Consider the following 56,066-nt stretch of genomic DNA (forward strand, 5'->3'; position numbering starts at 1 on the left):
GAGAGCGAGGGCCTGAGACCGGGATCCGGGGCTGAGCACGACATCGCGGACGCCAGCGGATTCGAGCTCAGCCAGAAGGAGGACGGCGAAATCGGTCGCGGGGCTGCCGCTCGGAGCAGGGAGGGTGGGCACGTCTTCAGTGTGCCACCCGGTGGTGGAGGGACGGTCAGCGCGTGGGCTTGCCCGGGCCGTCGTCATCGCGCTCGGTTAGCTCCTCTTCGAGCTTGCGGATGCGTTCGTCGAGCGACTCCCGCTCACGGTCGCTCACCGGTGCCGCAGCCCGACCGAGAAAGTCGGGGTCGTCGTCGGGGGCGATCAGACGCGGGCCGTCGGCGCGGCCCGCCTTGCCGAGCAACAGCCACAGGACGGCGCCGATCACCGGCAGAACCACGATGAGGAGTGCCCAGATCGGTTTGGTCAGCGAACGCACACGCTGTCGCTCGGTGAAAGCGCAGTCGACCAGGGCATAGATGATGAAGGCGACCGCAGCCACCAGAAGAACGATCAGCCCTTTGACCATGCCGTGAGCCTAGGCGGGGCACCTGGGAGAGTCGCTCGAAGGGGGCGCCGAATCGCCTGACCTAGACTGCCCCACGTGAAAGCTGCTCTTCTCTACACGGGTGCCCGCATCGGGCTGTTCGCGGTCCTCTTCGCCGTTCTGAGCCTCGTGCCGGTGTTCACCGTCTACGTCGCCGCGGGCGTCGCCGCAGTGCTCGCGCTGTTGATCTCGTACATCTTCTTCGGCCGACTTCGCGCGGGCGTCGCCGAGAACCTCGCTAAGCGCCGTGAGGCTCCCGCCCGCGATGACGACGCCGACGCCGAAGACGCCGGGCTCGACCGCAAGCCCGCTCGTCGCGCTGCGCCCTCCGAAGAGGACTAGCGGCCGCGGGTTCTGCCCGTGTGCCTTAACTAACCGTTTCAGGCACTACTTACCGAAAAGTCAGTAGGCACTGCGTCAAACGGTTAGCGCAGCGGCGTCGAGCTCTGGATCAGCCGAGCTGCAAGAAGAAGATCACGGCCGCCAGCGCGAGCGAGAAGGCCAGCGCTGAGAACGACGACAGCTTCAGAGCGAGGATCATCTCTTTCGGCGTCTTCGCCGTCACGCCGATGATGAGCGCGGGAAGCGTCAGGATCAGCGTGAAGTAGACGTAGCCCGCGTTGACGAAGAAGATCAGGAAGAAGATCATCAGCACATACGGCAGCAGCAGGAAGAGGGCATAGGCCACCCGCGACCAGCGGGCGCCGAGGAGAACGGCGAGAGTTCGCTTGCCGGCCTGGGCGTCTTGGGGGATGTCGCGAATGTTGTTGATCATCAGCACGGCGCAGGAGAAGAGGCCGATCATCACGGCCATGACCCAGCCCCACGACTGAAGGACGTGCTCCTGCACGAACTCGGTGCCGAGAGTCGCCACCAGGCCGAAGAAGACGAAGACGAAGATCTCGCCCATCGCGTTGTAGCCGTAGGGGCGCTTGCCTCCGGTGTAGAACCACGCGGCGATCACACAGACCGCGCCCACGAGGAGCAGCCACCAGAACTGGGTGACGACCACGATGGCGATGCCCGCGAGAGCGGCGACGCCGAATGAGACGAACGCGACGTTGCGAACACGCTTGGGATTGGCGACGCCACCCCCGGTCAGACGGGCCGGGCCCACGCGGTACTTGTCGGTGCCACGGATGCCGTCGGAGTAGTCGTTGGCGTAGTTGACGCCGATCTGCAGGAACAGCGCGACCACGAGGCAGAGGACGGCGAGCGGCCAGTCGAACGCATTCGCCTGGTTGGCGGCCGCACTGCCGAGTGCGACCGGCGCAATGGCGAGCGTGAGGGTGCGGGGGCGGGCTCCCGCGATCCAATCGCTTGCCGTCGCCTTCCGCGCGGGAACGCGGCCGGGTCGCCCGCCCGGACGACCGGCGGGTTTGCGCGTGGACTTGCTCTTCGACTTCGACTGGGACACGCCGGAAGTTTACCGTCGCGGGGTAGCAGGCAAGCGCCGCAGACGTTACGGGTGCCACTGAATTCAGGCTCTGGGGCGGCGCGACACGAGTCAGCCGCCCGACGCCGCCCGAGCCTCGGCCCGGTCGACAGCCTCGCGCAGAAAGAGGCCGAGCGCGGGCCCGAGCGTCGCGGTGTACTGCGGCGCGAGGTGGTTGTAGTCGCGGTAGACCTTCACGCCATCGACCTCGACCTTGCACTCGTCGTAGTCGCAGAGGCGGTCGGTCGTGGTGAAGATCGGCGCGACGCCGTGCTGCGCCTGAACTCGCGCCGAGAGCGCCTGCAGGGGCGCGATCTGGTCGAGCGCCTCGTCGCGGGGCGAGGCGCAGGAGCGTGCCGAGCCGCCCGGCGCCGCCAGGCACGCACCGGGGTCGTAGTGAAGTCGGGGATTGTCACGGATCGCCGCGATCTCGCCGGTCGATCTCGACGTCTGGTCGATCCACTTCTCGTAGGCGTCTACCCAGACCTTCTTCTGCGCGGACTCGGAGAGCACCGCGCCCTCCGTCGAGCGAATCCGACCGAGGTAGGCCTCGGCCTGCGAGATCACGACCGCCGTCGGGTGCAGGTCAGCAAGCACGCGCGCCGTTTCGTCGCGAAACGCCTGACACCCCGCGGGCGCCTTGCCGGTGGTCATGACCGTCGTCACGTCGATCGCCGGGCAGGCGCTCTGCCAGCGGTAGACGAGGCGGATCTTCTCGCGCCGGGCCGCCTCGCCGAGAGCCGCCTCGAAATGGCCGGCGTGGGAGTCGCCGACGACGACCACGACGGTCGAGCTCGTCACATCGCCGAGGATGCAGAGCGGAACCCCCGATGCCGATTTCTCTGTCGAGAGGCACGCGTCGGACGGCAGTTCAACCGACGAACCCGCGGCGACTTGCTCTGACGCCTCAGCGGCCGACCGCCCTTGAAACCAGGTGGCGCCCGAAAAGACGCCGGCCACCAGCACGAAGGCGCCGGCTGCGACGAACGAGAGCCGCGCCGAGCGGGCGAGAGGCGGAGCGAACCGGACCGGGTTCTCGAAGAAGGCATAGGCCGAAGCGCCGACGACGAGAGCGAGAAGGCCCGCGGCGATGGGAATCCAGGGCGATTCGGAGCGCAGGGCCACGGGCAGGAGAACGATGAGCGGCCAATGCCAGAGATACCAGGAGTACGACACCGTGCCGAGAAAACGGAGCGGTCGCGCCTCGAGCACCCGCGTGGGCAGTGCCGTCGAGCGCGAGGGCGGACCGAGACCGCCAACGATCACCAGCAGTGTGGCCGCGACGGGAAGAATCGCGGCCACACCCGGGTAGGGAGTATCAGACGGCAGCCCGACAACGATCGCCACGAGGCCGAGCACCCCGGCGCCGCCGCAGACCGCGCGAACCACGCCCGACCCGATCAGGCCGACGGGAACGAGTGCGAGCAGGCCGGCGAGCGCGAACTCCCAGGCGCGGGTGGGCAGCAGATAGAAGGCCGCTTGCGGGTGGGAGGGCGTCGCAAAAGCCGACAGGGCAAAGGATCCGGCCCCGACGACCCCGAACACCGCCGCGAGAGCCACTCGTGGCCGACACCCGGCCCGCACGGCCACGCTCACCACGGCGAGGAGCAGCACGGGCCACACGAGGTAGAACTGCTCTTCGACGCTCAGTGACCAGGTGTGGAGGTAGGGCTGCGGCACCATCAGGTCGTGGGTGAAGTAGTCGTCTGACTGACGGGCGAAGAAGAAGTTCGACACGAAGAGCAGCGCCGCACCCGCCTGCTTGCCGATCGACAGCCAGTCGACCGGCGGGAGAAAGAGCAGCGCCAGGGGCAGGGTCAAGACGATCATCAGCGCGGCCGCGGGGACGAGGCGGCGGAGGCGCTTGGCCCAGAAGCGGCCGAGGTGGAGGCGGCCGGTCGTCTCGAGCTCGCGGAGGAGCTGCCCCGTGATGAGAAAGCCAGAGATGACGAAGAAGACGTCGACTCCCACGAAGCCGCCGGAGAACCCGGGCACTCCGGCGTGGAAGGCGACGACCGGGACGATGGCGAGCGCACGGAGGCCGGTGATGTCGTGCCGCATCGCTCTCTGGTGCATGCCATCCCCCTCGCGCTCGATCAGCTCAGTGGGTATGCATTATGTCACCTATCTCATGCGAGACGCGCCAGCTGTGCACGGTCGGGTTTGCCACTCGGCAGCAGCGGAATGGAGTCGACGACGACGAGACGGTCGGGTGCAGCCGATCGGCCCACGACCGAGGTCACGGCTGCGCGAAGAGCACCGAGGTCGATCGGCGGCGCGACCGCGACCACGACGGGCACCTCGCCCCAGCGCTCCGATGGCGCCCTGACCACGACTGCGTCTGCGAACCCCGGCAGCTCGCGGACGGCGCGCTCGACCACGCCGAGCGAGACCTTCTCGCCGCCCGAGATGATCACGTCGTCGAGTCGGCCGATCACAGTGACCCTGCCGTCGGGGCCGACGGATCCTGCGTCTCCGGTGCGATACCACCGCCGCCCCTCGCGCTCGACGAAGGCGGCCTCGGTGCGAGCGGGATCGCGCAGGTAGTACTCGGCGAGGGTCGGCCCCGAGAGCTCGAGCTGGCCGTCGACCACCGCGGCCAGCGTCTGGCCGACCGGAACGCCGTCGTAGACACAACCGCCACTGGTCTCGCTCGACCCGTAGGTGCGCACGACCCGCACACCGGCCTTCTCGGCACGGGACAGCAGCGCCGCGGGCGTGGCCTGACCACCGACGAGGACCGCGTCGAAGCGGCCGAGGATCCGCTGGCCCGCCCGATCGGCCTCGGCGAGATCGAGCACACGGCCGAGCTGAGCGGGCACCAGCGACGTGTACCGGGCCGCGTGAGTGAGCCTCGCCGCCGCGTCGAGGAACGCCTGCGGATCGAAGTGCCCCACCGGCAGCAGCGCCGGCTCGGTTTCGGCGGCGATCGACCGGACCAGCACGTTGAGCCCCGCGACGTAGTGTCCCGGCAGAGCCAGCACCCACTGCCCTGGGCCACTCAGGGCCGCATCGGCCGCCGCGGCTCCGGAGAGCAGGGCACCGGCCGACAGGGCGACACGCTTCGCCTGCCCGGTGGAGCCGCTCGTCTCGATGACGACCGCGACGCGCTTCTCGACCTCCGCCGGAAGGTCGACCGGCCAGGAGTCGTCGATGCGGGGGTTGATCGCCGGTCCGCCCGACAGCGCAGCACGCAGCGCGACCATCACTGCCTGCGGTGAGCGCGCGTCGATCGCCCGGAGCTCGTGCGTCACAGCGCAACCGCGCTCACGTCAGAACTGCCAGGGGTAGGGCGACCAGTCGGGCGAGCGCTTCTCGAGGAACGCGTCGCGCCCTTCGACCGCCTCGTCGGTGCCGTACGCCAACCTCGTCGCCTCGCCGGCGAACACCTGCTGGCCGACCATGCCGTCGTCGACTGCGTTGAATGAGAACTTCAGCATACGGATCGCCGTCGGCGACTTGCCCATGATGATCCGGGCCCAACGCAGAGCCTCGACCTCGAGGTCTTTGTGATCGACGACGGCATTGACAGCCCCCATCTCGTAGGCACGCTGAGCCGAGTACTCCTGGGCCAGGAAGAACACCTCACGGGCCAACTTCTGGCCGATCTGCCGGGCGTAGTAGGCGCTGCCGTAGCCGCCGTCGAACGAGCCGACGTCGGCGTCGGTCTGCTTGAACCGGCCGTGCTCGCGGCTGGCGATGGTCAGGTCGGCGACGGCGTGCAGCGAGTGGCCACCGCCCGCGGCCCAGCCGGGAACGACAGCGATGACGACCTTCGGCATGGTTCGCATGAGCCGCTGCACCTCGAGGATGTGCAGGCGGCCGTTGCGGGCGGGGTCGGGTTTGAGGGCCTCATCACCTTCATATTTGTAACCGTCTCGCCCCCGGATCCTCTGGTCTCCGCCCGAGCAGAACGCCCAGCCGCCGTCTTTCGCACTGGGGCCGTTGCCCGTGAGCAGCACGACGCCGATCTTCGGGTTCATGCGCGCGTCGTCGAGAGCGCGGTAGAGCTCGTCGACCGTGTGCGGACGGAAGGCGTTGCGCACCTCGGGGCGGTCGAACGCGATGCGCGCGACCTGGCCATTCACGTCGTGGTGGTACGTGATGTCGGTGAGCTCACCCGCTCCCGGCGCCTCTCGCCACTCGGTCGGATCGAACAGGTCGGAGACGGTGTCGCTCATGCCGCCAGCCTATCGACCGGGGCCGAGTGGAAGACTCGGGGCATGCTCCCCTCCCCTCCGCCGCTGCCCCCGCTCCGCGACCTCACGCGCGACGCCTTCGTGGTCGCCCTGCCGCTCCGCAATCGCTTTCGCGGGGTCGACGTGCGCGAGGCGCTTCTCGTCGAGGGCCCGAACGGCTGGACCGAGTTCAGCCCGTTCGTCGAGTACGACGCCAACGAGGCCTCGTCGTGGCTCGCCGCGACCGTCGACTTCGGCTGGGGCCACCTGCCTGAACCACTGCGGACGAGGATCCCGGTCAACGCCACTCTCCCCGCCGTCGCGGCCGACCTAGTGCCCTCGATCCTCGCCCGCTACCCCGGCTGCCGCACCGTCAAGGTCAAAGTGGCCGAACCCGGCCAGACCCTCGCCGACGACATCGCACGGGTTGCAGCAGCCCGCGAGTTCGTCGGGCCCGGTGGGCGCGTGCGCGTCGACGCCAACATGCACTGGACGGTGGACGAGACGCTCCGCGCCTTGGAGGCTCTCGCGCCATTCGACCTGGAGTACGTGGAGCAGCCATGTGGAACCGTCGCCGAGCTGGCCGCCGTGCGTGCCGCGGCAACGGGCGTTCCGGTCGCCGCCGACGAGAGCGTGCGCAAAGCTGCCGACCCGCTCGCGGTCGCTCGCGCCGGCGCCGCCGACCTGCTCGTGATCAAGGCTCAGCCGCTGGGTGGTGTGACCGCGGCGTCGCGCATCGTCGAGGAAGCCGGGTTGCCCGTCGTCGTCTCGAGTGCGATCGACACGTCGGTCGGGCTGTCGATGGGGGCGTACCTCGCCGCAGCCGTACCGACGCTCGACCACGACTGCGGGCTCGGCACCGCGGCCATGCTCACCGCCGACGTCTCGCGTGAGCCGCTGCTGCCGGAGAGCGGCGGCATCGACGTGCGACGGGTCGACGTCAACGTCGACCTGCTGCGGGCCTCCGCCGCTCCGGTCGAGCGCCGAGAGTGGTGGCTCGACCGGGTGCGGGCGGCGTACGAGGTGCTCGAAGCGCACTAAACCCGCCCAGTCGGCACAAACACCTGCCCTAGGAGCGGTGTTTCTGCCGACTGTGCGGGTCTGTGCCGATCGAGTGGGCCTGTGCCGATCGAGCGGGTCTGTGCCGATCGAGTGGGCCTCTGCCGATCGCTGGGGCTTCGGTCTACAGCCCGGAGTAGGCGTGTAGACCCTTGAAGAACAGGTTCACGATCGAGAAGTTGAACATCACCGCGGCGAAGCCGACCAGCGACAGCCACGACGACCGAGCGCCGCGCCAGCCACGAGTAGCCCGGGCGTGGATGTAGCCCGCGTAGATGACCCAGATGATGAAGGTCCAGACCTCTTTGGTGTCCCAGCCCCAGTATCGGCCCCACGCCTTCTCGGCCCAGACGGCGCCGGCGATGAGCGTGAAGGTCCAGAGCACGAAGCCGACGAGGGCGATGCGGTAGGCCAGGTCTTCGAGGCGCTCGGCCCCGGGGAGGGTGTCGAACAGCTTGATGCCGGCGTTTTTCGAAGCCTCGCGACGCTCCTGGATGATCTGAGCCGCTGAGAGCCCACCGGCGATGGCGAAGAACGCCGTGCCGAGACACGCGACGAACACGTGGATGACGAGCCAGTACGACTGCAGGGCCGGCACGAGTGGGCTGACCGTCACGTAAAAGTTGACGACCGCGACGCCCAGCAGGATCAGGTTGAGGCCCATGACGTAGGCACCCAGGTAGCGAAGGTCGACGACGAGGTTGACCAGCAGGAAGACACCGACGATGAGAGCGGTGCCGGTGAGGCCGAACTCGAACATGTTGGCCCACGGCACACGACCCGCGGCGAGACCGCGGAAGACGACGGAGGCGATGTGAACAGCGAGCCCGAGCACCATCATCGAGATGCCGATGCGCTCGAACTTCGACGAGCGGCGGGCCGTCTCGCCGGGCTCGGTGACGTCGGTGCGCTCGAGGAGGAGGGTGCCCCCGGCGCTGCCGGTGGATCCTGCGCTCGCGCTAGCGCCGGCCAGTGCCGACTGACGCGACTGTGCCTTGAGTGCCGCCGTCGCGGCGATCTGCGCGTCGCCGGAACGCTTGGCGAGGTCGAGTGCGAACGCGATGAACGCGATCACGTAGATCGCGATCGCCGAGTAGGCCGCGTAGAGGCACAGGGTCGAGAATTCTGCTGACGTCACGATGACACCTTACGTCGATCCGAGGCCGTCTTCGGGGTGAGTGCGGCCAGATGTTTCTTGGCGAGATCGTCGACTGCTCTCTCGAGAGTCGGGTCTTCTCCGCGGGCGAGACCCGCGTATTCGATTCGGAGCCCGTCGTCGCCCTGCACGGCCTTGACCCAGACGCGCCGACGCGGCACGAACAGCCCGGTCAGCAGGCCGAGGACGATGAGGATCGCGAAGACGAGCACGTAGATCTGCGTGGGGTCGTGGTGGATGTCGAGAGACACGAACCGCTTGACGTCGTTGAACTGCACCGAGCCCAGGCCGTTCGGGAGCTTGACCGTCTGGCCGGGCTCGAGGGTGAGCGGTTTCTCGACGGCGTTGCTGCCCGTCGCGGCAATCGGCTTGAGCCCGACCGTGTCGAGTTCGTAGACCGAGCGCGGAACCCCGTCGTCGAGACCGAGGTCGCCCGCATAGACGCTGAGCGTGAGCTTGGGGTTGATGTCGTCCGGGTAGTTCGAGGCCAACGCCCCACTCGAGAGCTTGGTGGCGCTCGGGTAGAAGAAGCCGATCATTCCGAGCTGCGTCGGCTTGGCGTCCGGCACTTTGATGACACCGAGCGAGGTCAGGTTGGAATCCTGCGGAAGGAACGGGATCGTGTCTTTCAGGGCGATGTTGCCCTCGCCGTCGCGCACCGTCACGTCGACCGCGTAGCCGTTGCCGAGCAGGTAGACGTTCGATCCGCCGATAGAGAGGGGGTCGTTCACCTTGATCGTCGTCTTCTTGCTCGCCTGGCCGGGCTGCGAGGTCGTGACGTAGGTCGTGTAGTCGGTCGGCGTACCGATCGCGTCGATGATCTTGTCTTCGTACTTGACGGTGAATTTGTTGATCGCGATGTTGAACGGCTTGAGCTGAGCGTCGGAGAAGAAACGGCCCGGGTTGAACGAGTCGTACGAGCCCAGGACGTTCGAGAACGTCTGCCCCTCGACGACCACGCGTTGACCGGTGTAGCCGAAGCCCCCGCCGATACCGACCGTGACGAGCACTCCGAGCAGGGCCGTGTGGAAGACCAGGTTTCCGGTCTCACGCAGGTAACCGCGCTCGGCGCTGACCGAGTCGCCGTAGACGCGGGTGCGGTAGCCGGCGCGGCGAAGGTGCTGGCGGGCCGTGGCGACGGCGATCTCGGCCGAGACGGGTGCCGCGTCGCCGGTGACAGTCGGAGCCTGGTGCGTCTGGAATCCGGCCAAGCGCGACAACCGCGCCGGAGTCTTCGGAGGCGCGGAGCGGAGAGCCTCGAGGTGGTGCTTCACGCGCGGGATGATGCAGCCGACGAGCGAGATGAACAGCAGCAGGTAGACGGCCGAGAACCATGGGGTCGTGAACGTCGAGAACAGCCCGAGCTTGTCGAGGATCGGGTACAGCTGCGGATGGTCGGTCTTGTACTGAACAACGCCGTTGGGGTCGGACGACGTCTGCGGCACCAGCGAACCCGGCACGGCCGCCAGGGCGAGCAGCATGAGGAGGAGCAGCGCCGTGCGCATGCTCGTGAGCTGTCGCCAGAAGAAACGGAGATAGCCGACGAACCCGAGCTTCGGCTGCGTGATGCCGGAGTCGGAGTCGACCTGCTCGACGGAGTCGATGTGGTCGCTCGGCCGGAGCGGGTCGGCCCGCTCGTCGGTGCGGTCGGAGATGCCGTCGACCTGGGGCTCCGCGGGCTCGACCGGCCCATTCGAATCAGACGACCGTGCCATAGCTGGAGATCACCACCCCGAGGCGCGACATGAGGTCACTCCAGACCCCGGCGACCATGAGAACTCCGATGACCACGAGAAGGGTGCCTCCCACAAGGTTGACGGCACGAACGTGCCTTTTGACGAATGCGATCGTGCGCGTCATCCAGCCGAGGCCGAGCGCGACGAAAAGGAACGGGAGCCCGAGGCCCAGGCAGTAGAAGAGCCCCAGCAGAAACCCTTGCCCGGCCGACCCGGAATTGAGCGACAGAGCCGTGATGGCCGTGAGCGTCGGGCCGAGGCAGGGGCTCCAGCCGAGGCCGAAAACGACACCGAGCAACGGCGCGCCCGCCAGGCCCACCTTCGGGCTGATCTGGAGCTTCGCGGTGCGCTGGAAGAACGGGAAGTTGCCGATGAAGACGAGCCCCATGAGGATCACGACCACACCAAGGATCCGGGTGATCACGTTCCGCCACTCGAGAAACCAGAATCCGAGTACACCCGCCGCGGTGTTGAACGCCACGAACACCAGCGTGAAACCCAGCACGAAGAGGACGACCCCGAGCACGAGACGGCCACGGTCTTTTCGGCGACCCGTGGGATCCTGCGCTCCGCTCTGCAGACCCCCGATGTAGCCGAGGTAGCCGGGCACGAGCGGGAGCACGCACGGCGACACGAACGAGATGATGCCCGCGAGTACGGCCACGGGAAGCGCCACCAGCAGCTGGCCGCTCGTGACCGCCTCGAAGAAGGGGTTGCCCTGATACACCTAGTTCTTCTCTGCGAGCGTGTCGCTGATCAGGGTGTTCAAGACGCCCTTGTCGGCCTCGCCGAGGATGCTCGACGCGACACGCCCCTTCTTGTCGAGGACGATCGTCGTGGGCGTGGCGTTGGCACTGCCCCGGGCTCCGGCCAGCGCGAGCTGCACCGTGGCGTTGCCCGAGTCGACGACGGACGGGTAGGTCATCTTGAAGGATCGGGCGAAGGCGCGAGCGGTGTCTTTCTCGTCGCGCACGTTGACGCCGATGAACTGCACGCCCTGATCGGCGTACTTCTTGCTGAGCGACTCGAGGTCGGGGGCCTCGACCCGGCACGGCGGGCACGAGGCGTACCAGAAGTTGAGCACGACGACCTTGCCCTCGTAGGTCGAGCGCGAGATCGAGGCGTCTTCGTCGGTCGTGGCAGTGAACTCGACGGGTTGCTTGCGGTCGGCGGGCTCGATCTCGGTGATCGTGCCGTCGCCCGAGATGTAGTTCTTGGTGTCGCCCGTCTTCCACTGCTGCTGCAGCGAGGTCGCAGCAGTGCAGCCGGTCAGGGCGAGGGCGAGAGCCGCAGCCACCACGGAGAGACGGACGAGGGTCGAGGGGCGTTTCGGAATCACACGGCTCCAGAATCGAGGGCGGAAGTCTGCAGGGCGGCGGCCGGCTCGCGGTAGCGCACCTCGACGAACGCGTCGTCGCGGTGCTCGAGCGTCGTGATGCTCGACAGGGTGCACCGGCGATGGCGAGGGTCGTGGAAGAGTCTCTGGCCGGCAAGGCTTCGGTGGACCATCCAGATGGGCAGCTGGTGGCTGACGAGAACGATGTCGCCAGAGTCGACACTGCGCCAGGCAGTGTCGACGGCCGCCAGCATGCGAGCGGCGATGCTCACATAGGCCTCACCCCAGCTGGGCTTGAGCGGATTCGCGATCCAGGGCCACTCGCTCGGACGCGTGAGGGCCTTCGTGAAGCCGCCCGCCCGCCCCTCGAATTTGTTCGTCGGCTCGATAAGGCACTCGTCGGTCTGGATCTCACGGTCGAAGAGCCGAGCCCACGGTGCCGCTGACTCTTGCGTGCGCTGCAGGGGGCTGGCGATGATCGCCGCGACCGGGGCGCCCGCCGCCTTCAGCGCCTCGGCACTGGTCTCGGCCATTCGATGACCGAGCTCGGAGAGCCCGAACCCCTCGATGCGCCCGTAGAGGACGCCGTCGGGGTTGAACACCTCGCCATGACGGACGAGGTGGATCTGGTTCGCGGGCACGGCATCCAGTGTAGATTGCGCGACTCGTCACACCTCCCACCAGGGTTTTCCACAGGGAGGACCTTGCTCGGCGTCGAGAGAGTCAGCCCTACCGTAAACTCAGGGCTCGTGACTGAACGCACCCTTATCAAAGACCTTGCTGCCTCCTCCGACGGGCCCGTGTCGGTGTCCGGATGGGTCGAGACGGTCCGCGATCAGAAGAAGGTGCAGTTCGTCGTCCTTCGCGATGAGTCCGGCGCCGTTCAGCTGGTGTCGCCCCGCTCGTTCGACGACGAGGGCGCGGCCATCGCCACCGCCGTCTCGGAGACCATCTCCTCGCTCTCGCAGGGCACCTTCCTCACGGCCACCGGCGAGCTGAAGCACGACGAGCGCGTCAAGCTCGGCGGGGTCGAGGTCAAGCTCGACGGTCTCGACGTGGCCGCCCTCGCGATCCCCGAGACCCCGATCGCCGACGACTCGGGCATCGACAAGCGCATGGACTGGCGCTTTGTCGACCTTCGCGTGCCGAAGAACGCCCTGATCTTCAAGATCCAGACAACCTTCCTCCACGCGCTTCGCACCTACTGGGTCGAGCACGACTTCGTCGAGGTGCAGACCCCGAAGCTCATGGCCTCGGCGAGCGAGTCGAAGGCCGAGTTGTTCCGCGTCGAGTACTTCGAGGGCAGCGCGTTCCTCTCGCAGAGCCCCCAGTTCTTCAAGCAGATGGCGCAGTCGGCCGGTTTCGGCAAAATCTTCGAGGTCGGGCCCGCGTTCCGCGCCGACCCGTCGTTCACCAGCCGCCACGCGACCGAGTTCACCTCCATCGACGCCGAGGTCAGCTGGATCGAGTCGCACGAAGACGTCATGAAGCTGCACGAAGAGCTCATGGTCGCTGGCTTCCAGGCTGTCGCCGACAAGCACGGCGCCGCGATCAAGGAGCTGTTCGACATCGACCTGGTCGTGCCGACCGTGCCGTTCCCGCGCATCCCGCTCGCCGAGGCCAAAGAGATCGTGGCCTCCCGCGGCTACGAGGTGCCCCGCGCCGACGACGACATGGACCCCGAGGGCGAACGTCAGATCGCGGCCTACGTGAAAGAGACGTACGGGCACGAGTTCGTCTTCCTCACCGACTACGCCTCGAGCATCCGGCCGTTCTATCACATGCGGCACGAGGGCGATGCGTCGCTCACCAACAGCTACGACCTCATCTTCAACGGCACCGAAATCTCGACGGGAGCCCAGCGCGAGCACCGCATCGACGTGCTCGAAGAGCAGGCACGCTCCAAGGGCCTCGAGCCCGAAGAGCTGTCGGGCTACCTCGACTTCTTCCGCTACGGCGTGCCCTCGCACGGTGGCTTCGGCATGGGTCTCGCGCGCGTGCTCATGCTGATGCTGCACCTGCCGAACCTGCGAGAGACGACGTTCCTGTTCCGCGGGCCGACGCGGCTCGAGCCGTAGGTCGCTGGCGGCTCGTTCGCCGAGAGTGCACAAAACGCCCTCACGCTTCGGCGCGGAGGGCGTTTTGCGTCCTCTCGGTTGGCGTGCCGCGGCGCGCGCGGCGGCCCAGGGCCACGAGATGGTCGGATCTCCGTGAAATTAGCCCGCGGCCGGTAGTTCAGGCCACCTCGCGGGTCGCGCCGCGCTGAACCGGCGCCGAGATCGCAGAAGAGGTCGCCTGCACCCGACGCCAAGTGCGATCTCGGAACGGGGCCGGCGCCGTCAGCGGCCGGCGCCGCTCAGCGGCCAGCACCTCAGCGGCCGGCGCCGCTCAGTACTCGTAGTCGATCGCGGCCCGACCCGACACGAGGGAGCGCACGAGCGCGGCCACCTCGAGGTGGTCGGGGTGGTTCTGATATTCGTCGAGCCCCTCGAAGTCGTCGAAATCGGCGACGACCGCGAGGTCGCCGTTCTTGTCGGGGTAGGCACCGTTGAGCCCGACGGTCAGCGACCGGATCGACCCGATGCGCCCGACCAAGCCGGTGAGCGCCGACGTGATACGCGCGATCGCCTCGGCCTTTTCCGTCTCGTTGGTTGCGGCGATGCTCCAGATGACGATGTGCTTGACACTCATGAATCGGCCTTTCCGTTCGCCGGAGACGAAGACGAGGGTGCGGCGGCACGGAGAGCGGTACGGAGCCGCTCGGGGTCGACCCGCCAGATGGTGTGGACGCGGCCGTCGATCAGCACGACGGGAATTTCTTCGGCGTACTCCTCGGCTAATGACGGATCGTCGAGGATCGACAGTTCGTCGTAGTCGCGGGCCCCACGGAACTCGACCTCGTCGAGAACGGCCTCGAGCGCCTGGCGGGCGTCATCGCAGAGATGACAGCCGGGCTTCGTGAGCAGAGTGACGTGGGGTACGGGCACTCCCCCAGCGTACCGCCGAGCCCGGCACGTGCCCCGAGCCCGAGCGCCGAGCCCGGATCACCGAGTGCCGCCCAATGCACGCGCGAGGCCGGCACGGAAGGCATTAGGCGGCACTCGGCAAGGGGCTCGCGGCCCATGCGACCACGGGGCGGAGATGGCACGCACCCGAGCCCGGCACGCAAAACGGCCGTCACCCGAGGGTGACGGCCGAATAGCGAAGCTCTAAGGCGTGCTCAGCGCTCTACTTCTTGTTGCGACGCTGGTGACGAGTCTTACGAAGCAGTTTGCGGTGCTTCTTCTTCGCCATGCGCTTGCGGCGTTTCTTGATAACAGAACCCATAGGGGACCTCACAGATTTCTTGAAACGGGACCTTTGGGATTCAAAGACCGTGCAGTACCGGGCCCCATTTGCAAGAACCGCGGAAAAATACTTCGCGTCAGTCTACTCGCCAGGCCAGCGAAAAACGAACCGAGCCATCGGAGCGAACAGACGGCCGATCAGCCGACGTCGCGAATGCCACCGCGAAGCACGGCAGCGACAGCCGTCTCGGGCACTCGGAACGAGCGACCGAAGCGAATGGCGGGCAGGTCGCCGGAATGGACCATCCGATAGACGGTCATTTTCGACACGCGCATCATGTCAGCCACTTCGGCCACCGTGAGAAAACGCACGTCCGTCAGGTCGTCCGACATGTTCCTGCCTAAGGTTTCGGGCCGACTGCCCCGGAGAGGCTCGCCCCCGGCGGGAGCGATCGGCGACTCGGGGCCGCCTGAGTGTTTCTCGTGTGCCCCGTGGCTACCTTAGAGGCGCATGTGACTCGCTGTCCAGCCGCAGCGTCACCCCTATTCGCGGTGCCCGAGACGCTTCTTGGCGGGGTCGAGGATCCGGCTCCGCGCCCCGGCGACAGCGCGCCCCAGGGTCGCTCCTACGTCGCCGACATCCGGGAGGTTCTGGGCAGCCCGACGGAGGGGCGCCGGCACGCCGACCACGCCCGAGCGCAGCGGCACGACCGCGGCGAAGTCGACCTCGGGCAGGAACGGCGCGAGCCAGGCGTCGACCCGTTCGAGCGGCCTGCTGTCGAGGCTGTAGTAGCGGTGCTGACCGTCTTCGCGCACGTGCACGAGGCCGGCGAGGCGGAGCACGCGCAAATGCTTCGACACGGTGGGCTGGCTGAGGCCGAGCGCGACGACCAGCTCGCCGACGCTGTGCTCGACAGCGGGGCCGAGTTCGGTCGCGGGGCCGGGTTGCCCCGCGGCGCCGGGGAGGGGGCGGAGCGCAGGATCCTTCGGGTCGCCTCGCAGAGAAAGCTCACGAAGAGGGTCTGCCGCCAGCGGCTCCCCTCGGAGAACTCGGAGCAGCTCACGACGAGTCGGGTCGGCGATCACAGCGAAGATGTCGGCCATGCTGCTCAGGCTATCGATGCGGGGCCGGGAGTACCATGACGGTTTTCGGGTGAATTCGGCGGGGTGGGAGGCCAGGTGGCGACAGCACCGCCGTCGACGAATCCGGGGTCGACGCAGCCCGCCGGAGGCTCGTTCTCGCGAGGTTCGGCCAAGGCGCTCCGCCCGTCGCGCACCCCCTGGGAGGCGTTCCGCGAGGGCGTCGACGACGTCAGCCGAAAGTCGCCCGCTCGGTTCGCGATCCTCATCTTCACCACGCTCATCCTGTTGTTCACGGCCATCTTCATGCTGCCGATCACCTCGACGTCGGGTGAGGTGACGCCGATCGCCGACTCGCTCTTCACCGCGGTATCGGTCATCTGCGTCACCGGACTGGCCACGGTCGACATGGCGACGCACTGGTCGCCCTTCGGGCACGTCGTGATCTTCGTCGGCGTGCAGATCGGTGCGATCGGCGTGCTGACGGTGGCTTCGATCCTCGGCCTCGTCGTCTCGCGTCGACTCGGGCTCCGCTCGAAGCTTCTCGCGGCGAGCGACTCGAATCCTCTCCGCGGTCACGCGGGCCCGGTGCCCGAGGGGCAGGCGGTGCGGCTCGGCGAGGTCGGCGGGCTGCTCACCACGGTCGCCATCAGCGCTCTCGCGATCGAGTTCGTGATCGGTCTGCTGCTCATTCCGCGCATGCTGGTCGACGGGATCCCCGTCGGCACGGCGATACTCGACAGCTTTTACTACGCGGCGATGGCGTTCACGAACACCGGATTCGTGCCGAACGAGGCGGGCCTGTCGGCTTTCCAAGACGACTTCTACTTTCTCGGGCTGCTGATGGTGGCCGTCTTCCTCGGCAGCATCGGGTTTCCTGTCATCTATGCGATCACCCGCAACCCGCTGCATCCGAGGCGCTGGTCGCTGCACGTCAAGCTGACGCTCGTCACCACGCTGATCCTGCTCGTGCTCGGCACGATCGTCTACATCGTGCTCGAGTTCGACAACCCGCTGACGTTCGGCAGCAAAGACGCCGGTACGACGATCTTCCAATCGCTGTTCTTGAGCACGATGACGCGGTCGGGCGGGTTCTCGACCATCGACATCTCCGACCTGCACGACTCGAGCCTGATCGTCACCGACATGCTCATGTTCATCGGCGGAGGCTCCGCCTCGACGGCCGGTGGCCTCAAGGTGACGACGCTCGCCGTGCTGTTCCTCGCCGCCGTCGCCGAGGCTCGCGGCAACCGGAGCATCGAGGTCTTCGGGCGCAGGATTCCCTCCGACGTCCTCCGGCTCTCCGTCAGCGTGGCGCTCTGGGGCGCCACCATCGTCGCCGTCGCGACCGTCGTCATCCTGCAGATCACCAAGGCGAGCCTCTCCGAAGTGCTCTTCGAGGTGATCTCGGCGTTCGCAACCTGCGGACTCTCGGTCGGTCTCACCGACAACCTGCCGGACGCCGCCAAGTACGTGCTCGCGGTCACGATGTGGATGGGGCGCGTTGGTACAGTGACGCTCGCCGTCGCCCTGGCCAACAGTCAGCGTCGACAGCTCTTCACCCGCCCCGAAGAAAGGCCCATCGTTGGTTGAGCGGATCTCGCACGACGCACCCGTCCTCGTGATCGGACTCGGACGCTTCGGCGCCGCGACCGCGGGCCAGTTGGAGCGCCAGGATCGCGACGTGCTGGTCGTCGACACGAGCATCTCGCTCGTGCAAAAGTGGGCTGACCGGGTCACGCACGCGGTGCAGGCGGACGCCCGCGACATCGACGCCCTGCGTCAGATCGGTGCGACCGACTTCTCGATCGCGGTGGTGGGCGTCGGCTCGTCGATCGAAGCGAGCGTGCTGATAACGGCGAACCTCGTCGATCTCGGTATCCCGCAGATCTGGGCGAAGGCCATCTCGACCTCACACGGCAAGATCCTGACCCGCATCGGGGCCACCCACGTCATCTACCCGGAGGCGGAGGCCGGCGAGCGCGTCGCGCACCTCGTCTCGGGCCGCATGCTCGACTACATCGAGTTCGACGACGAGTTCGCGATCGTGAAGATGTATCCGCCGAAATCGGTGCGCGGGCAGACCCTGGGTTCGTGCAAGGTGCTGCCGAAGTTCGGCGTGACGATCGTCGGGGTCAAGGGCCCCGGCGGTGCCTTCATGGAGGCGCGCCCCGACACGGTGGTCGGCGATCACGACCTCATCATCGTCAGCGGCACCGAGTCGGATCTCGAGCGGTTCAGCGCGCTCGAGAGCTGAGGTGAGCGGGGCTCCGCGGATCCTTCGCTCCCGCTGATTCGCCGACCCACTGTCAGGTGGCGGTCGCGCGGTTATTCGGCCGCGATCTCTTTCGCGCGGGCGAGTGCCGCCGCCGTCGCCCGGTCGAAGAGGTCTCTGAGGCCGCCCGCCTGGAGCACCTCGACCGCCTTCTCGGTCGTGCCGTTCGGGCTGGTGACGCGGCGGCGGAGCTCCTCGGGCGGCGTGACGTCGTGAGCGAGCAACTCGGACGCCCCCCGGAAGGTGCCCTGAACCATCACCGATGCCTGATGGTCGGTGAAGCCGAGGTCGACAGCTGCGCGGGTCAGCTCTTCGATGAGGTAGAAGACGTAGGCGGGCCCCGATCCCGAGATCGTCGACAGGGCATCGATCTTGTCTTCGGGGATGGTGACGACCTCGCCGACACAGGCGAAAAGGCTTCGTGCGAGTGCGAGGTCGGCGTCGCTCGACCGGCTGCCGCCCGCGAGGCCGGTCACGCCCAGTCCGACGACCGCGGGAGTGTTGGGCATCGAGCGGAGCACGACGACGTGGTCAGGGAGGACGGCCTCCATCGCGGCAATGGTGATGCCGGCGGCGAGGCTCACGACGATCGTGCCCCGCTCGAGGACCGGCGCCATCTCGCGCAGCAGGTCGAGCACCATGTAGGGCTTCACGCCGATGAGAACGAGCTTCGCCCCTGTCACCGCCGACGCGTTGGCCGACGGATCCGTCTCGGTGGCGAGCGACAGCACTCCCCCGTGTCGAAGCGGCGCCGCCTTCGCCTCCGTGCGGTTGGTGACGCGGAGCCCGCCCTCGACGGTCACCTCCGGCCGCACGAGCCCGGCGAGGATCGCGCCACCCATCGAACCGGCTCCGAGAATCGCTGTGGCGGGGAGAGTCGTCGTCATGCGACCCATCCTAGGATTGGCGAGACCGACAGGGGCGACAGCGGCCCGGGGCGCACAAGGAACGAGACAGCCATGGCGAGCGAATCAGGATCCGCGATCACCGAATCCGGGGCCGGCCACGGTGGCGGCCACGGCACGAAGGCGATCTTCGCCGCACTCGGCGCCAACCTCGGCATCGCCGTCGTCAAGCTGATCGCCTGGGCCTTCTCCGGATCGGCCTCGATGCTCGCCGAGGGCATCCACTCGATCGCCGACTCCGCCAACCAGCTCCTCCTCCTGCTGGGCGGACGTCGCTCGAAGCGCGCCGCCGACGAGGAGCACCCCTTCGGCTACGGCCGCGAGCGCTACGTCTACGCCTTCGTCGTGTCGATCATCCTGTTCTCGGTCGGCGGTGTCTTCTCGCTCTACGAAGGCATCGAGAAGCTGCAGCACCCGCACGAGCTCGAGAACGTGTGGCTGCCGCTCGTCGTGCTCGGCATCGCGATCCTCCTCGAGAGCTTCTCGCTGCGCACAGCCCTTCGTGAGGCCCGCCCGCACAAGGGCAACCAAGGCTGGTTCCAGTTCATCCGTCGGGCCAAGGCTCCCGAGCTTCCGGTTCTCCTTCTCGAAGACACCGCAGCCCTCACCGGTCTCATCTTCGCTGCGCTCGGCGTCAGCCTGACGGCGGCTACCGGCAACAGCCTGTTCGACGCCCTTGGCACCGTGCTCATCGGCGCGCTGCTCATCCTCGTGGCGATCATCCTCGGCATCGAGACGAAGAGCCTGCTCGTCGGCGAGGGCGCGTCGGCGACCGACGTCGCATCGATCCGTTCGGCGATCACGACCGGCCCCGAGGTCGAGACGATCATCCACATGAAGACCCTCTACCTCGGCCCGGACGAGCTGCTCGTCGGCGTGAAGGTAGCCCTCGGCGGGCGAATGCTGCTCTCTGATGTGGCGGCAGCGATCAATGCGATCGAGACCAGGATCCGCGCCGCCGTCCCGGTGGCCCGCGTCATCTACATCGAGCCCGACGTGTGGGCAGAGCCCAACGCCGTCGCTCCTCCGACCGACGCGATCGTGATCCGCGCCGCCGACTGAGCTCGACGGGTCGCGATCGACACCACCTTTCGGGGCGAACACCGCTCATCGACGGTGTTGCTACCGAAAAGCGGTGCCTCGGAGCAGGTCAGCGACGGGTCGCGAAGAAGTCGAGCAGCAGAGCGGCGCACTCGTGCTCGCGCACACCGGCGTAGACCTCGGAGCGGAACGGCAGCCGCCGGTCTCGGAGCACGTCGTAGAGGCTGCCCGCGGCACCGGCCTTGTCGTCCCACGCCCCGAAGACCACGCGCGGCACGCGCGCGGCAAGGATCGCCCCGGCGCACATCGGGCAGGGCTCCAGGGTCACCACGAGGGTGCACCCGGTGAGGTGCCAGTCGCCGGTGGCGGCCGAGGCGGCACGAAGGGCGGTGACCTCGGCGTGGGCCGTCGGATCCTGCAGTTTTTCTCGCTCGTTGTGACCTCGCCCGATCACACGACCGTCGGCATCGACGACGATCGCGCCCACCGGCACGTCGCCTGACTCGGCACAGCGGGCGGCTTCGTCGAGGGCTCCGGCCATCCAGGCGCCGAACTGCTCGGGAAGAGCGGTCATGGACACCTCCGCTCGTCGACTCCGCTAGCCTCGAGCCTATGCGAGTGCACGTGGCAGACCACCCCCTCATCACCCACAAACTGACCGTGCTGCGCGACCGGGAGACCAAGTCGCCGACGTTCCGAGCCCTCACCGAAGAGCTCGTCACACTGCTGGCCTACGAGGCCACACGGAACGTCCGCACCGAGACGATCGACATCACCACCCCGGTCGGCCCCGCCAAGGGGCTGGCCATTTCGAAGCCGCGTCCGCTCATCGTGCCGATCCTGCGCGCCGGGCTCGGCATGCTCGAGGGCATGATGAAGCTGATCCCATCGGCGGAGGTCGGGTTCCTCGGCATGGTGCGCGACGAAGAGACCCTGCAGCCGGCCACCTACGCCGAGCGCCTGCCTGACGATCTGTCGAACCGCCAGTGCTTCGTGCTCGACCCGATGCTCGCCACCGGCGGATCCCTCATCGCGGCCATCGACTTCCTGCTCGACCGCGGGGCCGTCGACGTGACCGCCGTGTGCATCCTGGCGTCGCCGGAAGGCCTGGCCGCCGTCGAGAAGGCCATGCACGGCCGCGAAGTGACGATCGTGCTCGGCGCGGTCGACGAGAAGCTGAACGAGAACGGATACATCGTGCCGGGGCTCGGCGACGCGGGCGATCGGCTCTACGGCCTCGCCTGAGCGGCGGTTAGCCCGAATCCTTGGTCCCTTCGCAGCGCGGCGCGGTTGACACGCGCCGTCGCACTGCGAAACAATCGCCGTATGACTGCACACGCGTACGCCCCGATCACCCGAGAGGCAGGCGCCTTCTCGAAGTCGCAGACCTCCCGAGGTCACCTGGCGCACCTCGGCATGATGATGCCGACCGCAGTTATGTGTTGTCGAATGCACGCTTAATCGCCTGTAAGTCTCACAAGACAGTCGACCCGCCGAGTCTCCGTGGGTTCGTAGGCCTGATACAGCTGCCTCACGACCCGCACCCTCAATGCGAGCACATCCGCTCGCGAGGTTGACTCCGGATGCACACCCGCCCACCCGGCGGCGCATCCCCTCCCGCTCCACGATCTTGAGCCTCATTCCGCTCGACGTGGACGCCTCGCGGCACACACACGAAGGCATCACGTTCCTTCTCCGCACGCCCTTGCAATTTACGGGGGTGCATCAGCGGACGAACGGATCCTTCTCCAGTCCAAGGACGCCCCCACCATGTCTCTCGCACTCGACACCACCCCCACCCGCCACCTCAGCGCTGTTCCGGAAGCGGCACCCGCGGCCCCAGCACCGGCCCCGGCTTCGGCTCCTCGCCTTCGGGCCGTCCCGGACGGGACCGAGGCCCGCGGCTTCGTGCTCTACGTCGGCATCGACGAGCTCAAGGCCCTCGAGGCCGGTACCAGCCTCGGCGAGATCGTCTCGCAGCTGAAGGCCCTGACCCAGCAGCTCGCGCCCAGCGCCGAAACTCACGCGGCCGTCGCCCTGGCCCCCGAGGGAGCTGGCGGGCGCGACGTCGACGTCGTCCGTCTCGCCCTGCACGACCCCGCAGCACTCGCGAAGCACCGTGGAACCGAGATCGACGAGGAGCCCGGCGCACGAGGCGGCGTGGTCGTCGACATCTCGCGCAAGCGCCTTCTTCTCGACGGGGACGCCGCTCCCCTGACCTACAAAGAGTTCGAGCTGCTGCAGTACCTCGTGCTGCGGGAGGGCCGCACCATCGACCGGGCCGAGCTCATCTCGAGCCTGTGGTCGGCCACCGACGACGAGGTGCCGAACGAGCGCACCATCGACGTGCACGTGCGCCGCCTCCGCTCCAAGCTCGGGGCGTTCGAAGACATCGTGCGCACCGTCCGCGGAGTCGGCTACCGCTTCGACCGTCACGCCGACGTGTCGATTCGTCAGGCGTCGACTCCGTCGCCCGACGTGTTCTGAACCCTCTTGCTCGGATGCCGGTCGCACTGGCAGGCCTCATGCAAGCCTCGGCCGTCCGCCAGAGCGACCGGCATCCGAGCGGCCTTCGGCTGTCTGCAAATTTGAAGGAAAAACCCGCGGCCGCCGCCGAAGTGATGCCGATCGGGGCCGGTCTGCGCCGGGATCTCCTTCGAATTTGCAGACGGGACAGAACGCAGGATCCGGGCGTCCCCCGATCGACCCACCGTGCGTACCCCGGTTCATCTCCCGGCAACACTCCTGTAAGCCCATTCCCAGAAAAATAACGATTCGGTAACTAGACCCCGTTACCAAGCCGTTATAGATTGATGTCACTGAAGTCGTTTGCTGTGGCGGCTCCAGTGGAATGTGATTGCAGGACACTCTTGGTGCAAGGGAGAGGGTCGGTCTCAAGCCTCTGAGACCGACCCTCAGTCCGTTAACCGGGGTCGCTTAAGGCCTGTGGAAAGATCCGGTCGCTGTCAGCGACTCCTCCCTAGACTGGTGGCTCTCGCCAGCAAGGAGCAGTACATGACAACGGCGTCCCCGACAGACACGGTGCCCGCGGACGGCAGCACGCCCGCAAAGGGGACTGCGCCCGCGAAGGGCGCTGCGCCCGCCACGGGCCCTGCGCCCGCCAAAGGCACTGCGCCCGCCAAAGGCACTTCGCCCGCTAAGGGAGACAAAGCACTCGCTGTCGGCGCCTGGGAGGCCCTGTTCCGAGCCCAGGTCACGATCATGCGTGAACTGACCGCCTGCTTTCCGACCGGCGAGATCTCGTTCAACGAGTACGACGTGCTCTTCAACCTGTCGAACCAAACCGATCGCAGGGCGCGAATCAAAGACCTCACGCAGCACCTGCTTCTTACTCAGCCGAGCATCAGTCGACTGGTCGACCGTCTAGCGGCCAAGGGCATCGTCGAGAAGCAGAGCGATCCAGGCGACGGTCGCGGCATCATCGTGGCCCTGACGACTATCGGCGCCGACGTGTTCCGCTCGACGGCAGTGCGGCATGCCGACGCTATTTCGCGACGCGTCGGGGGCACCCTCGACCACGACGAACTGATGGAGCTCCAGGCGCTCTGCACGAAGCTTCGCCAGGGGCCGAAGATCGCCGAGACTCCCGACGAAGACCGGGTCTGCCTCCCCGGCGACGCGGCAGATGTGCTCGACGAGCCCTCCGATCCCGGCACGGCCGCGACGACGACGGTGGGTCGCTGAATGGGCTCTCCCACCCTGGTCTGGTTGCGCGACGACCTACGAATCGGCGACAACCCCGCACTGCACAAGGCAGTCGAGCGCGGCGAGCCGATCGTCGTCGTCTACGTGCTCGAAGACGACTCGCGCGGGCTTCGTCCCCTCGGCGCCGCCTCGAGATGGTGGCTGCACCAGAGCCTCACCGCCCTCGGCGACGACCTGGAGAAACGCGGCGCGGCACTGACGTTGCGCACGGGTGATGCCGTCACTGTCATCCCCGATCTGGTCGACGAGATCGGAGCGGGCGCGGTCTACTGGAACCGCCGGTACGGCAAAGCCGCTCGCGAGATCGACACCGCGATCAAGAGCGGTCTTCACGAGCAAGACATCGAAGCCCACAGCTTTCAGGGCAGCCTGATGTTCGAACCATGGACGATCCAGACTGGTTCCGGCACACCGTTCAAGGTCTTCACTCCCTTCTATCGCGCGTGCCTGGAGCAACCGGAGCCGCGGCACCCCTACCCGGCGCCGAAGCAGCTCGACGGCCTGAAGCCGGAGCCGAAGAGTGACGACCTCGGATCCTGGGGTCTTCTGCCCACGAAGCCCGACTGGGCGTCCGGGCTCCGTGACCGCTGGGTGCCCGGTGAGCACGAGGCACACGCCGCTCTCGAGCGCTTCATCGGCGACGATCTCGCGCAGTACAACGATCGCGACTTCCCCGCCGACGACACCACCAGCCACCTTTCGCCGTATCTGCGATTCGGTGAGATCAGCCCGTTCCAGGTGTGGCATCGGGTGCGGGGCGACCTCTCGGCCCCCCAGCGTGCGCAGGCCGCCGGGTTCCTCCGCGAGGTCGTCTGGCGTGAGTTCAACTACACCGTGCTCTTTGCGAACCCCGACCTCGCGACCTCGAATTACCGGCCCGAGTTCGATGCGTTCGAGTGGGCGACACCCGAGCCCGGTGAGGTCGAGGCGTGGCAGCAGGGCAAAACGGGCATCCCCCTGGTCGACGCCGGTATGCGCGAGCTGTGGTCGTCGGGAGTCATGCACAACCGCGTGCGTATGGTGACCGCGAGCTTCTTGATCAAGAACCTCCTGATCGACTGGCGGGTCGGCGAGCAGTGGTTCTGGGATTGCCTGGTCGACGCCGACGAGGCGAGCAACCCCGGCAACTGGCAGTGGGTCGCCGGCTCCGGAGCCGATGCTGCGCCGTACTTCCGCGTGTTCAACCCCGTGCTGCAGGCCGACAAGTTCGACAAGCACGGCGAGTACATCCGCCAGTGGGTGCCGGAATACGGCACCGACGACTACCCCGAGCCGATGGTCGACCTCAAGGCCAGCCGAGCTCAGGCCCTTGCGGCCTACGCCGACATGCGAACCAAGGCAGGGCTGAAGTGACCCCCTTCGACGAAGCACTCCGCGGCGTCGACCGGCTGTTCGAGCAGCGGTCCACCGAGACCCGGGCCCCGAGCGCGTCGTACGGGGTCTTCACGCCGGGCGGCCTTGTGCACACCGGGTCGACAGGGGCCGTGGCCGGATCCTCGCCCACCGCCGACACCATCTACCGAATCGCGTCGTGCACGAAGAGCTTCACGGCGACCGTCGTCCTGGCCCTACGCGACGCCGGGCAGCTGGGCCTCGACGACCCGATCACGCGCTACATCCCGGCGTTCGAGGCGGTTCGTCTGCCGACCGCTGACTCCCCCGTGCCGACGATCCGGATGCTGCTGACGATGTCGGCGGGCTTCCCGACCGACGACCCCTGGGGCGACCGGCAGGAGTCGATCACCGACGACGAACTCGACGCGCTCCTCGGCACGGGCCTCCGGTTCGACAGCATTCCCGGCACGACCTTCGCGTACTCCAACCTCGGCTATGCCCTTCTCGGCCGCATCATCAGCGTCGTTGCCGGGCGCCCCTACCGCGATGTCGTCACCGACACGATCCTCCGACCCCTCGGCCTCACATCGACCGGTTTCGTTCGACCGGACGACAACTCCCGGCTCGCGATCGGCCACCGGCGGCTCGACGACGAATGGGAGTCGCTGCCGTTCTCCGGGCCGGGCGGCTTCTCGTCGATCGGCGGCCTCTTCAGCACGGTGACCGATCTTGCGCGGTGGGCGCGCTGGCTGGCGTCGGCCTTCGACGGTGCGGTTCGCGATCCCAGTGCCGACGACGCCGCACGATTTGTCAGCTCGGCAGACCACGACGGCATCCTTTCGAGATCGTCGCGACGCGAGATGCAGCAGCTCCAGCGATTCGTACCGTCGGTGTCGGCCTCCACCGGCAGCCCCGCCGGCTATGGGTTCGGGCTGTTCGTCGAGGAGGTGCCCGGGCTCGGGCCGGTCGTGTCGCACTCGGGCGGGTATCCGGGCTTCTCGGCGCACATGCGCTGGCACGCCGCATCCGGCATCGGAATCATCGCGTTCGAGAACGCCACCTACGCGCAGGTGTCGGTGCCCGCGGCGGCGACTCTGCACGCCCTCCTCAGCGAGGTGGGCGCCGTGCCCGCGGCCGAGGTGTGGCCCGAGACCCGTGTCGCGCAGGCGGCCGTCGATGCCGCTGTGCGCGGGGCCTCCCCCCTCGATCCGGCCCTCGTCTCACCCAACGTCGAGCTCGACATCCCCTTCACCCATCGGCGGCGCGTCTGGGCCGAGGCGATCGCCGCGGTCGGAGAGCTCGAGCCGGCCTCGCTCCCCGACCGCCTCACGGTCGACGCCGACGCGGGTGAATCGTCGCAGGCGCCATCGCACCTCCGCTGGCGGATCGTTGGCGACCGGGGCGCCCTTCGCGTCGAGATCCGCCTCACTCCCGAGGGCACCCCGCGCATCCAGACGCTGACCGTGCGCCCCGAGCACGCCTGATCGCCGGCCGTCAGCGAGACTCCAGTAGATGCGGGTTCGGTGCCCGGCGACCCGCACCTACTGGAGTCTCGAATCCCAGCGGCGAAAGCGGGGCGCAGGGGCGATCGGTACGCTCGGAGGATGACCGTCACGTATCACCGCGCACCCACCGCTGAGCTCGATCCGGTCGTGCTGTATCGGATCCTTCGGCTGCGGGTCGACGTCTTCGTGGTCGAGCAGGAGTGCGCCTACCCGGAACTCGACGGGCGCGACCTCGAAGAGGGCACCGTTCAGTTCTGGGCCGAGGTCGACGGCGAGGTGACGGCGACGCTGCGCCTTCTCGACGACGGCGACTCCGTTCGGCGTATCGGACGCGTCGCCACCGCAGTCGCCGCGCGCGGGCAGGGGCACGCGGGCGTGCTGATGCAGCAGGCGGTCGAAGCCGGCGGCGGGCGAGCGATGCGGCTCGATGCGCAGGCACGCCTGGAGGGCTGGTACGGCCGCTTCGGGTTCGTGCGCGACGGCGCCGACTTTCTCGAGGACGACATCGTGCATGCGCCGATGGCGCGCCCGGCACGCTGAGCCCGATGGCGCGGCCGACGAGCTGAACCCGCAGGTGCGCCCAGCACGCTGACCCTGGCAGACGAACCGCAGGATCCTGCCCCCGCCGCACAACCGAACCATTCTTCTCGGAAACCTGTCAATCAGATGCCTCCCGGGTAATACACTCGAAAAATGGCACGCCGCGACACACCACCCCGCGAACGACTCCTTCTCGCCGCTCACGCGGAATTCGCAGAGCGAGGGCTCGCCGGGGCGCGAATCGACACCATCGCCCGTCAGGCCGAGGCCAGCAAAGAGCGGCTGTACGCGCACTTCAAGACGAAGCGCGACCTGTTCGACGCGGCCCTGGCCGACTCGCTCGACCGTTGGGTCGCAGCTGTGCCGATGGACGCTCGCGATCTGCCCGGGTGGGCGTCGCGCCTCTACCTGCACTTCGCGGGTCATCGTGACGACGCGCGCCTTCTGCTCTGGGGTCAGATCGAGGGCGTGACGTTCGCCGCTCCCGGAGTCATCAACCACGAAGAGCTCGACGCCCGCCGAAAGAGCGTGCTCGACGCTCAGAACGAGGGCCTCATCAGCCCGGACTGGCGGCCCGACGAGGTGCTCACCCTCGTCTTCGGACTCGTTCTCTCGTGGTTCGTGACGCCCGGTACGACGAACCTCCACCTTCGCAACGACGACCGTCGCGCAGCCGTCATCCACCAGGCCGTGACCCGGCTCATCGCCGGTAATCCCCTGCCCGTCACCGACTGACAGCAGCGGTCCGCCAGGGAGTAGCCTCCCCTCGTGACCCTCGATCGAGACTCCCTGACCCCTGCCCTCCGCGACGTGCTCGACAGCGTCCCCGACACCTCCGGCGTCGTCACCGAAAGCGTGATGAACACCGCCGGTGACACCGACATCGAGGGCTACGTCGCCCGCCCCGAGGGCGACGACCTCCGCCCCGGCGTGCTCGTGATCCACGACTGGTTCGGCCTCGTCGACCACGTGAAGGTGCGGGCGGAGATGCTCGCCCGCCTAGGCTACGTCGCTCTCGCGGGCGACATCTACGGTGCCGACGATCGTCCGGCCAACGGCGACGAAGCGGCCGCCCTCGCCGGCAAGTTCTATGGCGACACCGACCTCTTTCGCGAGCGCGTCCTCGCAAACCTCGACGTGCTCCGCGCGACCCCGGGCGTCGACCCGGAGCGAATCGCCGTCATGGGTTACTGCTTCGGCGGCTCGGCCTCGCTCGAGGCGGTGCGCGCCGGAGCAGATGTCGCGGGCGTGGTCTCGTTCCACGGCGGCCTGAAGACGGGCGCGCCTGCCGAGCCCGGCTCGGTCAGCGCGCCAGTGCTCGTGCTGACCGGGGCTGACGATCCGGTTGTTCCACCGAGCGACGTGGTTGCGTTCGAAGACGAGATGAAGAGCGCAGGATCCGACGACTGGCAGGTCGTCACCTACTCCGGCGCCCTTCACGCGTTCGCCGTTCCGGATGCCGACGCGCCCGAGCACGGCGCCGCCTTCCAGGCCACCGCCAATCGCCGGTCGTGGGCCGCGATGCAGACCTTCTTCGGCGAGGTGTTCGCGTAGGCGAACGGAGCGCCCGGCGCCTCGTGAGGGTGCGATCTACACCCACATAATGGGCGTGCACACACCTGATGGGCACAGACCCGCACGATCGGCATAAACAGCCCGGCTAGGGCAGGTGTTTAGGCCGGTTATGCGGGCCTGTGCCGGTTGTGCGGGTCTGGGCCGGTTGCGCGGGTCTGTCCCGTTGAAACAGTGGTCAGGCGACGCTCACCGACGCCGCCGCAAGCTGACGCAGCGTCAGCACCGTCTCGACCGCGGCCGACGCGGCCTCCGCACCCTTGTCTTCTTTCGAGTCGGGGTAGCCGGCCCGGTCGATTCCCTGCTGCTCGTCGTCGAGGGTGAGCAGCCCGAAGCCGACGGGCTTGCCCGTGTCGATCGCCACTCGGGTGAGCCCAGAGGTCGCGGCGTCCGAGACGTATTCGAAGTGGGGCGTACCGCCGCGGATGATGACTCCGAGGGCAACGACCGCGTCGGCACCGTTCTCGAGTGCGGCCTTCGCCACGACCGGAAGCTCGAAGCTGCCGGGCACCCGCACGACCGAGACCGTGGCATTCATGGCCTCGAGCGACCGGAGCGCTCCGGCGAGAAGGCCTTCGGCGATGACGGTGTGCCAGGTGCCTGAGACGACCGTGACACGGACTCCCGTGCCGTCGATGTCGCTGGTGGTGGGTGCTCCCTCGCCGCTCATGCGGTTTCTCCTTCAAATTCTGACGTGCTATCGGACGTGGTGGTCTGGGCTTCTGCGTCGAGCCAGTCGACGAGCTGGGCGATCGTGATGACCGGCACGCCCTCACGAGCACCGAACTCGCGCAGGGCCGGCAGCCGCATCATCTCGCCGTCGTCGGCGACGATCTCGCTGATCACGCCGACCGGCTGGAGCCCCGCGGCGATCATGAGGTCGACAGCTGCCTCGGTGTGTCCGTTGCGCACCCGGACGCCGCCCGCGACCGCGCGGAGCGGCAGGATGTGGCCGGGCCGGTGCAGGTCGGAGCGGACCGACTCGGGGTCGGCCAACACCCGCAGGGTCCGGGCTCGGTCGTGCGCCGAGATGCCGGTCGTCACGCCCGACGCCGCGTCGACGCTGATCGTGTAGGCCGTGCCCCGGACGTCTTCGTTGTGGGCGACCATCGGCGGCAGGTCGAGCCGGTCGGCGATCTCGGCCGTCATCGGCGCACACACGAATCCCGATGAGTAGCGGACCAGCCAGGCCAGCCACTCCTTCGAGGCGAGCTCGGCCGAGAGGATGATGTCGCCCTCGTTCTCGCGTGACTCGTCGTCGGCGACGATCACCGGGCGCCCCAGGCGCAGCTGCTCCAGCGCGGTGTCGATGGTGTCGAGCGAGGTGGTTACGGTCACAGAGCCGTCCCCGCCGTCTGGAGCTCGTCGATCCGCAGCATGCGACGCACGTGACGCGCCAGTACGTCGGTCTCGACATTGACCCGATCGCCGATGGACTTCTGCCCCAGCGTCGTCGCGGCGAGGGTCTCGGGAATCAACGACACCTCGAACCACCCGTCGGCGGCTCCGGGCTCCGAGATGTCACTCACGGTCAGGCTCACGCCCTCGAGGGTGACCGAGCCCTTGTCAACGAGAAGCGGTGCGAGCTCTCGCGACAGGCTGAAGCGCAGTCGGCGCCAGGCGTCGCCCGGGTGGATCTCGAGGAGCTCGGAGGTACCGTCGACGTGACCCTGCACGATGTGGCCGCCGAGTCGATCGCCGACGCGCGCGGCCCGCTCGAGGTTAACGCGGGATCCTGCGGTCAGGTCTCCGATCGTGCTCATGACGAGGGTCTGCCGCATCACGTCGGCCGTGAAGGTCTCGTCGGTCGAGGCGACCACGGTGAGGCACACGCCGCTGACGGCGATCGAGTCGCCGTGGTGGACGCCGTCGACGGCGAGCGGCCCGCGGACGGTCAGGCGGACGGAGTCGTCTCCGGCGTCGACCTGGACGATCTCGCCCAGCTCTTCGATGATTCCCGTGAACACGTGGGGCCTCCGGTCAGTGATGTCGATGGTGATGACAGAGCACTCCGGGGAACGGTCGACCGATGGCCGCCACCCGCGCACCAGGAAATAAAGGTGTGCACGGGCACGCGCTGCCTCCCATCCGGACTTTAACCGTCGGTACTGGAATCACACCAGTTCAGCCGACTGCTCGCCACGATCGTGATGATCGCGGTTCACAGGCGGGTCGCGGACTATACCGCCGGTTCAGAATCTCACTGACCCCGGAGCGCGTTGCTTGATTCTCAAGTTAGCACCGGATTGTTTCGGCCGTCTTACGCATTACGTCCGTCGACATTTCGCCGCCCGCGCACGGCCAAAAAGCCCGGAAAACCAAGGATCCGCCGCCTCCGCCGCAGGAACGTGCCTCTCAGCGGACGATCAGCCCGATCCGCGCGGCCAGCAGCGGTGCGAGCAGGCCGAGCTGGAACTCGTCGATCACGGCCCCCGACAGCCCCTCGAGCCCGTCGACCCGGTCGAAGGTCGCACCGCGGAGGTCGACCGATGCCAACCGGGCGCCCGTGACATCGAGCGAGCCCAGGCGGCAGTCGACAAGCGACACCCGGGTCGCGACGGCCCCACCCAGGTCGAGTTCACCGATCGAGCAGCCCTCGATGACCACGTCGGTGAGCGTCGACGAGCGCAGATTCAGGTAGTCGATCTTGCCGCCCGAGAGGCGCAACGACTCGATCTCGGAGTCGAACAGCTCAGCGGACCCCCACCTCGGCCGATCGAGTCGAACGGCCCGCCAGGTCGTGCGAGCGGCCTTGAGCTCGGGCGCGAACGAGTCGACGAAGCGCGACTCGGCGAACCGGCTACCTCGGAGCCGCGCTCCCCCGAGGCTCACGCCGTCGAAGATGCACTCCCTGAAGCTCGAGCCCTCGAGGTCGTAGTCGGTGAGGTCGCCGCCGTCGAATCGGACGCCGTCGTGCGATTCGCGCGACCCCAGGTCTTCGGCCGACCCGACGACCAGTGATTCGGCATCCAGGTCGGGATCGTCGACGCGGGGCGCCTCGACCTCGTCGCCGGTGGTCTTCTTCGTCGGTCGTCGCGCAGTGGCCATGCCAGAACGGTACCGTCGGGGTATGACAGTGAAGCCGATTCTGCTGATGCTCCGCACCGATTCGTCGGGTGATATCGAAGTGCGGGCGGCGGATCCTGATGCTCCCCAGGTGTCGGTGCTCGACTTCGGGGTGACGCGCGGAGACGGCGTATTCGAGAGCATCGGCGTGGTCGGCGGACGCCCGCAGGCACTTGAACCGCATCTCGAGCGACTCGCGAAGTCGGCGGCGATGCTCGACCTGCCGGAGCCGCCGCTGGACGTCTGGCGCTCGGCCGTGCTTCAGAGCATCGAGCTCGCCGGGCCCGATGCTGCCGACGAGGAGCTCCTCGTCAAACTGATCTACACCCGTGGTATCGAGGGCGGGGACGACACTGCGACCGGGTGGGTCCACCTGTTCTCGTCGGGCCCCTACGACCACGAACGCGAGGGCGGGATCTCGGTGGTGACGCTCGACCGCGGCTACCGGAGCGACGTCGCGACCACCTCGCCGTGGCTGCTGCAGGGCGCGAAGACCCTCTCGTACGCCGTGAACAAGGCCGCCCTTCGCGAGGCGGGCCGGCGCGGAGCCGACGACGTCATCTTCATCTCGACCGACGGCATCGTGCTCGAAGGGCCGAACTCGACGGTCATCGCCCTCATCGATGGCGTCTACGTGACGACGCCGTCGTCGCTCGGGGTGTTGGAGGGGACGACGCAGGCGGCGTTCTTCGCGGATGCCGAGGGGCGAGGAGCAGCGACGGAGTACCGCTCGATCACGGTCGACGAGTTGCGGTCGGCGTCGGCGCTGTGGCTGGCCTCGTCGGGTCGGCAGATCGCGCCGGTGGTGTCGCTCGACGGCGAGGCAGTGGCGCAGGATCCGGCGTTCACGTCTGCTGCGGTCGGCCGGCTGCTGGCGCGGTAACCCCGGCGGTGCTTGCCCTGCAAATTTGAAGGAGATTTTTGGGCTGGGGGCCCCGGATCCGCCTCACTTTCGGGCTGAGCGCGCGTTTTTCCTTCGAATTTGCACAGGGCGCGGGCGACCAGGTGGCCGGGCCGGGTCAGCACTCGATGACGTTGACCGCAAGGCCCGCGGCGCTCGTCTCTTTGTAGTTGGCCGACATGTCGCGCCCGGTCTGCCGCATCGTCTCGATCACGGTGTCGAGGCTGATGAAGTGCGAGCCGTCACCGAGCAGCGCCAGGCGGGCGGCCGACACGGCGGTTCCCGACGCGATGGCGTTGCGTTCGATGCACGGCACCTGCACGAAGCCGCCGACCGGGTCGCAGGTCAGGCCGAGGTGGTGCTCCATCGCGATCTCGGCCGCGTTCTCGATCTGGCGGACTGTTCCCCCGAGCACCGCGCACAACCCGGCCGCCGCCATCGACGCGGCTGTTCCGACCTCGCCCTGGCATCCGGCCTCCGCGCCCGAGATCGACGCGTTGCGCTTGTACAAGGATCCGACGAGGGCCGCGGTCAGCAGGTAGTCGCGCACGATCGACTCCCGCGAGATGCCGAGGAAGGTCAGCGCGTACTTGCCGACCGCCGGGATGATGCCGGCCGCGCCGTTCGTCGGCGCCGTCACGACCCGGCCTCCCCCGGCGTTCTCTTCATTGACCGCGAGCGCAAACGCCTGGAGCCAGCGGTGCGGCGCGTCGGGAACAGCCGCTCCCCCGGCCTCCTCGGCGGTGAGATGCGCGGCGACGTCATGAGCGCGACGCGGCACCTGCATCCAGCCGGGCATGACGCCCGTTGTCGTGAGTCCGGCATCGATGCACTCCTCCATGGCCGACCAGCGCTCCTCGAGGCCCGCCTCGAGGGCGTCGACCCCGTGGAGTGCAACCTCGTTCTGCCAGGCGACATCGGCAATCGCGAGGCCGGCGCGATCACAGACCTCCAGCAACTCGGCTGCCGTGGCAAAGCCGAGCGGCGCTTCGCGAGTCGGCAGGGCGCGATCCGCTTCTCCTTCGCGGACCACGAACCCACCGCCGACCGAGAAGTACACGTCGCGCCCGAGGCTCGCACCGGCCGCATCGCGCGCCTCGAACGAGAGGGCATTCGGGTGCTCGGGCAAGCGGGTCAGGGGCGCGAGGCGGAGGTCGTCGCGACCGAAAGGAACGGTGATCTGGCTGGCTAGGGTGAGGGATCCTGCGCTCTCGATCCTGTCTCGCAACCCCCGCACGTCGTCGGGGTCGCAGGTCTCCGGCTCAAGCCCCTGCAGGCCCGCGAGGACCGCGTCGAGGGTGCCGTGGCCGAGGCCCGTGGCAGCGAGCGACCCGTAGAGGACGACCTCGACGCGCGCGATCTGCTCGGGTGACTGACCGTTCGAAGCGAAGGATCCGAGGAGTTCGGCGACAAAGCGGCTCGCGGCCCGCATCGGACCGACCGTGTGCGACGACGACGGGCCGATCCCCACGGAGAAGAGGTCGAGGGCCGAGACGTACCGCGAGGAGCTCATGGTTCGAGGGTACGCGAGGGGGTCGGGCCGGCTCCCCGTGCCGCAGGATCCGACCCGACCCCGCTCGATCAGAACGCCAGCAGGTTCTCGCGCAGCGTCGACCCGGTGTACTCCTCGCGGATCAGGCCCCGTCGACGAAGGGCCGGTGCGAGCCCATCGGCCACAATGGCGAAGTTCATGCGCGTGGTCGGCATGTAGATGAGGAATCCGTCGCCGCCAATCTCCTCCATCAGATCGCCCATCTTGCCGGCTACCGTGTCGGGCGACCCCCAGAGACCCATGTCGCTCACCTGGTGCGACGACGCGACGACCTCGCGGAGAGTCTTGTCGTCGTGCCCTTCGAAGAGGTTCTTGATCGACGTGTGCTCGCCGTTCTGCTTCGTCAGGTCGATGTCTTTGATGAGGGTGTCGGGGTCGATGCCTCCGAAGTCGATGCGTCCGCCCGAGGTGTACGACATGTTCCAGAGGTTGTACTCGATGCCCTTGTCGCTGGCGCGATAGGCCCTCGCGGCCTCGACCTGCGCCCAGGCCTCCTCGTCGGTCGCCGCGATGGTCGGCGTCACGAGGAACATGAACTTCACGTCGTCGGGGTTGCGGCCGTAGGCGGCCACGCGCTCCCGCATGTCGTCGCGATACGCACGACCGGCTGCGCCGTCGCGCACCATCGAGATCATGGTGTCGTCGTACTTGGCGGCGAGGTCGCGACCCGGGCCCGAGCTTCCGGCCGAGCAGATCGGGGGCGTCCGCTGCGGGCCGGGAATGGTGTTGAGCGGGCCGCGCGACTTGAAGTACTTGCCCTCGAAGTCGATGGGGTGCACCTTCGTGTGGTCGGCGTAGACGCCCTTCTCCGGATCGGCGATGACAGCGCCCTCCTCCCACGACTGCTGCAGCTGCAGCACGACGTCGGTCCACTCCATGGCCATCTCGTAGCGCTCGTCGTGATCGAGGTGTTTCTCGTAGCCGTAGTTCTGGGCGACCCGGTCGGTGACGCTCGTGACGACGTTCATACCGATGCGCCCCTTGGTCAGATGGTCGAGCGTCGTATAGAGCCGCGCCGCGAGGTAGGGCGGGTACTGGATCGTCGAGACCGTCGGGATGATGCCGATGTGCTTCGTGGCCTGCGTCATGAGCGGCACGAGAGGCATCGGGTCGCTCTTCGGTGCCATGAAGCCGCGGCGGAGCGAGGTGTCGGCACTGCCGTTGTAGCTGTCTTCGACCATGGCCGTGTCTTCGATGAGTATGTAGTCGAAGCCGGCGCGCTCGAGGCTGGTGGCCATGTCGATGTAGATGGCAGGGTCTGTCCAGTCGTGGGCATTGCGCCCGACCCAGGGGCCGTCGCCGTTCGTGGCGCTCCACGGGTGGATGCCGTAGCCGTCGCCGAGGAACCAGGTGAGATGGAACATGTGCTGCCTTTCATGGTGGGGAGAGAAATCGGATTACGCGGCGGGGACGTCTTCGACGGCCTCGTACGCTCCGACGAGCTTCTGCGTATACGGGTGTTTGGCATGCTCGAGCACCTCGAGGGTGCGACCGGACTCGACCACGCGGCCCTCGTTCATCACGACGAGCTCGCGAGTGATGAACGCCGTGGCGGGTAGCCCGTGCGACACGAACATGAGCCCGGCCCCGTGCTCGACGCTGTAGCGCTTGAGCAGGTTGAGAACGACGCCCTGCACCGACACATCGAGGGCCGAGACGGCTTCGTCGCAGACCAGGAGGTCGGGGCGGACGATGAGGGCTCTCGCGATCGACATGCGTTGCCGCTGGCCGCCCGAGAGCTCGCCGGGATAGCGGTCAACCCAGGCCGGGTCGATGCCGAGCTCAGCGGTGATCTCGCCGATCGCGACGTCTGCGCCTCTCACGTCGTGCCCGGCGAGGAGCTGGGCCGGAACGCGAAGCGACTCGCGGATCCGGTGGCGCGGATCGAAGGTCGACGTGGTGTCCTGCGCGACGAGCTGCACGCGACGGCGATAGTCGAGTCGCCCCTTCTGCGTTGAGATCAGCGAGTTGAGCTCTTTTCCGTCGACCGTGATGGTGCCGGCGGTCGGCTTCGAGAGGCCCGTGACGATCTTCGCCATCGTGGACTTGCCGGATCCTGATTCGCCGACGATGCCGACGCGTTCCCCGGGAGCCAGCACGAACGAGACATCCTGAACGGCCGTCTTGCGGCCGTAGCTCTTGCGGACGGCGACCGCCTCGATCCGCACGCCGGTGGCGGAACGTGCCGCATCGGATCCTTCGGCTGTGGTCACGGTGCTCATGCGGCTTCTCCTTCGAGTCGAGCGCGGACCGACTCGAGGGTCGGGAGCTCGTCGAGACGGGCCGACGCGAGCGTCGGGATGCACTCGAGGAGGCCACGGGTATAAGGATTCTTTGCGTTGTGCAGGTCTTTCGAGGCGATCTGCTCGACGATCTCGCCGTGGTACATCACGATGACGAAATCGGTGAACTTGCGACACAGCTCGATGTCGTGGGTGATCATCAGCACGGCGGTTCCCTCCTGCTCGGCGAGGTCGACCATGAGCTGCATGGCGCCGACGGCGAGAGAGGCGTCGAGCGCGCTGGTGGGCTCGTCGGCGATGAGCAGGGCGGGCTTCGACGAGAGTGCGATCGCCATCATGACCCGCTGCCGCATGCCGCCGGAGAGCTCGTGCGACTTCGCGCCCATGACCCGCTCGGGGTCGGTGATGCCGACGCTTCGGAGCTTGGCGAGCGCATCGACGCGGGCCTGCCTCTTGCCGACCTTCTCGGTGGCGCGGAGTACGGCGATCAGCTGCGAGCCGATGGTCCACACCGGGTCGAGCGACGACATGGCGTCTTGGAAGATCATCGACAGGCCCGGCGTGCGCTGCGGAATCCGCGACGCCTCGCCTTCTCTCCTGAGGCTGACGCCGTCGAGTTCGAGGGTGTCGACGTCGACTCGGGCCACGGACGTGTCGAGGAAGCCCGCGATGGCGTTGCCGAGGCTGGTCTTGCCGGATCCTGATTCTCCGACTATGGCGACGCGCTCACCGCGTCGGACCTCGAGGTTTGCCTCCTTCACGGCGATGTTCGAGCCGTAGGCGACGCTCAGGTCGCGGATCCGGAGGACTGTCGGTTCGGTCACGGTGGTCTCCTGTCGAAGAGAAGTGGAGGGGGTGGGCTGGCGCCGCACGGCGGGGGGGGGGGGGGGATGCAACGCCGACCCGGGTGTCTCGCCTAGTCGGACGAGACGCTCAGCTGCGAGTAGTCGATGACGTTGTCGGAGCGGAACACATACCCGTCGACATTGTTCGCAAAGGCATTCAGGGGCTGCACGTAGTTGATGTAGATCGTTGGCTGCTGATCCTGGAGGACCTTCTGCGCGGCGTTCCAGTAAGTGCCGGCCTTACTCCCGGTGGCTTCTCCTGCGGCGTTTCCGTCGGCGATCGCCTTGTCGAGCGCGTCCGACTCGAAGTTCGGCCAGTTGATGGGCGAACCCGCCGTATAGAAGAGCGAGAGCACGTACGGCGGTGACTGCACGACCGCGTAGTCGCGGCCGAGCGACGCATCGAACGACTTCGCGGCGAGCCCCGCCTGGAAGGCCGAGGAGTTGACCGCGTCGATGGTGACATCGAATCCGGCGGCCTTCGCAGCCGTCTGGATCTGGACGGCGGTCTCGTTCAGATCCGGCACCGAATTGTTGACGGTGAGGGTGAACTTGATGTCGGAGGTGTAACCGGCATCGGCGAGGATCGACTTCGCCTTCGCCACGTCGGTCTCGTTCGCCTTCAGGCCGTCGGCGTCGAACCCGGGGTCGGCCGACGAGAGAATCGTGGAGATGGACGCGGCACGACCGTGATAGACGTTCTCGTTGATCTTGTCGTAGGGGATGGCGTAGGCGAGCGCCCGCCGAACCGCGACGTCCTTGAACGGACCGTCTGTCGTGAGAAGCGGCATATAGACGTACGCATTGGTTGGAACGTCGAAGACCTGCGCCTTCTTCTCCTCGGCAAGGGCGACCTGGTCGGCTGGGCGGAGCTGTGTCGCGATCTGCGCGTCACCCGACTTCACCAGGTTGGAGCGCTGGCCGGCGTCGGCGACGACGCGCTGGACGATGCGCTTCACCTTGGGCTCGCCCTCGGCGTAGCCGGGGTTGGCCGTGTAGATCATCTGCTCACCGGGCGTGTAGGTCGTGAGCTCGTACGCGCCGAAGCCAAAGTTGGCGTTCGTCTCCGACCATTTGACGGCATACGGGTCGGACGAGGTGATGTGCTTCTTGAGTTCGGTGTAGTCGTAGACGTTGTAACTGACGTTCGAGAGAAGCGACAGCGCGGTGTAGCCGTAGCTCTTCTTGGCGACAGTCATCGTGACAGTGGAGTCGTCGACCTTTGTGAACTGGTCGGGCTTGGTGATGAAGGGGGCGCTGATGAACGAGACGATGCTGGTCTTCACCGCAAACTTGCGCTCCATCGACCAGATGACATCGTCTGCCGTGAGCTTGTTGCCGGCCGTCGACACCGCAGCGGTGTCGAGGTGAAACGTGTAGACGAGGCCGTCCATCGAGACGTCGTAGCTCTTCGCGAGAATGCCCTCGAACGAGTTGTAATCCTCGTGCTCAGCCTGGCCGTCGGTGCCGGGGACGTACTTGTTGCGGAGCAGCGAGGCGCCGGTGTTCTTGAAGAACTCCGCGGCCTCGTAGCCGGTGGCGCTGGTCTCATACGAGAAGCTAGCCGGTTGCGCGGCCGTGACGATGACGAAGGTGCTGGCCGAGGTACTGGCGCCCCCGGAGCTGCAGGCTCCGAGAACGACAGCTCCGGCGACCGCGAGGGCCGCGGCGGAGAGGATCCGTCTGATGTGTCGCATGGGCAGGGCACTCCAATGGAAGGGGGAAGGGAGGGTGTGGCGCTGTGGTGCGGTGGAGACAGGGGCGGGCTAGTGCGAAGGCGGACTAGTGCGAGGTGCGGCGCTTGCCGACGAAGGCCGCGACGACGAGCGACGCCGACCAGACCGATAGGGCGAGGGCTGCGGCGGGGAAGAGCACCGACCACCACCGCCCGACGGCGGCGTCCGGGGCACCCGCGGCGAGCATCGTGCCCCACTCGGCCGTCGGGGTTGGAATGCCGACACCGAGAAAGCCGAGGGCGGCACAGAAGATGATCGCCATGCCGAAGATCGTGGAGGTGTTCTCGATCGTCGGCCGGAACGAGTTCGGCAGGACGTGCCGCACGAGCAGTCGCCCCTCCGACTCCCCCGACATCCGCGCCGCGTCGATGTAGCCGTCGGTGCGGGTGCGCAGCACCTCCGTCCGCATGAGCCGGGCCTGGAACGGCATCAGCACGACGGCGAGCGACAGCGTGATCACCACCGCGTTCCGACCGAAGAACGACACGATGACGAGCCCGGCGATCATGACGGGAATCGACTGGACGAGGTCGACGGCACGACCGAGAAGCCGGGCGAGGATCCCGGACACGCCGCGATTGCTCTGGTACATGCCCGACACGAGTCCGACCACCATGGCGATGACCGTCGCGATGATCGTGATGCAGAGGGCGATGACGATGTCGAGGCGGAAGGCCGTGACGACCCGCGAGTAGATGTCGAGACCGTTCGCGTCGGTGCCGAACCAGAACTCCCCCGAGGGCGCCTCTGACTGGCCGCCGACGACCTCGGTCGCCGAGTGGGTCGCGAGGAACGGGCCGATGACGGCCAGCATGAGCACGAGAGCGAAGGGGACGAGCCGGGGCCAAAATGCCGGCGACTGCGTGCCCTGCGTGCTGCTGGCGGGGCGCTTCTGAGTCGGGCCAGCGAGCAGTTCATCTCCGATGGCGACGGGGGTGTCGAGAGACATCAGGCGTCCTTCCCGGCTACGCCGGGGCGTCGCCTCGAATCGAGGAGCATCGTGACGAGGTCGGTGATCAGGTAGATCACGAGGCACATTGCGGCGACCACGACAAGGAACGAGCGGAGGGCGAACACATCCGACGAGTTGACGGCGTCGACGGCGTATTGGCCGAGGCCGCCGAGACCGAAGAGCGACTCGAGCACGACCGCGCCCCCGAGGAACAGCCCGAACAGCATTCCGAGCGTTGCGACCGCGGACGGCAGCGCCCGACGGTAGACGCTGGCGAGGATCGTGCGCCTCGAGGCCCCGGAGGCCACGCGGAACTTCGTGGCCGGGTCGTCGATCGCCTCGTCGAGGCTGAGAATCAGCATCTTGATGAGCAGCGGCGAATGCGCGACGACCATCACGATGACAGGCAGGGCGAGGTGCGCCACGTACGACTGGAACGCCTCCCCATCCCCCGCCAGGAGCGAGTCGAGGATGGGGAAGTTCGTCACCACCGGCGGCGCGATCAGGATCGGATCGAGCCGGCCCGACGGAGCGGGAGCAATGTGCAGCTCGGCGTAGAAGACGAACAGGAACGCGATGCCGATCACGTACTCGGGGAGGGCCCCAGCGGAGCGGGCATACGAGGTGAGGATCTTGGCGAACCGATTCGCGCGGTGGGTCACGATGAAGTGCGCGGCGAGGAGCGAGACGATGCAGGCGAAGAGGAGCCCTGACAACACCAGTTCGAGCGTGGCCGGGATCCTTGTCGCGAAGTCCTGCGCGACGGGCCGTCCGGTTGCGATCGAGGTTCCCAGGTCGAAGTGGGCGAGCTGGCCGAGGTAGGTGCCGAGCTGCTGGATCCAGGTGCCGGTGAGACCGTACGATTCCCGGGCCGCCTCGAGAGCGCTGCCGCTGAGCCGCCCTGCAGTGGCCGAGACGACAGGGTCGCCCGGGATCAGCTTCACGAGGAAGAAGGCCACCAGCGCGAAGACCAGGATGTTGACGACGGTCAGCACCACAGGACGCACGAACCACAGAGCAGCTGCCGGCGAGCGACCTGTCGACGTCAGCGCGGTGTCGAGGGCGGCTAGGCGCTCGGCTTCGGCGCGGGTGCCGTCATCGACGACGTCGGGCTCTCTCACGGTCATGCGTCCGCCTCTCAGCACGTCGTCACGGGAAGACAACAGAGGCCTCGGGGTAGGCCTCCTCCGCGAGTGGACCCAATGCTGTCGCTCCGACGTTTCGGGCGTGGACGAATCACGTAACCGAACGATTAAGCGAGTTTCATCGCCGCTCCGATGGCCCGAAAATGCTGATGAGGGGGTGAGAGTACCTCCCGTAACGCCAGTGACGACTTTCTGACTGCTACGCTCTGGCCACTGTTCAACCGGTTCGATCGCCCCCGGGCGACGTGCGACAGGAGAGACGATGACCGCTACGCCTCCCGACCATCCGCGATCGAAAGGCGGCTCAGCGCGCGGCCGACAGGTGTCGGCGAGACGAGTGCGCGACCTGATCAGCGCCTCCATCCGCGACGGCTACATCGCCCCCGATGCACCCCTCGCCGAAGAAGACCTGATGGAGCTCTTCGACACCAGCCGCGGCTCGGTCCGGGCGGCCCTCACCCAACTCAGCGAAACCGGCTTCGTCGAGCGCCGCCGCCGTGTCGGCACCCGGGTGACCCACCTGGGCGTGGTCATTCCGCTCACCGACATCCTCACCGACAGCGAGCACGTCTATCTAGAGACGCTCGAGCAGCGCGTCGTGCCGAATTTCCCGCTCGTGCGCGAACGGCTCCGAATTCAGGATCCGACGGTGCGGCTCATCGAGACCCGATTCGTCTGCGACGACGAGACCCTCGGTCTCCGCACGGCGTACTTTTCCACCCGGTACGACTCCCACCCCGACTTCCTCAGCGGCCCCGCGTCGATGGCATCGGTGCTGCACGACTTCTTCGGCGCGACCCCGGGCGAAGTCCTGGTCTCAATCGGCAGCGACGCGGCCGACGTGCATACCGCCCGAGTGCTCGGCATCAGCGAAAATGCACCGCTCATCTCACGGGAGATGACCTACTACGACGTTGACGGAGAGCCGATCCAGACGGTGTTCGACCGGTTTCGGGGCGACCGGGTACGGCTCGAAACCGTCGCTTCAGCGATGTAGAAGTGTGGTGAATGCCTTGACGGATCGGGTGTGGAGGCATCTGCGTCAGGCGTCGCGCCCGGCATGCGTGCGCATCGCCGCCGACATCTCGCCGAGGAAGCGACTCACTAGGGCCAATTCGTCGGCCGAGTAGTGCGACATGACGTCGTCGGTCAGCACGCCTAGCGGGGCGAAGAACTCGGAGGCAACCTCGCGGGCTGCCTGCGCGAAATGGACCCGGACGATGCGTCGATCCTCCGCGTCCCGTCGACGCTCGACGTGCCCCCGCTTGGCGAGCCGATCGATGACGCCGGTCGCGGCCCCGGAGGTGAGGCCGAGGTTGTCGGCAATTCGCCCCGGGGTGGCGGGCGTACCCGACTGCTCCTGCTGCATGACGAAAAGGAGAGCGTCGAAGTCGTTCGACGAGAGGCCGTGCTCGGAGGAGAAGTTCGTCGCCACAGTGCGGGAGTCGGCCGTGAGCGCTTGGAGCCGCGACACCATCTCGCGGCGCATCGCGCGCTCGGCCGGGCTGCTGCCCTGGTCGGTGCTGCCCTCGTCTGTGCTGCCCTGGTCTGTGCTGCTGTGATCGCGTGGGCCCTGCACCGCCACCGCCTCTCTTCGTCGTCGTTGCACAATCTAGCCGATTGGACTATAACTCTTAGGAACTAAGACTTCATTCATCTAAGGAACAATCATCCGTCGCCTCTCCTCCGCCTTCCGTTCGCGCCGATCCTCGTGGCTGGTCCTCGCGCTGACCGCCGTCGCCGTCGCGCTGCTGTTCGCCTTCCTGCCGAAGCCGGCCAGCGACTCCTTCCCCGCCTCCGGGCTCCCCGACTCCGCCGAATCGGCCCAGGTCGCAGATTTGCTGAAGGGCTTCCCGTCGGCCGACACCACCGTGGGCATCCTGGTCTACTCGCATGGCGAGGCCACCCTGACCTCCCAAGAGCGGGCCGCCATCGCCGACAGCGCAACAGCTCTCGCGAGTGGCTCGACCGTGCCCGACGCGGTTCGGCCTCAATTCAGCGACGACGGGACGGCCGCTCTCGTCGCGGTACCCCTCTCGAGCGCGACAGTCGAAAAAGACGTCTCGGCGGCCGCAACCGAGCTGCGAGACACTGCTGCCCGCGGGCTGCCGAACGGCCTGACGACGCAGCTGACCGGGCCTGTGGGCTTCCAAGACGACATCGCGAACAGCTTCGCGGGAGCCGACTTCCGCCTCCTACTCGTCACCGTGATCGTGGTCGCCGTTCTCCTCATAGTGACGTACCGAAGCCCCGTGCTGTGGATCATCCCGCTCGCCGTCGTGGGTGCCGCCGACGGGCTCGCCGGCGTCGTCGTGCGGGCCCTTGCCGAGCCCCTCGGCCTCACTGTGGACGCGTCGATCTCGGGAATCCTGTCGGTGCTCGTCTTCGGAGCGGGCACCAACTACGCCCTCCTGCTCGTGGCCCGCTACCGCGAAGAGCTCACGCGCACGCCCGACCGCTTCCGCGCGATGCGGACCGCGTACACGAGCGCCGGGCCCGCGATCGCGGCATCCGGCGGGACCGTCGCCCTCAGCTTGATCACGCTGCTGCTCGCATCTCTCTCGAACAACCGGGCCTTGGGCTTTGCTTGTGCGGTCGGCGTCGTCGTCGCGATCCTCTTTGCGCTCATCGCGCTCCCCGCCGCTCTCGTGGTTTGCGGTCGCGGGCTCTTCTGGCCGTTCGTGCCACGTGCCGGTGAGCACGCCGACGACCACGCAGGCACGACCGGCCCTGCCGAGGGCTCCCGAGCCCGCGCTGGCGCTGGCGCTAGCGCTAGCGGCCTGACAACTCGAGAGGCCCATGGCTTCTGGGCCGGCCTCGGGCGGCGTGTGTCGCACCGCCCGCTCGGCGTGACGGTGTCTGCCGTGGTGGGCCTCGGCGTCCTCAGCCTCGGCCTCTCGGGCTATGCGGTGGGACTGTCGCAGACCGCGCAGCTTTTGGGGAAGCCCGACAGCGTCACTGCGCAGACCGTGATCGACCGGTCGTTCTCGGCGGGGCTCACGAGCAGCACGACCGTGCTCGCTCCGACTGCCGTGGCCGATCAAGCCGAGACCATCGCCCGAAGCGCTCAAGGTGTCGAATCGGCCACGCTCGGCGAGGCACACGACGGTCTCACTCGCATCAGCGTCTCGCTGAGCTCCGAACCCGAGAGTGACGCCGCCTTCCGCAGCGTCGAGGCCCTCCGCACGGCCTACGGCGATGCCGGTGGGCAGGTAGCGAGGAGCCTTGTCGGCGGCAGCGACGCGACCGCGCTCGACACGAACAACGCGGCCAAGCACGATCAAGACCTCGTGATTCCGATCATTCTGGCCATCGTCTTCGTGGTGCTCCTGATCCTGCTCCGCTCGCTTGTCGCCCCGGTGATCCTGATCGCCAGCGTGTTGGCTACGTTCTTCGCGAGCCTCGGCGCCTCCATGTTCCTGTTCACGCACGTGTTCGGTTTCGATGCTCTCGACTCGAACGTGACCCTCTTCGCCTTCCTCTTCCTGGTGGCTCTCGGCGTCGACTACAACATCTTCCTCACGACCAGAGCGCGAGAAGAGGCTGGCCGGCATGGCACGAGGGAGGGAATGATTCGGGCTCTCGCCTCGACCGGTGCGGTAATCACGAGCGCGGGCATTCTCCTGGCGGCGGTCTTCGCCGTGCTGGGCGTCCTGCCCGTCGTCGCGCTCACCCAGATCGGCGTGATCGTCTGCATCGGCGTGCTGCTCGACACCCTCGTCGTGCGCACGGTGCTCGTGCCGGCGCTGGTGTTCCTCCTGCGGGATGCGTTCTGGTGGCCGTCGAAGCCGCATCGCTCGGGGCATCACGCCTGAGTTTCCCGGCGATGCGGCCGCGACACGGTCGACCCCAACCTGCCAATTGGCCTGCGCCGGCCTGGATCGAACCGGAAACCGCGTAGCCTCGGTGCCCACGGAGCCGCCACGGCTTCGACAGGAGGCACCACCATGGCCGAGAAATCTGCGAAAAAAGGCACGGCCAAGACGGCCGTTCGCTCCCTCAAAGAGAAGCGTCTCGACAAGAAGGAGAAGGCTTCGAGCAAGTCGCACTCCGAAGACGCCGTCTCGAACGTCAAGAAGCGCTGAGGCTCGCCGAACAGCGACCCATTTCGACGACGCCCGGAGCCATTGGCACCGGGCGTCTTTGTCTGCCCTGCGAAAAACACGTAACACGAGTGGCCGATGTGATTTAGCCTCGATAAATCTGGTTCAACGGGGAGGCAAATACGATGATCACAGCGACACCTGGCAGATCAACGGGGCGGATACTCGCCTTCGCGACGGCGACGGCGACAGCTCTCACGCTCGCTCTCGTCGGGGTCGCTCCGGCCTCAGCCGCCGAAGCAAACACCTGGGGCACCTTCACCGTCGCAGGTTCGACCCGCGCGTACACGGGCACGATGGCGCTTGCGGGCGGATTCCCCGACACCACGTTCACGTCGACGTCTCGGCAGGCCACGACCGTCTCGGGTGCTTCCACCTGGCAGGCGCCGTCCACACCTCCCGGCACCGTCTACGGATCCAGCAGAGGCGAGACGTACCTCAACCAGCGCCCGAGCGCCGACAACGCCACCTCCCCCGCGGTGACGACCTACACCTTCGCCACGCCGACGCCCGCCTCGGGCTGGTCGTTCGTGCTCGGTGACATCGATGCCGACCAGGCGACGATCACGGCGACCGACGCGACCGGTGCCGCCGTTCCCCTCAGCGGGCTCGGTTTCCAGAGCACCTACAACTACTGCCACCGCGCTCAGGGGCCGTCGTGCGACTCCGCGAACCTTAACGACGTTCCGTTCTGGAACCCCGCGACCGGCGTGCTCATCGGCAACGCGACGGCGACCGACACCGAGGGCGCCTCGGCCTGGTTCAGCCCGGACGTGCCCCTCAAAACGCTGACGATCAGCTACCAGCAGCGCAGCGGGTTCCCCGTCTACCAGACCTGGTTTGCAACGAAGACCTTCGCGGCCTCCGGCACGGTCACTGTCAACGGCGCTGCATACGGCGACGCACCGCTGACCATTCGCGACGCCGCGGGCACGATCGTCGCGACGACGACGAGCGGGGGCGACGGATCCTGGAGCGTTCCGGGTCTCGTATCGACCAGCGGCTACACCGTCTCGGTCGAGACGCCGCCGGGTGCGGCCGCCGCCCAGCCGATCACGTTCGACACGCTCGACGCCGATACGCCGGGCCTCGACTTCGCGTTCACCATTCCGACGGTCGAGGCAACCGGAACGATCGTGTCCGACGACGGCGAACCGCTCGCGAACACGCCGATCGAGATCACTCGCGAGGGCGACGACCAGCCGACGGCCACGACGACCACCGACGACACCGGTTCGTTCACGGCCGACCTGCTCCCAGGCCAGCCGTACGTCATCGTGATCGACGGCGACGCCTCCAACACACGCGACTTCACTTCGCCGACCCAGAGCGGAGCCATCGAGGATCCGCTCGCACCGCCGATCGAACCCACGCCGCCCGCGACCGCCCAGCCGTCGCCCACACCGACCGCCACTGCCGCGCCGGTTGTGGTCGGGGCTGGGGCGGATCCTGGGGTTGCTGCGCCCGAGCTCGCTGAGACCGGAAGCAACGCGGCTGTTCCCCTCGGCGTCGGGGCGCTGCTGCTGCTCGGTGGCGCGGCTCTCGTGGTTCACAACCGACGCCGGTCGCGCCGGGGCTGATCGCTCGGGTTGTCCGGGTCGCTGGTTGGTCCCGCGCGGACCCGTCTGCTGGTGACGCACCCTCGGATGGCCAGTTCGGGCCTGGCAGCCGGGGGTTGTTTGGCCAGCCGGGGGTGCTTCGGCTGCGGCCTGGCTTACCTCCACCCTCGGGGCGGGCGAGGCGACGAGGATCGGCCAACCTCGCGCGCCGCGGCGCTGCGAGATTGGCCGATTCACGCGGGGTCGCCGCCCGTGGGGGTCGCGTGCGCGGGTTGGCACCTTCGCAGAGACGTTTTGCGCCGCATCCAATTTGACGCACGTCGAAACTGCCGCACCCACGCTGTCTCGCGAGATGGCCTGAACTCCGGCCGCGACGGTGGGTCCGCGGTAGATTCGGCCATCTCGCGAGGAGAGGGCGACGCAAGCGAGCAGGAAGCGCTGCCGGCAGAGCCTCAGCTAGCCGACGTACGACCCGGCGACACGGCCCGCGAAAGCCTGGTCGGCCGACACGAACGTGCCGTCGGCCCGCGCGTCGCTTGGCACGCCGGTGAAGGTGCCGGCGGGGCGTGCCGCGTACTCGGCGTCGACGACCACGTAGGTGCCGGCGACGAAGGCCGCACGGGGTTCGCGAACGGTGCGAGCCGCACGCTCGGCGCGACGGGCCTTGGCCTTTGCGGGCCGGATGCCGATCGAGCCGGTGCGGGGAAGGCGGATGGATGCGGTGTCAGACAAGAGTCGACTCCTTCGAGTGAAGGTGGAGCCGCCTCATCACAGCCCCGGATTGTCTAGGTGCTCGATGAGCACTCACAGGGCGCTGGCGGGGCAACCGCCAACACACCCAGCCTAACCGGACCCCCTGTCATTCGACTGGCCGGATGTCGGACGGTCCGCCGGATAGTCGGTCGGACGGCCCGCCGGGCAAACGGCCGGGCTGTCGGTTACCGTCGAGAAATGATCGATGTCATTCGTCGCCGCGCTCTCGTCTCGGGCGTTGTCCAGGGCGTGGGATTCCGCTTCTCGACCGAAGGAGAAGCCGATCGCATCGGCGTCGCAGGGTTCGTCCGCAACCTCCCCGACGGCCGGGTCGAGGTGGAGGTGGAGGGTGAGCCCCATGACGTCGAGAAGCTGCTGACCTGGCTCCGCGACGGTGGTCCGTCGAGCGCACGGGTCGACAGCGTCGAGATCGACGAGCAGGATCCCACGGGGGCGTCCGACTTCGAGACCCGCTGAGGGGCTGCCGCAAGCAGTACCGCCTGCCACCCGGACTGCCCACCAGCAAAACCGCCCGCCAGCAGTACCGCCCGTCAGCCAGGCTGCCCCGTCAGGAACGTCCGCGGATTGCGCGAGAAGACGGCGTGGTTGAACCGACGTCCGAGCTCGGGATCGCGCGGCTGACGGAACGGCCGATCCGACCCGTGCACGAGCGGCGTCACTCCGACGATTCGGGCCATCGCGTCGATCGCGCGCTCGTCGTACGCGCTCGTCTCGTAGAAGACGTTGGGGTCGGCCTTGGGCGGTCGGCCTCCGCGCGTCGCCGCCGCTGCCTGCGCGAGCGGCGCCAGCCCGGCGAGGGCGATGAAGCCGATCCGCAGTGCGGGGTGCTGCTCGTGACCGCCGTCCGACCAGACCTGCCACGCCGTCTTGAGCTGCTCGGCCCGAGGGGCGGTCGACGCGGCGGGAACGCCCTGCACGGGCGCGGCCACGACGTGCCGCGGGTGCACGAGTACGGGTTTCCCGGCCGCCTCCACGAGCCGCAGGACCGGCTCGAGCCGAGCGAGGTCAGACGAGGATCCGAGACTGGTCGCCGGAATCTGCAGACCCACGACCCGCGGCTCGGCGAGAACGGCTTCGAGCCCGGCGAGGTCGAATTCGAGGAGCGGGGTCGCCGCCCACACGCGAAACGGATCGCCGAGGGCGATGGCCGACCGGTGCCAGATGGCGATGAGGTCGCGAGCGTCGTCGTGCGGCAGCTCTTCGATGCGGAGGTTGCCGGGCAGGGACACGAGCACGTCGCCTTTTCCTTCGGCGAGCTCGCGGATCCTTCGGTTCTCGACGTCGTGGGAGGACGGATTGATCGAGTACGGCGACTCGCCCTCGGTGAGGAGGGTCCAGTCGTCGACGAGCCGGGGCAGGGTCTGACGCGCCCGGAGCGCTTCGACGAAGGTCGGGGGCATCAGGTGCTGGTGCAGGTCGACCCTCGACGCCACCGGGTTGAGGAGGCGCGGTGCGACCGGGTTCGCCACCGGAGCAGACAGCTCCGAGGGCGGCGATTCGCGCATGGCTCAAGTAGACCGTGCAGTGCAGGGCCGCGCAAATCGGGCGGCGTCGGTGGTCGACCCTAAACTCGCGCCATGACCGATGTGATTCTGGGTGCCGACGGGCTGTCTCGGCCGCGCTGGGCCGCGACCGACGGGCTGCTGCAGTCGTACTACGACACCGAGTGGGGCATGCCGATCCGCGACGAGCAGGGTCTCTTCGAACGGTTGAGCCTCGAGGCCTTCCAGTCGGGGCTGTCGTGGGCGACGATCCTCAAGAAGCGCCCCGCGTTCCGTCTCGCCTTTCGCGACTTCGACCCCGAGGTCGTCGCGACCTTCGACGACGACGATCGTGCCCGGTTGATGGCCGATGCCGGCATCGTGCGCAACCGACTGAAGATCGACGCCACCATCGACAACGCCCGGGCCACGCTCACCCTCCGAGACGAGGGGGGTCTCGGCGCGTTCATCTGGTCGTTCAGCCCGAGCGAGACTCCGAGGCCGTCGACGTTCTCCGAGGTGCCGACGACCTCGACCGAGTCGGTGGCTCTGTCGAAGGCGTTAAAGAAGAAGGGGTTCCGCTTCGTCGGGCCGACGACGATGTTCGCCCTGATGGAGGCCGTCGGCATCGTCGACACGCACCTGCTCGACAGCCATCGGCGCGGGTCGTCGGGGGTCTGGGCCGAGGGTTCCCCGGTCGTGTCACCACCCGAATCCACCAACGTCGAGTAGACCTGATCCGTGACCACCACCGACAGCACCGGGCAGAGCTCCGCGCTCGAGCCCGACGCTCTGAAAAACGCTCCCCGACACTCCTTTCGAGCGTGGCTGCTCGACGGGCTGACGCAGCAGTCCGGCAGCCACCCTGGCCCGCACGCCGAGAAGCCGGAGAAGACGCACTCGTGGTGGCGGGTCATGTGCCTGACCGGCGTCGACTACTTCTCGACACTCGGCTATCAACCGGCCATCGCCGCCGTCGCAGCGGGTCTCCTCTCGCCCTTCGCGACCATTGTGCTCGTGCTCCTGACGCTGCTCGGCGCACTGCCCGTCTACCGACGGGTCGCCCGCGAGAGCTTCAAGGGGTCCGGGTCGATCGCCATGCTCGAGCGGCTCCTGCCGTGGTGGGGCGGCAAGCTGTTCGTGCTCGTCCTCCTCGGCTTCGCGGCGACCGACTTCATGATCACCGTGACGCTCTCGGCCGCCGATGCCACCGCCCACGCGGTCGAGAACCCCTACGCGCCGCAGTGGTTCCACGGCGCGGAGGTCCCGCTGACGCTGTTCTTGATCGTGCTGCTGGCGGCGGTGTTCCTGCGCGGCTTCAAAGAGGCCATCGGCATCGCGGTCGTGCTCGTCGCCATCTACCTGCTCTTGAACGCGGTCGTGGTGATCGTCTCGTTCGTGCACATCGGCGAGAACCCGCAGGTGGTCGACAACTGGTGGCAGGCGCTGACCACGCAGCACGCCAATCCCCAGGCCATCATCGGCATCTCGCTGCTCGTGTTTCCGAAGCTCGCGCTCGGCCTCTCCGGTTTCGAGACCGGCGTCGCCGTCATGCCGCAGATCTCGGGCGCCCCGGGCGACACTTCCGAGAGGCCCCTCGGCCGCATCAAGGGTGCCAAGAGGCTCCTGACGACCGCGGCGATCATCATGAGCACGTTCCTCATCACGTCGAGCATCGTCACGACGCTGTTGATCCCGCAGAAAGAGTTCCAGGCGGGGGGCGACGCCAACGGGCGCGCACTCGCCTACCTGGCCCACGACTACCTCGGCAACGGCTTCGGCACGGTCTACGACATCTCGACGATCACCATCCTGTGGTTCGCCGGGGCCTCGGCGCTGGCCGGCCTCCTCAACCTCGTGCCGCGCTACCTCCCTCGCTACGGCATGGCACCCCAGTGGGCAGCCGCCGTGCGGCCCCTCGTGCTCGTGTTCACGGCGATCGCGTTCCTCATCACGATCGTCTTCGAGGCGAACGTCGACGCGCAGGGTGGCGCCTACGCGACCGGAGTGCTCGTGCTGATCACCTCCGCCTCGGTGGCGGTGTTTCTCTCTGCTCGCCATAAGAAGCAGCGCAAACGCGCCATCGGGTTCGGCGTGGTCGTGGCCGTCTTCGCCTATACGACCGTGCTCAACGTGATCGAACGGCCCGAGGGTGTGCGCATCGCCGCCCTCTTCATCGTGGGCGTGCTGCTCGTATCCGTGCTGTCGCGGGTGCGCCGTTCGTTCCAGCTGCGGGCCACGAGTGTGTCGCTCGACGACGCCGCCCTGTCGTTCGTGCAAGAAGACGCCGACGAGTACGGGGCGGTCCGGATCGTCGCCAACGAACCCGACGACGGAAGTCGCCTCGAATACAAGACCAAACTCGCCGACGAGCGGAAGGCCAGCGGCATCCCGATGCGGTCGCCCATCATCTTCCTCGAGGTCTACCCCGACGACTCCTCCAACTTCGAAGAAGACCTCGAGGTGCACGGACACAGCCTCCACGGCTACCGGGTACTCAAGGTGCGGAGCGGCAACGTGCCGAACACGATCGCGACGATCCTGCTCGAAATTCGCGACGTCACCGGCGTCGTACCCGACATCTACTTCGAATGGACCGAAGCTCCGCCGCTCCGCAACCTGGTGCGCTACCTCATCACGGGGGTGGGCGAGGTCGCACCGGTCACGCGCGAGGTGCTGCGGCGGGCCGAGTCCGATCGGGGTCGACGGCCCGACGTGCACGTGAGCTGAGCGGCGGGGCGGCCGGATTCTTCGGTTCTGCCGATCTGACGCGGGCGAGTCGGAGGCCGAGCGTGCTCGAATGGACGCCTGGCGTCGAGCCCGAGCCCGATTCGGGCACTCTCGGCCCGGCACCCCCTCGTCGGCGACGGTTCAGTCGAAAGCAGGCTCTCCGAGGCACCAGGCCAGCATCTCGGGCCAGGGCCCGAATCCGGTCGCCGGCACGACGTGGCCCGCACCCGCGAGCACGATCTGCCGTACGTCGAGCCCGTCGGCAACCGCGCCGAGCGCCTCGGGGCGGTACGGATCGTCGTCGCCCGCCACGATGATCGCGTCGGGGGCTCCGACGCTCTGACGAGCCGAAGGATCCTCGTGCTCGCCTTCAGGTGGGCGCCAGGCGAAGGCAGCGAGCTCGGGTACTGATTCCAAGAAGTCCGCCGACACCGGTGATACCAGCGCGACTCGGTCGACCTGCGGGGCCGTCCCGGATGTCTGCTCGCGCAACCAGAGCATCGTCGACGCGCTGTGCGTGATGACCGTGATCGTGCCCTCGGTGAGGGTCGCGAGGTTGGCGAGGGCCACGTCTCGCCAGCGCTCGAAGTCGGGGGCATCGGGGTCAGGAAGCTGCGGGTAGCGGACGTCGTGGCCCCGCGCGGTCAGCTCGAGCGACAGCCAGCGTTGCCAGTGGCTCGGCGGGCGGTGGTTCTCGTAGCCGTGCAGGAGGAGGAAGCTCGACGGCACGGTCGCGGGCACCGGGGTCGGCGCTGGCACGGGGGTCGTGGTCGGGGTCGGGGTCGGGGTCGGCATCGACGTCTCCGCCACGCGTCAACCTCGTCCTAGCGGACGGACAGAGACCGTCTCGGCCACGGCCCGCTGCGGCAGGTCGACCACGAGACGGACCGCGTCGGCGATGTCGCTGACAGCGAGGTAGCTCTCTGCGTCGTAGGAGTTGCCCTTGGACTGCTGCATCTCGCGCTGCATGTCGGTGTCGACCGCCCCGGGATGCACCGAACTGACACGGACCCCGTTCGATCGCTCCTCCTCGCGAAGCCCGTCGGCGAAGGCCCGGACGGCGAATTTGCTCGCGGCGTAGAGACTGCCGGCCGCCTGCGAGCGGAATCCGGCCCCGGAGTTGATGACGATCACCGTTCCCTGCGCAGCACGGAGGGCGGGAAGAGCGAGGCGCGTGATCTCGGCGACGGCGACCACGTTGACCTCGAGGATGCGACGCCACTCGTCGCGCGGCGTGAGCTCGACCGTCGAACCGCCGATGACGCCGGCCGAGTGAACCAGCACGTCGAGCGACTCGAGTGAGCCGGTCGGCCCAGCGGCCAGAAACCCGTCGAGCGGTTCGTCGCCGTCGAGGGCGGCTGCCCAGACGGAGGCGGAGGGCAGCTCGGCCACCAACTCCTCAAGCACCCGGGGATCACGCCCCTGCACGATCACGTGGTGCGTTCGCCCCAGGTCGAAGGCGATCGCGCGGCCGATCCCCCGCGATGCGCCGGTGACGAGTGCAATCGGAAGCGGGGCGGATTCGTGCGCGGAGGGGGTGCTGTCGAAGACCATCTGACCATTGTGGTGCTTGCTTCGTCGCCCTAGCAACGGCGGCGGCGCTCCTTCGAATTTGAAGGAGAAGCGGGGCTGAAACCCAAAAGTGAGGCGGATCGGCGGGCCTCGCGGCGAAAATCTCCTTCGGATTTGCAAAGGAGCTCGTTTGCAAGGGAGCTCGTTTGCAAAGGAGCTCGAGGGCAACCCGTCAGGCGCGCCACGCCTTCGGCCCGTCGCTGCCGGCGGGGTACTCGTCGAGCGGCACCGAGCCGTCGCGCCAGGCCGCGAGCACGGGCTCCACGATCCGCCAGCCCTCGACCGCCGCGTCGCCCCGCACCGACAGCGAGGCGTCGCCGTCGAGGATCCCTTGGAGCACTTCGCCGTAGGCCGGCAGGTCGCCGGGGTTGAAGTCGACCTCGAGGCTGGCGCGGTCGATGACGTACGGGTCGCCCGGTCCGTTCACGTTGAGCTCGAGGCTCATGACGTCGGGGGCGATGCAGATGCGGAGCCGGTCGGCCGTCTTGAGCGTGTGGAACTCCGGCGGCACGTGGGCGGGAGCCTTGAACGTGATCAAAATTTCGCGCCGATGCGACGCCAGCGCCTTGCCGGAGCGGAGGCGGATCGGCACGCCGGCCCAGCGCATGGTGCGCACTTCGACCACGACCTCGGCGAGGGTCTCGGTCTCGAGCGACGGGTCGACACCCTCCTCGTTTTTGTAGGCGGGGAGCTTGCGACCGTCGATGGTGCCGGCCGAGTAGCGGGCGCGGCGGCTCGTGGTCGGGTCGTCGTGCCAGAGGTGGGTGGCTCGGAGCGCGAGCTGCTTCTGATCGCGGAGGTCGGCTGCACCGAGAGTCGCCGGTGCCTCCATGACCAGCACGGCCATGACCTGCAGGAGGTGGCTCTGGATCATGTCGACCAGAGCGCCAGCGTGGTCGTAGTAGCGGGCGCGATTTTCAAGAGCGAGCTGCTCGTCGTACACGATCTCGATGCTCTCGACGTCGCGGTTGGTCAGCATCGGCTCGATAAGGCGGTTGGCGAACCGGAGTCCGAGGAGGTTGAGCACGGTGGCCCGACCGAGGAAGTGGTCGACGCGGTGGATGCGCTCTTCGGGCACGAGGGTGAGCAACAGCGCGTTGAGTGCGATCGCGCTCTTCTCATCGGTGCCAAACGGCTTCTCGAGCGCCAGAGAGAGCCCCTTCGGCAGCTCGAGCGAGGCTAGCTGATGACAGGCCTTCTCGGTGATGGCCGGCGGGAGGGCGAAATAGACCGCGGGGGTGTGGTCGCAGGCGGCAAGAAGCGTTTTCAAGCCGTCGGCGCTCGTCACGTCGGCCTGAATGTAGGTCGTCGCCGCGAGGGCCGCTTCGACGGAGGGGCCGGAAGCACCTGAGCTCGCGAACGAGTCGCCCACGCGCTTCTTCCACTCGGCGTCGGTCAGGTCTTCGACACCCGACCCGATCAGCTGCACTCGGCGTGACGGCTCGTGGGTGAGCAGCTCCCCCAGACCGGGCATGAGGAGCCGGGCGGCGAGGTCGCCCGATGCACCGAGGATGAGCAGAGACGACTTCGCGGCGGTCATTCGTCGATGCTATTCGTCGCTCGGGCGGAGTGCCCGCGCTCCCCGAGGCCCCCGCTGAGCGCCTGCAGGAGTGCCCGACCGTTCGGCGACCCGAGCCCGGTGCAGGCGTCCCAACCCGGTGTGGCGCTGAACGAGCCGTTGTCGCCCTCAGTGATGTCGCGGAACGCCGTGGCTGCCGCGTAGAGCTTCGGCTGCACGAGCCCGAGTGGTGCACCGAGAGACTCGGCGAGTCGGGCCGCGAGCGCAGCGTAGAGCGGAGCGACGGCACTGGTACCGCCGATCACCGAGCGGACGCCGTCGACCAGCACCTCGTACCCGGTCGCCGGGTCGGCATTGCCGGCGACGTCGGGCACGCCCCGCCCTCCCCCGGGCGCGACGATAGCCGACTGCCAGGCGGGTCGCTCGAACGTCCGGCTGACTCCGCCCCCGGTGGCCCCGCGGCCAGCACCGTTGTTCCACACGGTCTCACTGGCGATCGTCGAACCGGTCGCGCGAAGGCTGGTGCCGCCGCAGGCCAGCACGTGCGGGCTCGCTGCGGGGAAGTCGACGTGGTCGGCGCCATCGGTCGCCCCGTCGCTCGAGCCGTTGTCGCCTGCCGCGGCCGTCACGGTCACGCCGAGTGCCGCCGCATCGATGAGGGCGTCGTCGAAGGCGGCGCGCGCCTGCGCCGTCCACTGGTCTTCGCTCTGGCCCCAGCTGATGCTCATGGCCGTCGGAGTCGGCGTCGCGTGTGCGGCCGTCGCCACCGCGTCGACGAACCCGTCGTCGGTGTTGGGCGCGAAGTAGACGACGATGTCGGCTTTCGGAGCGAGAGCCCCGGCGACTTCGATGTCGAGCAGCACTTCGCCGTCGGCGCCGGACGGGTCGCCGCCGGGCACGTTGGTCGCGCCATCGACTCCGACCGCGGTCACCTTCGGCCCCTCGATGCCGAGCCCTGCAAAGTAGGCGTCGAGGTCGGCCTGCGCGAACCCGCCCCCGAGCTCGATGATGGCGATGGTCTGGCGGGATCCTTCGGTCTGTTCGGGAAAACCGTAGAGATCGCCGAGCTCAAGGGGCGTGAACGAGGATCCGGCAGCAGCCGCGGGCTCGAACCGGAATTGCGCCCGTGCCTGTGGCCTGTCGTCGAGCCCGAGCACCGCTGTGACGATTCCGTCGAGGGCGGC

At 67.8% G+C, this 56,066-nt stretch carries 57 protein-coding genes, 1 pseudogene and 1 riboswitch (2 of these 59 cut by a window edge); of the genes and pseudogenes, 22 read left to right on the forward strand and 36 right to left on the reverse strand.

The features are described 5' to 3' along the window. Positions 1–198, reverse strand: the 5' portion of a protein-coding gene (menD, locus tag VH571_RS00485; RefSeq protein ID WP_423262806.1) for a 2-succinyl-5-enolpyruvyl-6-hydroxy-3-cyclohexene-1-carboxylic-acid synthase. 1,674 nt of this gene lie to the left of the window's left edge; only the first 198 of its 1,872 coding nucleotides appear in the window; the start codon lies at positions 196–198; its stop codon lies off the left edge, out of view. Then, the gene (locus VH571_RS00490; protein WP_423262807.1) at positions 167–520 is read right to left on the reverse strand and encodes a PLD nuclease N-terminal domain-containing protein; all 354 of its coding nucleotides are present in this window, start codon (positions 518–520) and stop codon (positions 167–169) included. Before VH571_RS00490 ends, menD begins: the two co-directional genes overlap by 32 nt. A 75-nt stretch (positions 521–595) precedes the next feature. On the opposite strand from VH571_RS00490, the gene VH571_RS00495 reads away from it, so the two are divergent. Next, positions 596–880 (forward strand): DUF4229 domain-containing protein, encoded by a 285-nt coding sequence (locus VH571_RS00495; protein ID WP_158613187.1) that lies wholly within the window; start codon positions 596–598, stop codon positions 878–880. Between the two features lie 109 nt (positions 881–989). Here the strand turns inward: VH571_RS00495 and VH571_RS00500 are convergent, their stop codons facing one another. From VH571_RS00500 to VH571_RS00515, 4 genes are all read right to left on the reverse strand, one after another. Next, a complete protein-coding gene (locus VH571_RS00500) occupies positions 990–1,955 on the reverse strand; it encodes a 1,4-dihydroxy-2-naphthoate polyprenyltransferase (protein WP_423262808.1) in 966 nt (321 codons plus the stop codon). Between the two features lie 90 nt (positions 1,956–2,045). Next, complete coding sequence (locus tag VH571_RS00505) at positions 2,046–4,049, reverse strand: acyltransferase family protein (RefSeq protein ID WP_423262809.1); 2,004 nt, start codon at positions 4,047–4,049, stop codon at positions 2,046–2,048. A 53-nt stretch (positions 4,050–4,102) separates the two neighbouring features. After that, complete coding sequence (locus tag VH571_RS00510; RefSeq protein WP_423262810.1) at positions 4,103–5,227, reverse strand: AMP-binding protein; 1,125 nt, start codon at positions 5,225–5,227, stop codon at positions 4,103–4,105. A gap of 18 nt (positions 5,228–5,245) precedes the next feature. Then, on the reverse strand, positions 5,246–6,154 hold the full coding sequence (locus VH571_RS00515) for a 1,4-dihydroxy-2-naphthoyl-CoA synthase (RefSeq protein ID WP_055959681.1): 909 nt from the start codon (positions 6,152–6,154) through the stop codon (positions 5,246–5,248). 42 nt (positions 6,155–6,196) lie between these two features. Between VH571_RS00515 and VH571_RS00520 the strand changes: the two genes are divergently transcribed. Continuing rightward, complete coding sequence (locus tag VH571_RS00520; RefSeq protein ID WP_423262811.1) at positions 6,197–7,192, forward strand: o-succinylbenzoate synthase; 996 nt, start codon at positions 6,197–6,199, stop codon at positions 7,190–7,192. A 142-nt stretch (positions 7,193–7,334) separates the two neighbouring features. Here VH571_RS00520 and ccsB read toward each other — a convergent pair whose 3' ends face one another. The 5 genes from ccsB to VH571_RS00545 are packed head-to-tail and all read right to left on the reverse strand — an operon-like array spanning position 7,335 to position 12,079. Continuing rightward, positions 7,335–8,348, reverse strand: coding sequence for a c-type cytochrome biogenesis protein CcsB (gene ccsB, locus VH571_RS00525; protein ID WP_055959685.1), 1,014 nt, complete (start codon positions 8,346–8,348; stop codon positions 7,335–7,337). Further along, complete coding sequence (gene resB, locus VH571_RS00530) at positions 8,345–10,081, reverse strand: cytochrome c biogenesis protein ResB (protein WP_423262812.1); 1,737 nt, start codon at positions 10,079–10,081, stop codon at positions 8,345–8,347. Before resB ends, ccsB begins: the two co-directional genes overlap by 4 nt. Further along, positions 10,065–10,829, reverse strand: coding sequence for a cytochrome c biogenesis CcdA family protein (locus tag VH571_RS00535; protein ID WP_055959687.1), 765 nt, complete (start codon positions 10,827–10,829; stop codon positions 10,065–10,067). Before VH571_RS00535 ends, resB begins: the two co-directional genes overlap by 17 nt. Next, positions 10,830–11,441 (reverse strand): TlpA family protein disulfide reductase, encoded by a 612-nt coding sequence (locus VH571_RS00540; protein ID WP_423262813.1) that lies wholly within the window; start codon positions 11,439–11,441, stop codon positions 10,830–10,832. Then, positions 11,438–12,079 carry a histidine phosphatase family protein gene (locus VH571_RS00545; RefSeq protein WP_423262814.1) on the reverse strand — a complete coding sequence of 214 codons (642 nt, stop codon included), beginning with the start codon at positions 12,077–12,079 and terminating at the stop codon, positions 11,438–11,440. Before VH571_RS00545 ends, VH571_RS00540 begins: the two co-directional genes overlap by 4 nt. A 108-nt stretch (positions 12,080–12,187) precedes the next feature. Between VH571_RS00545 and aspS the strand changes: the two genes are divergently transcribed. After that, on the forward strand, positions 12,188–13,516 hold the full coding sequence (gene aspS, locus VH571_RS00550; RefSeq protein WP_423262815.1) for an aspartate--tRNA(Asn) ligase: 1,329 nt from the start codon (positions 12,188–12,190) through the stop codon (positions 13,514–13,516). A 310-nt stretch (positions 13,517–13,826) separates the two neighbouring features. Here aspS and VH571_RS00555 read toward each other — a convergent pair whose 3' ends face one another. The 5 genes from VH571_RS00555 to VH571_RS00575 all read right to left on the reverse strand — a co-directional run bounded on the left by VH571_RS00555 (position 13,827) and on the right by VH571_RS00575 (position 15,829). Then, positions 13,827–14,129 carry a Dabb family protein gene (locus VH571_RS00555; protein WP_423262816.1) on the reverse strand — a complete coding sequence of 101 codons (303 nt, stop codon included), beginning with the start codon at positions 14,127–14,129 and terminating at the stop codon, positions 13,827–13,829. Continuing rightward, a complete protein-coding gene (locus tag VH571_RS00560; RefSeq protein ID WP_423262817.1) occupies positions 14,126–14,425 on the reverse strand; it encodes a glutaredoxin family protein in 300 nt (99 codons plus the stop codon). The genes VH571_RS00555 and VH571_RS00560 overlap by 4 nt, the downstream gene beginning before the upstream one ends. 241 nt (positions 14,426–14,666) lie before the next feature. Then, the gene (locus VH571_RS00565) at positions 14,667–14,765 is read right to left on the reverse strand and encodes a 30S ribosomal protein bS22 (protein ID WP_003792170.1); all 99 of its coding nucleotides are present in this window, start codon (positions 14,763–14,765) and stop codon (positions 14,667–14,669) included. A gap of 158 nt (positions 14,766–14,923) precedes the next feature. Further along, positions 14,924–15,118: a helix-turn-helix domain-containing protein gene (locus tag VH571_RS00570; protein WP_423262818.1), complete on the reverse strand. Its 195-nt coding sequence runs from the start codon at positions 15,116–15,118 to the stop codon at positions 14,924–14,926. Between the two features lie 150 nt (positions 15,119–15,268). Beyond that, entirely contained in the window at positions 15,269–15,829 is a 561-nt protein-coding gene (locus VH571_RS00575) for an ArsR/SmtB family transcription factor (protein WP_423262819.1), read from the reverse strand. A 75-nt stretch (positions 15,830–15,904) separates the two neighbouring features. Between VH571_RS00575 and VH571_RS00580 the strand changes: the two genes are divergently transcribed. Beyond that, on the forward strand, positions 15,905–17,398 hold the full coding sequence (locus VH571_RS00580) for a TrkH family potassium uptake protein (protein WP_423262820.1): 1,494 nt from the start codon (positions 15,905–15,907) through the stop codon (positions 17,396–17,398). Next, complete coding sequence (locus VH571_RS00585) at positions 17,391–18,062, forward strand: potassium channel family protein (RefSeq protein ID WP_194603582.1); 672 nt, start codon at positions 17,391–17,393, stop codon at positions 18,060–18,062. The genes VH571_RS00580 and VH571_RS00585 overlap by 8 nt, the downstream gene beginning before the upstream one ends. Before the next feature lie 71 nt (positions 18,063–18,133). Here VH571_RS00585 and proC read toward each other — a convergent pair whose 3' ends face one another. Continuing rightward, a complete protein-coding gene (gene proC / locus VH571_RS00590) occupies positions 18,134–18,967 on the reverse strand; it encodes a pyrroline-5-carboxylate reductase (protein ID WP_423262821.1) in 834 nt (277 codons plus the stop codon). 72 nt (positions 18,968–19,039) lie between these two features. Here proC and VH571_RS00595 point away from each other — a divergent pair, with 72 nt between their 5' ends. Further along, positions 19,040–20,047, forward strand: a complete 1,008-nt coding sequence (locus VH571_RS00595; protein WP_423262822.1) for a cation diffusion facilitator family transporter — start codon at positions 19,040–19,042, stop codon at positions 20,045–20,047. A gap of 88 nt (positions 20,048–20,135) precedes the next feature. Here the strand turns inward: VH571_RS00595 and VH571_RS00600 are convergent, their stop codons facing one another. Then, positions 20,136–20,567: a nucleoside deaminase gene (locus VH571_RS00600; RefSeq protein ID WP_423263368.1), complete on the reverse strand. Its 432-nt coding sequence runs from the start codon at positions 20,565–20,567 to the stop codon at positions 20,136–20,138. Positions 20,568–20,638: 71 nt separating this feature from the next. Here VH571_RS00600 and upp point away from each other — a divergent pair, with 71 nt between their 5' ends. The 8 genes from upp to VH571_RS00640 all read left to right on the forward strand — a co-directional run bounded on the left by upp (position 20,639) and on the right by VH571_RS00640 (position 28,686). Then, on the forward strand, positions 20,639–21,271 hold the full coding sequence (upp, locus tag VH571_RS00605) for a uracil phosphoribosyltransferase (RefSeq protein ID WP_055959705.1): 633 nt from the start codon (positions 20,639–20,641) through the stop codon (positions 21,269–21,271). A gap of 525 nt (positions 21,272–21,796) precedes the next feature. Next, positions 21,797–22,513, forward strand: coding sequence for a winged helix-turn-helix domain-containing protein (locus VH571_RS00610; RefSeq protein ID WP_423262823.1), 717 nt, complete (start codon positions 21,797–21,799; stop codon positions 22,511–22,513). A 528-nt stretch (positions 22,514–23,041) separates the two neighbouring features. Continuing rightward, the gene (locus VH571_RS00615; protein WP_423262824.1) at positions 23,042–23,731 is read left to right on the forward strand and encodes a MarR family winged helix-turn-helix transcriptional regulator; all 690 of its coding nucleotides are present in this window, start codon (positions 23,042–23,044) and stop codon (positions 23,729–23,731) included. After that, positions 23,732–25,105: a cryptochrome/photolyase family protein gene (locus tag VH571_RS00620; protein ID WP_423262825.1), complete on the forward strand. Its 1,374-nt coding sequence runs from the start codon at positions 23,732–23,734 to the stop codon at positions 25,103–25,105. Next, complete coding sequence (locus tag VH571_RS00625; protein ID WP_423262826.1) at positions 25,102–26,571, forward strand: serine hydrolase domain-containing protein; 1,470 nt, start codon at positions 25,102–25,104, stop codon at positions 26,569–26,571. The genes VH571_RS00620 and VH571_RS00625 overlap by 4 nt, the downstream gene beginning before the upstream one ends. 120 nt (positions 26,572–26,691) lie before the next feature. Continuing rightward, positions 26,692–27,132 carry a GNAT family N-acetyltransferase gene (locus tag VH571_RS00630; RefSeq protein WP_423262827.1) on the forward strand — a complete coding sequence of 147 codons (441 nt, stop codon included), beginning with the start codon at positions 26,692–26,694 and terminating at the stop codon, positions 27,130–27,132. A 153-nt stretch (positions 27,133–27,285) separates the two neighbouring features. Then, positions 27,286–27,867 carry a TetR family transcriptional regulator gene (locus tag VH571_RS00635; RefSeq protein WP_423262828.1) on the forward strand — a complete coding sequence of 194 codons (582 nt, stop codon included), beginning with the start codon at positions 27,286–27,288 and terminating at the stop codon, positions 27,865–27,867. A gap of 33 nt (positions 27,868–27,900) precedes the next feature. Further along, on the forward strand, positions 27,901–28,686 hold the full coding sequence (locus tag VH571_RS00640) for a dienelactone hydrolase family protein (protein ID WP_423262829.1): 786 nt from the start codon (positions 27,901–27,903) through the stop codon (positions 28,684–28,686). 196 nt (positions 28,687–28,882) lie between these two features. Here the strand turns inward: VH571_RS00640 and ribH are convergent, their stop codons facing one another. The 4 genes and pseudogenes from ribH to VH571_RS00660 all read right to left on the reverse strand — a co-directional run bounded on the left by ribH (position 28,883) and on the right by VH571_RS00660 (position 31,752). Continuing rightward, positions 28,883–29,374, reverse strand: coding sequence for a 6,7-dimethyl-8-ribityllumazine synthase (ribH, locus tag VH571_RS00645; protein ID WP_055959718.1), 492 nt, complete (start codon positions 29,372–29,374; stop codon positions 28,883–28,885). 56 nt (positions 29,375–29,430) lie between these two features. Then, positions 29,431–30,042: pseudogene (gene ribB / locus VH571_RS00650) on the reverse strand (3,4-dihydroxy-2-butanone-4-phosphate synthase); the annotation flags it as partial. After that, positions 30,039–30,671 (reverse strand): riboflavin synthase, encoded by a 633-nt coding sequence (locus VH571_RS00655; protein ID WP_423262830.1) that lies wholly within the window; start codon positions 30,669–30,671, stop codon positions 30,039–30,041. The gene VH571_RS00655 and the pseudogene ribB, both read right to left, overlap by 4 nt. 103 nt (positions 30,672–30,774) lie before the next feature. Then, positions 30,775–30,926, reverse strand: a riboswitch (FMN riboswitch). Positions 30,927–31,059: 133 nt separating this feature from the next. After that, on the reverse strand, positions 31,060–31,752 hold the full coding sequence (locus tag VH571_RS00660; protein ID WP_423262831.1) for a pentapeptide repeat-containing protein: 693 nt from the start codon (positions 31,750–31,752) through the stop codon (positions 31,060–31,062). A gap of 22 nt (positions 31,753–31,774) precedes the next feature. On the opposite strand from VH571_RS00660, the gene VH571_RS00665 reads away from it, so the two are divergent. Beyond that, positions 31,775–32,653, forward strand: coding sequence for an aminodeoxychorismate lyase (locus VH571_RS00665; RefSeq protein WP_423262832.1), 879 nt, complete (start codon positions 31,775–31,777; stop codon positions 32,651–32,653). A gap of 136 nt (positions 32,654–32,789) precedes the next feature. Here VH571_RS00665 and VH571_RS00670 read toward each other — a convergent pair whose 3' ends face one another. From VH571_RS00670 to VH571_RS00700, 7 genes are all read right to left on the reverse strand, one after another. Then, complete coding sequence (locus VH571_RS00670) at positions 32,790–34,184, reverse strand: L-serine ammonia-lyase (RefSeq protein ID WP_423262833.1); 1,395 nt, start codon at positions 34,182–34,184, stop codon at positions 32,790–32,792. 68 nt (positions 34,185–34,252) lie between these two features. Then, a complete protein-coding gene (locus VH571_RS00675; protein WP_423262834.1) occupies positions 34,253–35,587 on the reverse strand; it encodes an NtaA/DmoA family FMN-dependent monooxygenase in 1,335 nt (444 codons plus the stop codon). Between the two features lie 33 nt (positions 35,588–35,620). Beyond that, a complete protein-coding gene (locus VH571_RS00680; protein WP_423262835.1) occupies positions 35,621–36,445 on the reverse strand; it encodes an ABC transporter ATP-binding protein in 825 nt (274 codons plus the stop codon). Continuing rightward, on the reverse strand, positions 36,442–37,290 hold the full coding sequence (locus VH571_RS00685) for an ABC transporter ATP-binding protein (protein ID WP_194603631.1): 849 nt from the start codon (positions 37,288–37,290) through the stop codon (positions 36,442–36,444). The genes VH571_RS00680 and VH571_RS00685 overlap by 4 nt, the downstream gene beginning before the upstream one ends. A 92-nt stretch (positions 37,291–37,382) precedes the next feature. Beyond that, positions 37,383–39,008, reverse strand: a complete 1,626-nt coding sequence (locus VH571_RS00690; protein ID WP_423262836.1) for an ABC transporter substrate-binding protein — start codon at positions 39,006–39,008, stop codon at positions 37,383–37,385. An 85-nt stretch (positions 39,009–39,093) separates the two neighbouring features. Continuing rightward, the gene (locus VH571_RS00695) at positions 39,094–39,996 is read right to left on the reverse strand and encodes an ABC transporter permease (RefSeq protein WP_423262837.1); all 903 of its coding nucleotides are present in this window, start codon (positions 39,994–39,996) and stop codon (positions 39,094–39,096) included. Then, positions 39,996–41,126: an ABC transporter permease gene (locus VH571_RS00700; protein WP_423262838.1), complete on the reverse strand. Its 1,131-nt coding sequence runs from the start codon at positions 41,124–41,126 to the stop codon at positions 39,996–39,998. The genes VH571_RS00695 and VH571_RS00700 overlap by 1 nt, the downstream gene beginning before the upstream one ends. Positions 41,127–41,406: 280 nt before the next feature. On the opposite strand from VH571_RS00700, the gene VH571_RS00705 reads away from it, so the two are divergent. Beyond that, on the forward strand, positions 41,407–42,141 hold the full coding sequence (locus tag VH571_RS00705) for a GntR family transcriptional regulator (RefSeq protein ID WP_423262839.1): 735 nt from the start codon (positions 41,407–41,409) through the stop codon (positions 42,139–42,141). A 45-nt stretch (positions 42,142–42,186) separates the two neighbouring features. On the opposite strand, the gene VH571_RS00710 is transcribed toward VH571_RS00705, so the two are convergent. Further along, entirely contained in the window at positions 42,187–42,723 is a 537-nt protein-coding gene (locus VH571_RS00710; RefSeq protein ID WP_123941793.1) for a MarR family winged helix-turn-helix transcriptional regulator, read from the reverse strand. 148 nt (positions 42,724–42,871) lie between these two features. Between VH571_RS00710 and VH571_RS00715 the strand changes: the two genes are divergently transcribed. The 3 genes from VH571_RS00715 (at position 42,872) to VH571_RS00725 (ending at position 46,827) form a co-directional block, all read left to right on the forward strand. After that, positions 42,872–44,959, forward strand: coding sequence for an MMPL family transporter (locus VH571_RS00715; RefSeq protein WP_423263369.1), 2,088 nt, complete (start codon positions 42,872–42,874; stop codon positions 44,957–44,959). A gap of 132 nt (positions 44,960–45,091) precedes the next feature. Continuing rightward, complete coding sequence (locus VH571_RS00720; protein WP_158613185.1) at positions 45,092–45,229, forward strand: hypothetical protein; 138 nt, start codon at positions 45,092–45,094, stop codon at positions 45,227–45,229. A 143-nt stretch (positions 45,230–45,372) separates the two neighbouring features. Continuing rightward, positions 45,373–46,827 carry a carboxypeptidase regulatory-like domain-containing protein gene (locus VH571_RS00725; protein WP_423262840.1) on the forward strand — a complete coding sequence of 485 codons (1,455 nt, stop codon included), beginning with the start codon at positions 45,373–45,375 and terminating at the stop codon, positions 46,825–46,827. Positions 46,828–47,262: 435 nt separating this feature from the next. Here the strand turns inward: VH571_RS00725 and VH571_RS00730 are convergent, their stop codons facing one another. After that, positions 47,263–47,538: a hypothetical protein gene (locus VH571_RS00730; protein ID WP_423262841.1), complete on the reverse strand. Its 276-nt coding sequence runs from the start codon at positions 47,536–47,538 to the stop codon at positions 47,263–47,265. Positions 47,539–47,757: 219 nt separating this feature from the next. Between VH571_RS00730 and yccX the strand changes: the two genes are divergently transcribed. Further along, entirely contained in the window at positions 47,758–48,036 is a 279-nt protein-coding gene (yccX, locus tag VH571_RS00735) for an acylphosphatase (RefSeq protein WP_123941785.1), read from the forward strand. A 74-nt stretch (positions 48,037–48,110) separates the two neighbouring features. Here the strand turns inward: yccX and VH571_RS00740 are convergent, their stop codons facing one another. Then, positions 48,111–49,085: an amidohydrolase gene (locus tag VH571_RS00740; RefSeq protein WP_423262842.1), complete on the reverse strand. Its 975-nt coding sequence runs from the start codon at positions 49,083–49,085 to the stop codon at positions 48,111–48,113. Positions 49,086–49,157: 72 nt separating this feature from the next. Between VH571_RS00740 and VH571_RS00745 the strand changes: the two genes are divergently transcribed. Together VH571_RS00745 and VH571_RS00750 are read left to right on the forward strand one after the other, a co-directional pair. Further along, a complete protein-coding gene (locus VH571_RS00745; protein WP_423262843.1) occupies positions 49,158–49,793 on the forward strand; it encodes a DNA-3-methyladenine glycosylase I in 636 nt (211 codons plus the stop codon). Positions 49,794–49,802: 9 nt separating this feature from the next. Then, entirely contained in the window at positions 49,803–51,791 is a 1,989-nt protein-coding gene (locus tag VH571_RS00750; RefSeq protein WP_423262844.1) for an amino acid transporter, read from the forward strand. Between the two features lie 141 nt (positions 51,792–51,932). Here VH571_RS00750 and VH571_RS00755 read toward each other — a convergent pair whose 3' ends face one another. From VH571_RS00755 to VH571_RS00770, 4 genes are all read right to left on the reverse strand, one after another. Then, complete coding sequence (locus VH571_RS00755) at positions 51,933–52,586, reverse strand: RBBP9/YdeN family alpha/beta hydrolase (protein ID WP_423262845.1); 654 nt, start codon at positions 52,584–52,586, stop codon at positions 51,933–51,935. 18 nt (positions 52,587–52,604) lie between these two features. Next, a complete protein-coding gene (locus VH571_RS00760) occupies positions 52,605–53,345 on the reverse strand; it encodes an SDR family oxidoreductase (RefSeq protein WP_423262846.1) in 741 nt (246 codons plus the stop codon). 190 nt (positions 53,346–53,535) lie between these two features. Continuing rightward, complete coding sequence (locus VH571_RS00765) at positions 53,536–54,903, reverse strand: glucose-6-phosphate dehydrogenase (protein ID WP_423262847.1); 1,368 nt, start codon at positions 54,901–54,903, stop codon at positions 53,536–53,538. Beyond that, on the reverse strand, positions 54,900–56,066 hold the 3' portion of the coding sequence (locus VH571_RS00770; protein ID WP_423262849.1) for a S53 family peptidase. It continues 462 nt past the right edge of the window; 1,167 of the gene's 1,629 nt are visible here — the last part of the coding sequence; its start codon lies off the right edge, out of view — the gene reads right to left on this strand; it ends in the stop codon at positions 54,900–54,902. Before VH571_RS00770 ends, VH571_RS00765 begins: the two co-directional genes overlap by 4 nt.

This window comes from Frondihabitans sp. 4ASC-45 (assembly GCF_049472575.1).
GTDB lineage: Bacteria > Actinomycetota > Actinomycetes > Actinomycetales > Microbacteriaceae > Frondihabitans.

What these genes read in the sequence shown, in the direction of transcription:
- VH571_RS00635 (WP_423262828.1), top strand. Translation starts at nt 27,286, where the DNA reads ATGGCACGCCGCGACACACCACCCCGCGAACGACTCCTTCTCGCCGCT.
- VH571_RS00620 (WP_423262825.1), top strand. Translation starts at nt 23,732, where the DNA reads ATGGGCTCTCCCACCCTGGTCTGGTTGCGCGACGACCTACGAATCGGC.
- VH571_RS00660 (WP_423262831.1), bottom strand. Translation starts at nt 31,752, where the DNA reads ATGGCCACTGCGCGACGACCGACGAAGAAGACCACCGGCGACGAGGTC.
- VH571_RS00490 (WP_423262807.1), bottom strand. Translation starts at nt 520, where the DNA reads ATGGTCAAAGGGCTGATCGTTCTTCTGGTGGCTGCGGTCGCCTTCATC.
- VH571_RS00565 (WP_003792170.1), bottom strand. Translation starts at nt 14,765, where the DNA reads ATGGGTTCTGTTATCAAGAAACGCCGCAAGCGCATGGCGAAGAAGAAG.
- VH571_RS00765 (WP_423262847.1), bottom strand. Translation starts at nt 54,903, where the DNA reads ATGACCGCCGCGAAGTCGTCTCTGCTCATCCTCGGTGCATCGGGCGAC.
- VH571_RS00720 (WP_158613185.1), top strand. Translation starts at nt 45,092, where the DNA reads ATGGCCGAGAAATCTGCGAAAAAAGGCACGGCCAAGACGGCCGTTCGC.
- VH571_RS00520 (WP_423262811.1), top strand. Translation starts at nt 6,197, where the DNA reads ATGCTCCCCTCCCCTCCGCCGCTGCCCCCGCTCCGCGACCTCACGCGC.
- VH571_RS00515 (WP_055959681.1), bottom strand. Translation starts at nt 6,154, where the DNA reads ATGAGCGACACCGTCTCCGACCTGTTCGATCCGACCGAGTGGCGAGAG.
- VH571_RS00630 (WP_423262827.1), top strand. Translation starts at nt 26,692, where the DNA reads ATGACCGTCACGTATCACCGCGCACCCACCGCTGAGCTCGATCCGGTC.
- VH571_RS00575 (WP_423262819.1), bottom strand. Translation starts at nt 15,829, where the DNA reads ATGGCCGACATCTTCGCTGTGATCGCCGACCCGACTCGTCGTGAGCTG.
- VH571_RS00695 (WP_423262837.1), bottom strand. Translation starts at nt 39,996, where the DNA reads ATGTCTCTCGACACCCCCGTCGCCATCGGAGATGAACTGCTCGCTGGC.
- VH571_RS00595 (WP_423262822.1), top strand. Translation starts at nt 19,040, where the DNA reads ATGGCGAGCGAATCAGGATCCGCGATCACCGAATCCGGGGCCGGCCAC.
- ribH (WP_055959718.1), bottom strand. Translation starts at nt 29,374, where the DNA reads ATGAGCGGCGAGGGAGCACCCACCACCAGCGACATCGACGGCACGGGA.
- proC (WP_423262821.1), bottom strand. Translation starts at nt 18,967, where the DNA reads ATGACGACGACTCTCCCCGCCACAGCGATTCTCGGAGCCGGTTCGATG.
- VH571_RS00680 (WP_423262835.1), bottom strand. Translation starts at nt 36,445, where the DNA reads ATGAGCACCGTGACCACAGCCGAAGGATCCGATGCGGCACGTTCCGCC.
- VH571_RS00725 (WP_423262840.1), top strand. Translation starts at nt 45,373, where the DNA reads ATGATCACAGCGACACCTGGCAGATCAACGGGGCGGATACTCGCCTTC.
- VH571_RS00505 (WP_423262809.1), bottom strand. Translation starts at nt 4,049, where the DNA reads ATGCACCAGAGAGCGATGCGGCACGACATCACCGGCCTCCGTGCGCTC.
- yccX (WP_123941785.1), top strand. Translation starts at nt 47,758, where the DNA reads ATGATCGATGTCATTCGTCGCCGCGCTCTCGTCTCGGGCGTTGTCCAG.
- VH571_RS00690 (WP_423262836.1), bottom strand. Translation starts at nt 39,008, where the DNA reads ATGCGACACATCAGACGGATCCTCTCCGCCGCGGCCCTCGCGGTCGCC.
- VH571_RS00570 (WP_423262818.1), bottom strand. Translation starts at nt 15,118, where the DNA reads ATGTCGGACGACCTGACGGACGTGCGTTTTCTCACGGTGGCCGAAGTG.
- VH571_RS00600 (WP_423263368.1), bottom strand. Translation starts at nt 20,567, where the DNA reads ATGGCCGGAGCCCTCGACGAAGCCGCCCGCTGTGCCGAGTCAGGCGAC.
- resB (WP_423262812.1), bottom strand. Translation starts at nt 10,081, where the DNA reads ATGGCACGGTCGTCTGATTCGAATGGGCCGGTCGAGCCCGCGGAGCCC.
- VH571_RS00700 (WP_423262838.1), bottom strand. Translation starts at nt 41,126, where the DNA reads ATGACCGTGAGAGAGCCCGACGTCGTCGATGACGGCACCCGCGCCGAA.
- VH571_RS00670 (WP_423262833.1), bottom strand. Translation starts at nt 34,184, where the DNA reads ATGAGCTCCTCGCGGTACGTCTCGGCCCTCGACCTCTTCTCCGTGGGG.
- VH571_RS00760 (WP_423262846.1), bottom strand. Translation starts at nt 53,345, where the DNA reads ATGGTCTTCGACAGCACCCCCTCCGCGCACGAATCCGCCCCGCTTCCG.
- VH571_RS00610 (WP_423262823.1), top strand. Translation starts at nt 21,797, where the DNA reads ATGTCTCTCGCACTCGACACCACCCCCACCCGCCACCTCAGCGCTGTT.
- VH571_RS00755 (WP_423262845.1), bottom strand. Translation starts at nt 52,586, where the DNA reads ATGCCGACCCCGACCCCGACCCCGACCACGACCCCCGTGCCAGCGCCG.
- upp (WP_055959705.1), top strand. Translation starts at nt 20,639, where the DNA reads ATGCGAGTGCACGTGGCAGACCACCCCCTCATCACCCACAAACTGACC.
- VH571_RS00705 (WP_423262839.1), top strand. Translation starts at nt 41,407, where the DNA reads ATGACCGCTACGCCTCCCGACCATCCGCGATCGAAAGGCGGCTCAGCG.
- VH571_RS00615 (WP_423262824.1), top strand. Translation starts at nt 23,042, where the DNA reads ATGACAACGGCGTCCCCGACAGACACGGTGCCCGCGGACGGCAGCACG.
- VH571_RS00745 (WP_423262843.1), top strand. Translation starts at nt 49,158, where the DNA reads ATGACCGATGTGATTCTGGGTGCCGACGGGCTGTCTCGGCCGCGCTGG.
- VH571_RS00675 (WP_423262834.1), bottom strand. Translation starts at nt 35,587, where the DNA reads ATGTTCCATCTCACCTGGTTCCTCGGCGACGGCTACGGCATCCACCCG.
- VH571_RS00555 (WP_423262816.1), bottom strand. Translation starts at nt 14,129, where the DNA reads ATGAGTGTCAAGCACATCGTCATCTGGAGCATCGCCGCAACCAACGAG.
- VH571_RS00665 (WP_423262832.1), top strand. Translation starts at nt 31,775, where the DNA reads ATGACAGTGAAGCCGATTCTGCTGATGCTCCGCACCGATTCGTCGGGT.
- VH571_RS00740 (WP_423262842.1), bottom strand. Translation starts at nt 49,085, where the DNA reads ATGCGCGAATCGCCGCCCTCGGAGCTGTCTGCTCCGGTGGCGAACCCG.